43 protein-coding genes and 1 pseudogene (1 of these 44 running past the window's edge) are annotated in these 47,635 nt (G+C 36.3%); 7 read left to right on the top strand and 37 right to left on the bottom strand.

All coding sequences use genetic code 11. The features are described 5' to 3' along the window. Window positions 1–273: 273 nt before the first annotated feature. On the bottom strand, window positions 274–1,638 hold the full coding sequence (locus tag FC19_RS10445) for an FAD-dependent oxidoreductase (RefSeq protein WP_057876879.1): 1,365 nt from the start codon (window positions 1,636–1,638) through the stop codon (window positions 274–276). A 272-nt stretch (window positions 1,639–1,910) separates the two neighbouring features. On the opposite strand from FC19_RS10445, the gene FC19_RS10440 reads away from it, so the two are divergent. Next, on the top strand, window positions 1,911–3,113 hold the full coding sequence (locus FC19_RS10440) for an SAM-dependent methyltransferase (protein ID WP_057876878.1): 1,203 nt from the start codon (window positions 1,911–1,913) through the stop codon (window positions 3,111–3,113). 164 nt (window positions 3,114–3,277) lie between these two features. Here the strand turns inward: FC19_RS10440 and FC19_RS10435 are convergent, their stop codons facing one another. From FC19_RS10435 to FC19_RS10395, 9 genes are all read right to left on the bottom strand, one after another. Beyond that, the gene (locus tag FC19_RS10435) at window positions 3,278–4,141 is read right to left on the bottom strand and encodes a MetQ/NlpA family ABC transporter substrate-binding protein (RefSeq protein WP_057876877.1); all 864 of its coding nucleotides are present in this window, start codon (window positions 4,139–4,141) and stop codon (window positions 3,278–3,280) included. Between the two features lie 468 nt (window positions 4,142–4,609). Then, on the bottom strand, window positions 4,610–5,476 hold the full coding sequence (locus FC19_RS10430) for a polysaccharide deacetylase family protein (RefSeq protein WP_338037348.1): 867 nt from the start codon (window positions 5,474–5,476) through the stop codon (window positions 4,610–4,612). A gap of 150 nt (window positions 5,477–5,626) precedes the next feature. Beyond that, on the bottom strand, window positions 5,627–6,418 hold the full coding sequence (locus FC19_RS10425) for a DUF4931 domain-containing protein (protein ID WP_235809377.1): 792 nt from the start codon (window positions 6,416–6,418) through the stop codon (window positions 5,627–5,629). Between the two features lie 48 nt (window positions 6,419–6,466). Then, window positions 6,467–6,931, bottom strand: coding sequence for a GNAT family N-acetyltransferase (locus FC19_RS10420; protein ID WP_057876876.1), 465 nt, complete (start codon window positions 6,929–6,931; stop codon window positions 6,467–6,469). Window positions 6,932–6,984: 53 nt separating this feature from the next. Next, a complete protein-coding gene (locus tag FC19_RS10415; protein ID WP_057876875.1) occupies window positions 6,985–7,485 on the bottom strand; it encodes a cysteine hydrolase family protein in 501 nt (166 codons plus the stop codon). 55 nt (window positions 7,486–7,540) lie between these two features. After that, the gene (locus FC19_RS10410) at window positions 7,541–8,179 is read right to left on the bottom strand and encodes an HAD family hydrolase (RefSeq protein WP_057876874.1); all 639 of its coding nucleotides are present in this window, start codon (window positions 8,177–8,179) and stop codon (window positions 7,541–7,543) included. 110 nt (window positions 8,180–8,289) lie between these two features. Beyond that, window positions 8,290–8,712 (bottom strand): YjdF family protein, encoded by a 423-nt coding sequence (locus FC19_RS10405; protein ID WP_057876873.1) that lies wholly within the window; start codon window positions 8,710–8,712, stop codon window positions 8,290–8,292. A gap of 142 nt (window positions 8,713–8,854) precedes the next feature. Beyond that, a complete protein-coding gene (locus FC19_RS10400; RefSeq protein WP_057876872.1) occupies window positions 8,855–9,313 on the bottom strand; it encodes a DUF3021 domain-containing protein in 459 nt (152 codons plus the stop codon). Further along, window positions 9,313–9,747 carry a LytTR family DNA-binding domain-containing protein gene (locus FC19_RS10395; RefSeq protein ID WP_057876871.1) on the bottom strand — a complete coding sequence of 145 codons (435 nt, stop codon included), beginning with the start codon at window positions 9,745–9,747 and terminating at the stop codon, window positions 9,313–9,315. Before FC19_RS10395 ends, FC19_RS10400 begins: the two co-directional genes overlap by 1 nt. Before the next feature lie 289 nt (window positions 9,748–10,036). On the opposite strand from FC19_RS10395, the gene FC19_RS10390 reads away from it, so the two are divergent. Then, complete coding sequence (locus FC19_RS10390) at window positions 10,037–10,879, top strand: glycosyltransferase family 8 protein (protein ID WP_057876870.1); 843 nt, start codon at window positions 10,037–10,039, stop codon at window positions 10,877–10,879. A 127-nt stretch (window positions 10,880–11,006) separates the two neighbouring features. Here the strand turns inward: FC19_RS10390 and FC19_RS10385 are convergent, their stop codons facing one another. The 7 genes from FC19_RS10385 to FC19_RS10355 all read right to left on the bottom strand — a co-directional run bounded on the left by FC19_RS10385 (window position 11,007) and on the right by FC19_RS10355 (window position 16,224). Beyond that, entirely contained in the window at window positions 11,007–11,783 is a 777-nt protein-coding gene (locus tag FC19_RS10385; RefSeq protein WP_057876869.1) for an ABC transporter permease, read from the bottom strand. A gap of 4 nt (window positions 11,784–11,787) precedes the next feature. After that, the gene (locus FC19_RS10380; RefSeq protein WP_187327550.1) at window positions 11,788–12,696 is read right to left on the bottom strand and encodes an ABC transporter ATP-binding protein; all 909 of its coding nucleotides are present in this window, start codon (window positions 12,694–12,696) and stop codon (window positions 11,788–11,790) included. Between the two features lie 690 nt (window positions 12,697–13,386). Then, window positions 13,387–13,899 (bottom strand): ClbS/DfsB family four-helix bundle protein, encoded by a 513-nt coding sequence (locus FC19_RS10375; protein WP_057876868.1) that lies wholly within the window; start codon window positions 13,897–13,899, stop codon window positions 13,387–13,389. Window positions 13,900–13,980: 81 nt separating this feature from the next. After that, entirely contained in the window at window positions 13,981–14,352 is a 372-nt protein-coding gene (locus FC19_RS10370) for a TIGR02328 family protein (protein ID WP_057876867.1), read from the bottom strand. Window positions 14,353–14,752: 400 nt separating this feature from the next. Further along, a complete protein-coding gene (locus FC19_RS11960) occupies window positions 14,753–15,307 on the bottom strand; it encodes a S66 peptidase family protein (protein ID WP_338037347.1) in 555 nt (184 codons plus the stop codon). Further along, a complete protein-coding gene (locus FC19_RS11955) occupies window positions 15,271–15,720 on the bottom strand; it encodes an LD-carboxypeptidase (RefSeq protein WP_338037346.1) in 450 nt (149 codons plus the stop codon). The genes FC19_RS11960 and FC19_RS11955 overlap by 37 nt, the downstream gene beginning before the upstream one ends. A gap of 21 nt (window positions 15,721–15,741) precedes the next feature. Beyond that, complete coding sequence (locus tag FC19_RS10355) at window positions 15,742–16,224, bottom strand: AAA family ATPase (RefSeq protein ID WP_057876865.1); 483 nt, start codon at window positions 16,222–16,224, stop codon at window positions 15,742–15,744. Window positions 16,225–16,377: 153 nt separating this feature from the next. On the opposite strand from FC19_RS10355, the gene FC19_RS10350 reads away from it, so the two are divergent. Beyond that, a complete protein-coding gene (locus FC19_RS10350) occupies window positions 16,378–16,950 on the top strand; it encodes a TetR/AcrR family transcriptional regulator (RefSeq protein WP_057876864.1) in 573 nt (190 codons plus the stop codon). A 3-nt stretch (window positions 16,951–16,953) separates the two neighbouring features. Next, on the top strand, window positions 16,954–17,529 hold the full coding sequence (locus FC19_RS10345; RefSeq protein WP_057876863.1) for an NAD(P)H-dependent oxidoreductase: 576 nt from the start codon (window positions 16,954–16,956) through the stop codon (window positions 17,527–17,529). 145 nt (window positions 17,530–17,674) lie between these two features. Here the strand turns inward: FC19_RS10345 and FC19_RS10340 are convergent, their stop codons facing one another. After that, on the bottom strand, window positions 17,675–18,124 hold the full coding sequence (locus tag FC19_RS10340; protein WP_057876862.1) for an ASCH domain-containing protein: 450 nt from the start codon (window positions 18,122–18,124) through the stop codon (window positions 17,675–17,677). A gap of 75 nt (window positions 18,125–18,199) precedes the next feature. After that, a complete protein-coding gene (locus FC19_RS10335) occupies window positions 18,200–19,099 on the bottom strand; it encodes an NADP-dependent oxidoreductase (RefSeq protein ID WP_057876861.1) in 900 nt (299 codons plus the stop codon). A gap of 220 nt (window positions 19,100–19,319) precedes the next feature. On the opposite strand from FC19_RS10335, the gene FC19_RS10330 reads away from it, so the two are divergent. Both FC19_RS10330 and FC19_RS10325 read left to right on the top strand, forming a co-directional pair. Then, complete coding sequence (locus FC19_RS10330; protein ID WP_057876860.1) at window positions 19,320–20,207, top strand: ABC transporter ATP-binding protein; 888 nt, start codon at window positions 19,320–19,322, stop codon at window positions 20,205–20,207. Continuing rightward, window positions 20,207–21,058 carry an ABC transporter permease gene (locus FC19_RS10325; protein ID WP_057876859.1) on the top strand — a complete coding sequence of 284 codons (852 nt, stop codon included), beginning with the start codon at window positions 20,207–20,209 and terminating at the stop codon, window positions 21,056–21,058. The genes FC19_RS10330 and FC19_RS10325 overlap by 1 nt, the downstream gene beginning before the upstream one ends. Before the next feature lie 181 nt (window positions 21,059–21,239). Here the strand turns inward: FC19_RS10325 and FC19_RS10320 are convergent. The 9 genes and pseudogenes from FC19_RS10320 to FC19_RS10280 form a co-directional block, all read right to left on the bottom strand. Further along, a pseudogene (locus FC19_RS10320) lies at window positions 21,240–22,369 on the bottom strand (5-methyltetrahydropteroyltriglutamate--homocysteine S-methyltransferase). A gap of 520 nt (window positions 22,370–22,889) precedes the next feature. Continuing rightward, entirely contained in the window at window positions 22,890–23,762 is an 873-nt protein-coding gene (locus FC19_RS10315; RefSeq protein ID WP_057876858.1) for an alpha/beta hydrolase, read from the bottom strand. After that, window positions 23,759–25,039: a PTS sugar transporter subunit IIC gene (locus tag FC19_RS10310; protein ID WP_057876857.1), complete on the bottom strand. Its 1,281-nt coding sequence runs from the start codon at window positions 25,037–25,039 to the stop codon at window positions 23,759–23,761. Before FC19_RS10310 ends, FC19_RS10315 begins: the two co-directional genes overlap by 4 nt. Window positions 25,040–25,333: 294 nt before the next feature. Further along, window positions 25,334–26,170, bottom strand: a complete 837-nt coding sequence (locus FC19_RS10305) for an energy-coupling factor transporter transmembrane component T family protein (RefSeq protein ID WP_057876856.1) — start codon at window positions 26,168–26,170, stop codon at window positions 25,334–25,336. Continuing rightward, window positions 26,167–27,873 (bottom strand): ABC transporter ATP-binding protein, encoded by a 1,707-nt coding sequence (locus tag FC19_RS10300; RefSeq protein WP_057876855.1) that lies wholly within the window; start codon window positions 27,871–27,873, stop codon window positions 26,167–26,169. The genes FC19_RS10305 and FC19_RS10300 overlap by 4 nt, the downstream gene beginning before the upstream one ends. Window positions 27,874–27,876: 3 nt before the next feature. After that, window positions 27,877–28,437, bottom strand: coding sequence for an ECF-type riboflavin transporter substrate-binding protein (locus FC19_RS10295; protein WP_057876854.1), 561 nt, complete (start codon window positions 28,435–28,437; stop codon window positions 27,877–27,879). Between the two features lie 402 nt (window positions 28,438–28,839). Beyond that, a complete protein-coding gene (locus FC19_RS10290; RefSeq protein ID WP_057876853.1) occupies window positions 28,840–29,136 on the bottom strand; it encodes a MazG-like family protein in 297 nt (98 codons plus the stop codon). Window positions 29,137–29,146: 10 nt separating this feature from the next. Beyond that, a complete protein-coding gene (locus tag FC19_RS10285) occupies window positions 29,147–29,977 on the bottom strand; it encodes an HAD-IIB family hydrolase (RefSeq protein ID WP_057876852.1) in 831 nt (276 codons plus the stop codon). A 76-nt stretch (window positions 29,978–30,053) separates the two neighbouring features. Continuing rightward, on the bottom strand, window positions 30,054–30,560 hold the full coding sequence (locus FC19_RS10280) for a GNAT family N-acetyltransferase (RefSeq protein WP_235809376.1): 507 nt from the start codon (window positions 30,558–30,560) through the stop codon (window positions 30,054–30,056). A gap of 389 nt (window positions 30,561–30,949) precedes the next feature. Here FC19_RS10280 and FC19_RS10275 point away from each other — a divergent pair, with 389 nt between their 5' ends. After that, on the top strand, window positions 30,950–33,565 hold the full coding sequence (locus FC19_RS10275) for a YfhO family protein (protein ID WP_057876851.1): 2,616 nt from the start codon (window positions 30,950–30,952) through the stop codon (window positions 33,563–33,565). Window positions 33,566–33,719: 154 nt separating this feature from the next. On the opposite strand, the gene FC19_RS10270 is transcribed toward FC19_RS10275, so the two are convergent. From FC19_RS10270 to FC19_RS10230, 9 genes are all read right to left on the bottom strand, one after another. After that, complete coding sequence (locus FC19_RS10270) at window positions 33,720–34,748, bottom strand: zinc-binding alcohol dehydrogenase family protein (protein WP_157061318.1); 1,029 nt, start codon at window positions 34,746–34,748, stop codon at window positions 33,720–33,722. A gap of 283 nt (window positions 34,749–35,031) precedes the next feature. After that, on the bottom strand, window positions 35,032–36,270 hold the full coding sequence (gene codA, locus FC19_RS10265; protein WP_057876850.1) for a cytosine deaminase: 1,239 nt from the start codon (window positions 36,268–36,270) through the stop codon (window positions 35,032–35,034). After that, complete coding sequence (locus FC19_RS10260) at window positions 36,260–37,633, bottom strand: cytosine permease (RefSeq protein ID WP_057876849.1); 1,374 nt, start codon at window positions 37,631–37,633, stop codon at window positions 36,260–36,262. The genes codA and FC19_RS10260 overlap by 11 nt, the downstream gene beginning before the upstream one ends. 310 nt (window positions 37,634–37,943) lie before the next feature. After that, window positions 37,944–39,356: an amino acid permease gene (locus tag FC19_RS10255; protein ID WP_057876848.1), complete on the bottom strand. Its 1,413-nt coding sequence runs from the start codon at window positions 39,354–39,356 to the stop codon at window positions 37,944–37,946. 478 nt (window positions 39,357–39,834) lie between these two features. Beyond that, window positions 39,835–40,626 (bottom strand): tyrosine-protein phosphatase, encoded by a 792-nt coding sequence (locus tag FC19_RS10250; protein ID WP_057876847.1) that lies wholly within the window; start codon window positions 40,624–40,626, stop codon window positions 39,835–39,837. A 323-nt stretch (window positions 40,627–40,949) separates the two neighbouring features. Next, window positions 40,950–44,135 carry a GH32 C-terminal domain-containing protein gene (locus tag FC19_RS10245; protein ID WP_235809375.1) on the bottom strand — a complete coding sequence of 1,062 codons (3,186 nt, stop codon included), beginning with the start codon at window positions 44,133–44,135 and terminating at the stop codon, window positions 40,950–40,952. Window positions 44,136–44,574: 439 nt separating this feature from the next. Beyond that, window positions 44,575–45,495 (bottom strand): cysteine synthase A, encoded by a 921-nt coding sequence (cysK, locus tag FC19_RS10240; protein ID WP_057876846.1) that lies wholly within the window; start codon window positions 45,493–45,495, stop codon window positions 44,575–44,577. Between the two features lie 390 nt (window positions 45,496–45,885). Then, entirely contained in the window at window positions 45,886–46,263 is a 378-nt protein-coding gene (locus tag FC19_RS10235; RefSeq protein WP_057876845.1) for a YbgA family protein, read from the bottom strand. A gap of 12 nt (window positions 46,264–46,275) precedes the next feature. Next, window positions 46,276–47,635, bottom strand: partial view of an FAD-dependent oxidoreductase gene (locus FC19_RS10230; RefSeq protein WP_057876844.1) — the 3' portion only. Its footprint extends 2 nt past the window's final position; the window shows 1,360 of its 1,362 coding nt (coding positions 3–1,362); only part of the start codon is in view: it crosses the right edge, with 1 base visible at window position 47,635; it ends in the stop codon at window positions 46,276–46,278.

The following is a 47,635-nucleotide window of genomic DNA, read 5'->3' as shown; positions in this document are numbered from 1 at the left end:
ACGCTGAAGCTTTTTCACCCCCACAAGTAAAACTTGTGGTTTATTCGCAGATATAACAAAAGTAGGCAAGGCAAAAAAATTATTTTTGCCTTGCCTACTCTATTGAGCTTTTGCTATACACATTAATGTGTTTTAATCGCTAATTTTTCTGTTTAATCTCGAAGTACTCATAGTCAGAACCTTGATCATGTTAGTAATTCAGATCTTATCGACTATTGTTGTACTTTTCAGCCCTTCCAGATACCGTGTTTAACTGCTAATTCATTCACTTGCTCAGGCAAGTGTTTTGGTGGTCTCCACCTTAGCTGCTTGCGCTTGTGCAGCCTGTCCAAGAAGGTTTAAATAGTTAAAAGGTCGATCGAAAGTTGGCTGGAATAGCATATCAACCATTGCTAAATCATCAATTGTATTTTTGTTTTGAATACAGAGCGACAAAAGATTAGCGGATTGTGAAATATCGTATTTACTCATCAATGCCCCACCTAAAATACGTCTAGTACCTGCATCATAAACAAGCGACATTAAGATCGGTGTAGTTGAAGGCATAAACTCAGGACGATAATTATCTTCGAAAATAACCTGTTTTGCGTCTATTCTTTGATTTTTAGCCGATTCGGCAGTTAAACCCGTAGCACAAATTGAAGTACCATAAAGTGATAAACCCGAGGTTGACTGTGTCCCAATGTAACGCATCGTAGGTTTTTTTAAATTTTTGCCAACGAGAATCCCTTGACGGACAGCATTCGTAGCTAACGGAATATATGCATTTTTTCCTGTTGGATTATAGTGAACAGCTGCACTATCACCTGCTGCGAGAATGTCAGGATCTGAGCTGCGCATATAATCATCCGTAATGATCGCACCATTAGGAGTCATTTCAACTTTGTCCGCTAGTAATGCCGTATTTGGTCTGAAACCGATGCAAAGTATCGCTAAATCGGCAGCTATTGCTTTTTTATCAGTCTTTATAATTAATTCACCATTTTTTTCCTCGAAACTCTGGACCGACTGTCCTAGTTCCAATTGTACCCCGTTTGCTTCGAAGTCAGCTTCAATTCGGTTGGTAAATGCTGGATCAAAATATTTCGGCATTACACGAGTTTGTGCATCAATCAAACTGACTTCATGCCCTTTGAGCGAGTAAGCTTCGACTAGTTCTGCTCCGATATAGCCTGCCCCAATCACAGCAATCCTTTTAACTTTTGGAACGCGCTTAAAAAGCTCTTGCGCATGCGACCAATTTTTACAAAGTAGAACTTTTTCGCTTTTTATCCCAGTAATATTTGGGACTATTGGCCAAGATCCGGTGGTCATAACCAACTTATCGTAATGTTCGATCATTAGTTCATTCGTTGCAAGATTCTCAACTTCCAATGTGTGATTTCTAGGGTCGATCTCCCTTACGTTATGTCTTGTTTTAATAGAAGCACCTAATTTTTTTAATTCTTCAGGATTTGAATAAAATAGTCCTTGTGGGTCTTTGACTTGGCCCCCTAAGTAAAGCGCAATTCCGCATGAAAGAAATGAGATCTCCTCATTACGTTCAAAAACGGTAACCTCAACATCTTTGTAATCGCTTAAAATTTGTTTAACTGCAAAGGTACCCGCATGCGTACAACCTACAACTGCAACTTTCATAATCGATCATCCTCCATTTTTAGGTATCACATAATCATGCTCACATTTGAGCATTTCGATAATTACATTGTACACAAACTTAATTTATTAAACAAGTATTTTGCCTTTTAATTTTGTTCAAAATTCCATCTTTATTCAAAAAAGTTTTTAGGAGTAATTTCAACCTTTATCATTTTGAAAATTAGCGTTATATTATTTGGGAGTGATCAATTAAAAAGTTATTAAGCAACTTATAACATATTTATTCAAAAGTTTGAAAAGAGGTCTTTATATTGCTAGAAAAAACTTTTTACAAGACATTACTGAAACATGCTTTTAATATTCCGGTCGAAGTAACTTTCTGGGATGGAGAAACAGAACTTTTTGGTCCGGAGGGAAAACCGCAAAACAAGATTAGTATCAAAGAACCCTTGCCTCCCCATTTGGTATTAGAGCATGCAACGCTCACGCTTGCCGAAGCATATATGAAGAAAGATATCGAAGTCGAGGGAAGCATTCAAAACTTAATAACTGCTATCTTCATGACTCCTCATAGTTTTATAAATAGTAATAAGTTCAAAAAAATTCTACCTAAACAGAATCATTCCGAAAAGCAAAGCAAATCAGATATTCAGAGTCACTATGATCTAGGTAATTCGTTCTACAGCTTATGGCTTGATAAAACTATGACATATTCTTGCGCGTATTTTAAAAATAAAGACGACTCACTTGAACAAGCACAAATTAACAAGGTTTATCATATCTTAAATAAGCTTGACCTTGAGCGCAACAAAACCTTATTAGACATTGGTTGCGGTTGGGGAACTCTTTTATTTGCAGCAGCAAAAAATTATGGAATTCATGCAACAGGAATTACGTTGAGCAAGGAACAGTTTGACTATGTCAGCAATAAAATAAAAAAAGAACATTTTGAGGATATGATTGATGTTAAACTCATGGATTATCGCGAATTAGATCAAAGCTTTGATTACATCACAAGTGTTGGTATGTTTGAGCATGTAGGTAAAGAAAATCTTGGACTGTATTTCAATAAAATCTCCGATCTCTTAAAGCCGGAAGGACGAGCCCTGATTCATGGTATTACAGGACAGCATATGGGAATTGGCTCGGATCCCTTCATCGATAAGTATATTTTCCCAGGTGGATATATACCTCATTTAAGTGAGATAATGGAACACATCATGAATAGCGGGTTACAACTCAAAGATTTAGAAACGCTTAGAAGACATTATCAAAAAACGTTGGAAATATGGACTCAGAATGTGCTTAATCATAAACAAGAAATTACCAGCATGTTTGATGAGGAATTTTTCAGGATGTGGAATCTTTATCTGCAAGCATGCGCTGCATCATTTGAATCTGGAAATATTGATGTTGCACAGTATTTACTGACAAAGGGGCCTAGTGGAGTAAGTCTTCCTTTAACTAGAGACTACATAACAGAACAAGATAAGGACATGCTTAAAGTTAAATAGAAGATAATTAGTTCGTTATTAAACTGGAAAGTTGATTCTTGAAATATATTGATACGAAAAAAGAGTATCTTATGACAATGATTTTTGTCATAGGGCACTCTTTTTTGGCTATCTTAGAGTAATTGTAGAATTTTTACCATCAACCTTAAGTGTTATTGCACAACCTAATCAGCAAAATATGAAAGCGGCTTTTGAACTTGAATTTTAGTTCCATCAAACTTGTCTTTAATATATTTCTGTACTTTAGCGCTGTGGTACACTTTCAGCAATTTTTTGTATTTCTTATTATCTTTATTTCTTTCAGAAGTTGCCAAAATATTGATGTTCTCTTTAGTGGACTGATTAACTTCTTCATGATAGATCGAATCTTTTAAAACGTTTAATTTTCCTTCAAGTGCAATTGTATTTCCAATCAGAACTGCCGCAATTGAGTTGTCCTTCATAATTCGTGGACCAGTTGTATCATCAATTTCCTTGAATTTAAAATTATGTGGATTATCGGCAATTGCGCTAGTCCCTGAAAGACTTCCAAAATCAGATTTTAATTTAATTAATCCAGCTTTTTCAAGTAATTTAAGTCCGCGAGCGGTGTTGGCGGGGTTATCAGCTAGTGCAATCGTCGAACCGTTAGGAATATCTTTCACTCTTTTGTATTTACTCGAATAAATGCCCATTGGCTCAAGATAGGTCGTCCCTAGTGCCGCCAATTTTTCGTTTTTATTATTCTTATTGAAAGCAACGTAATATGCATATGATTGAAAGGCATTAACATCAATTTTATTTTCAGCAGTTGCTGTATTTAAAGAAACCCCATCTGTGAAAGATTTCACCTTGATGTTTAAGTGTTCTTTTTTGACTTCAGGTAGGTTCGCAATATGTTTCCAGATCTGAACATCTGAACCGATTGATCCAATCGTGATTGTGTCTGAATTTTTTGCACTATTGTTGTTTCGAACCGTAAGTGTAATGATTCCGGCTACTATTATGATAATACCCACCAAAGTTAATAAAGCTCTATTTTTTCTCATTTTCTCCATCCCTCTCCTGATACTCGACTTATGCCAACATCCTTTTGATTCTTATTTGGTAACATGACTTTTAGCCAATAAAAAACCGCAGCCAAGTTATCTGACTGCGGGACGAATATTCGCGTTACCACCCGATAGTTTTGTTGCTCGTTACCAAACAACACTCAGTAGGTACTTTGTTAAATAAGAATATATTGCACTATTCAAATACAAAAATACCGTTACGCTTTAACAGGCGTACCTGGAAAAAACTTGCAGAACTTCTGCTCGTTTTCTCAACATTAATGAGACCATATTCCACAATGACTCTCCACTGAATTTCAGCCTACTCCAGCTCTCTTAAGAGGAATCAAAGTGTACTCATCACACATCACTAAAAATATAGCAACAATCTTTTGATTTGTCAAATGGTCTCGTAAGCTCACTACTTCAGATGAAACGTTCAGCCTAAACCTCTAATCACTATGTTTAATATCCATTTTTTAACAATTGATTAAATGTCTGGAGACTTATTCCTGGAGCTATCCGAACACGTGAGAGCGAATACCAGCCCTGATCTAAACACGCAAGTCCTTCATTTGTAGTCAAACCGATTTTATATCCAAGATGGTTTGCCAATTTAATCGTTGTTTGATTATAGCGCCCAGCTGGGTAACAAATCATCTGTGTCTTCTGCCTAAAAGTATTATCAAGCCATTTTTTAGAATTGGCCAATTCTTGCATCTGAACATCGGTCGAAAGTTCATTTAAATCTAAATGCTGCACTGTATGGCTTTGAAAATCGACTAGTCCACTGTGCTGCATTATTTTCGCTTCATTAAGCGTCAAATGATTCGGTTTTTGATTAAAACTCGTTATGTAATTAATAGTAGCATGTAAATGATATTTTTTTAGAATTGGAAATGCCGCTGTATAGTTGTCTTTATATGCATCATCCAAAGTTATCCATACAACCTTTTGTCTAGGCAACGAATTAGTCTCAAAGGCTTTAATTGCTTCCGCAGTAGTTAATGTATAATAATGATTTGCCTTTAAATATGCCATTTCTTCAGCAAATTGCTTGGGAGGTACGCGCAATGCATTCCCCGCTGAGATACTATGATACATCAGGATTGGAATCCGACATTTTTTTTTATAGTGAATCCATTTTGAAGCAGTTTCTTTCTTAGATCTTTTTTTGTTAGCATTAAGTTTTTTAGTTTTCAAATTCTCATTAGTTTTTAGTTTACTAGCTTTAGTGTCTGCTTTATTTTGGGCAGTACATCCAGCTAGCAATAGCAGACATGTTAGCACAAAAATTTTCACAGTCATTTGCCAAATTATTTTTAATTTCAAATAAATCAACTCCTCAAAATCTTCACTTATTAAGTCTAACAGTATTAATAAAAAAATTACTTAAAATTAAATCAATCTAATTTATCTCTGTTTATGAAAAAAACTTTTTTCACATCGAGTTGAAAGAATAATTATTTGACAGTACGTCAATTAACTATTGTCCCCCATTTCATGGAGTAACTTAGCAGATAAGTCCTTGCCTAGTTCACTGTTGTGTTTGTGATCAGTAACTTGAGGGATTTTGTAGCCTATGAAATAGGGTGAAACAATAAATCTTGGTATTATTTTTGCCACAGTTTTCTCATCGATGCGATAAAAGAAAAGATTATAGGAGGTGCATTTTCCATTAAAAAAATCATTTAGTATATACTTAGCAACTACTTGTACTGCGTCAGCAAAATATTCAGTGTTGGACACATTTGAGATAATAATATTGAACTCAGTAAAACCCGCAATTGGATAATCCGAGATATTTATTTTTAGTCCATATCTTTCATAAAAAAAAGCTCCGTCAAAACTTTCTTGTGGAATGTTTCTATAAGCATCAATTTTGTTCAACCCGACAATTTGCATATGAGGATGACGCAAACTCCCACCAGAATATGGGCCAAAATTTTTATACATTAGAACGCTCTTATACTTTCCAGAATCGATGGTCTTCTTCCAAGCTTCCATAGCAAATTTAAAGACGGCCCTGTTTTTTTCACGTGTATATGTTGTAATATCGCCATTATGCTCCGCTGCTTCAATAACGACTGTTTGATATGTCTCCTCTAAAGTCCTATATTTATTTACCAACCAAATACGATCATCATCTTCTGCAAGAATATCAGTAAGCGATTCACGTTGGCAAAAAGGACAGTCGTTATCTGTATGTACCATGTTTTCAGGCTTTTTTGATGCTACTTGAGAATGAAATACAAGCTGGTAGTTTCGTGACAATCCAATTCCTCTTTCCTTATGATGTTTCCAACTTTACTTTACTTTTGGCTAAAGTTCCAAGCGTAAACGGATCATATCTTTCAAATGCAAGTTGTTTTCAAAAATTGGCTGATTATAATGCTTTACAAAAAAATCTGTATCTACCCCGCTAATTCTAAAGCCATTTTTTTGATATAAGTACAGCTGTCCAAAACTGGTACTGCCCGTACCGATTTCAATAACGCTGTAGCCTTGTTTCTTAGCCCATTTTCTTGCATATTGAATCAAGCCTTGCCCGATTCCTTGGTTACGGACTTGACTAACAACCACAATATTAACAAGTTCGACCGTTTCGGGTCTTGTCGGCAGAAAGAGCATGAGTCCTGCTAGCAAGCCCTCGCGTTCTACTGCGATACAAACACTTCTGCACGCATAAGCTTCAATCATCTTGCGCGCTGGATCTGCTTCTAGCAACAATTGATAATGTTCTTCTGTCAAATGTTTTACTTCATGGAATGTTAGTTTTCCCCCCACATTGCTGCCTCTTTTCTAAAAAAATGTAACGTTTGTCTTTTATTAAAAAATACTTAGTCAATAAATCGAACAAATCGTTTATCCCAAATGCTTTCATAAAAATTGATTGTTTGTCGTGCAGTCATAAACTGATTGTCCCAAGTTGTCGTTAGTCCATGACACATCAGAAGGTTATACCCTAAACCGTGTGCAAACTTTGCAGTTGCATCAATACAATACTCGGTCTGCGCTCCGCAAAGCTCGATCTGAGCGATATTTAAATGCGTGAGCAGTTTTTTTAAATCAGTCTGATAAAAGCTGTTAGCATGTTTCTTTGCCAAAAAGAAAACTTCATCAGGCAGTTCAAGTTCAGAGACCAAGCGCCACGCTTCAGATCCTTTTACCAATTCTTCATCTTGATGTTGAATAACAATTATGGGTTTATTTTTAGCAGTATATTCTTTTGTACGGTTCAAAATTCCTGCAATCAGTTGTTTGAACTGATAGATATCTGATTCTGCATTGTGACAAACACCGTTTTGAACATCGACAATTAATAAAGCGTCTCCTACCATGTAAGATATCTCTCCTTAATTTGAATAGTATTAAATTTTGAATCCTAAAAAGTATTTATATTGTCAACAAATCAACAGTTTTATCAATTAAATAATCTGGTTCTTCCTTTTCAAGCAATGAAGTGGCATGCGTTCCCCATGTTACAGCACAAGTCGAAACATCTGCCGCCTTCCCCATCTGCAAATCATAGATTGCGTCCCCAATCATTATTGTCTCACTTTTTTTCAAATTACCTATTTCTAAAAGATGCTGAATGCCATCAGGTGCTGGCTTGTACTTTTTTACTTGATCAGAACCACAAACTATCTGAAAATACTGTAGAATATTCAATTGCCTTAAATTTCGATTTAGTGCTAATGAGTGTTTACTCGAGAGGACAAACATTTTTTTATTCTCTGAGAATAGTTCTTGTAAGACATAATCTATTTTAGGAAAAAGCGCCAGATTTTTTGATTCAAGCGCCTTATAGTGTGTACGGAAAGAATCGATTAATTCCACAAGCTGATTATCCGTAACTTTTTTATTTGCCATTTTTTTAAAAGAGATCTCAATTGGAATACCCATATAATATTCTATGTCTGCAGCTGGCGGCACAGGTAGTGAAAGATCTTTAAATGCTGTCTGTGTGGCATAAACAGCTGTCTTGCCTGAATTAGCTAATGTCCCATCAAAATCAAAAATAAAGTTTCTCATTATTCCGCTCCTACTTAATTATAAAAAGAATTGCGGACTAAGTATTACCTGCCCGCAATCCACTGATTATTTGAGTTATAACACTGTATTTGATACGCAAATTTGTCATTTCAGTGACCCTTATGTTTTTGCTGCTGTTTAATCTTTTTCTGTTCATACTGACGCTGTTTTTTGTTTTTTTTCAACACACTGCGCTGCTTCCTTTTATCCGATTTGAAACCTTGATATCGGTGCTGAAGCGTCTGCTGCGCTTTCGTACCTTTGAAATCTGCCTTGACAGTTTTACGAGCTAACCGCTGCAATCTTTTGGGATTCACACGTGTAAAAGAAAGGCTAGTCTGTTGGTGCTGCTCATAAAAAACTAAATTTTTATAGTGTGTCAACAAATAGGAATAAATATGCCGTGTTTTCGGCACTGATGTTCCCAAGTTGATTTCTGCAACGCGATAAGAATCTTGCGTTTCTTCTTCAAAGATTCCCTTATAGAACGGTGGTTCATAAATGATCGTTAAACTTCCCTTTATGGTTAACATAAAAAGTTGCCCCTCCTTTTAATTACAGATAGAAGGACAACCAAGGAGGCAGGTTACTGACTAGTGATTTCGCGCTAGCGTCTGGACTACCAACCAGACCGTGTTTTTACTATCGGATATAGTATAACATACTATTCATAGGCTATGAGTTCCCCTTTTTGAGTTTTTTGTTGATTTTTTCAACGTCACGGCGTCCGCTTGCCATATTAATAGACCATATCACCACATATATGATAACAAAAATAATTGTGAAAGATACCAGTACTCCCCATTGAAGTGGGAACCAACCACATAAGACTGCTAATGGAGTGAAACCGCAGAAAGTAACAAAAAAATGAGTTATTGTCTGACGTGTAATGCTCCATCCTTCCTTCTCAAAAATCAAGGATGAAATAGAAAATAAAATTCCCATCAAACCCCATAAAATAATTGAAATTGCTACAGCATTTAATGGCCTGCTAAACATTTCTGTAAATTGTGGTGCTGATGGTACATAGTCTTCAAGTCCATAAGCGTACGAGAAAAAAAGTGAAATCAATAACCCAAGGGCAATACCAACAGGAATTCCGTGAAATGCTAGCTTTAATAATTTATTGTTCATTATAGATTCAGCCTCCTTTTTAATTCTTTTACAAATCTGCGCGAAACCAGTGCTGTCTGGTTGTTGTTTAAACGTATTATGATCGTTCCTGCTGAGCTCATTTCAAGATGATCTACAAAGTTAAAATTAACTATTTCACTGCTCGAAACTTGAATAAATTGTTCAGGTAATTGCTTTACTAGCTGATAGATCCTCATTTTGACCTTAAAATCACCTTGACTTGTTGTATTGCAAAAAACATATTTATTTTCTGTATAAAAACGAATAATCTTCTTGAACTCTAACGGTGCAGCAGTTTCTTCTCTGTAGCCCCATATAAATGTCGTATCTTGCTGTAAGTTGACCGCTATTTGCTGGTGCCAAGGCTCGATTCTTTTCAAGAAAAAATCAACATGTTCGTCATGTTCTGGATCAATATAAAAATTTACACGCATTTGTTTGCCCCCCTTTCTTTGTTTCTTAATTAAGTATACAAGCTCAGGGATGTTTTCGTTCCTCTAAATGATAATCGGTTATTTTTTGCTGATTAATGGTCAAAAAATTGCTACAGAAATTGATATCTATGCATCAATTATGTTACAACCGCCTCTACTGTATTCATAGCGAAAAGCTGTTGCTTGGCCTGCACAACTTTTTGTGTGCTAGAATAATCAGTAAAGAAGTATTCGGTCTCAGGAATTTTTAGCTATTTTAGAGACGCTTATTAACTATTAAAAAGGAAGATTGAGTTTGAAATCTATTAATCTGTTATTTTCGATTGACAATAATTTTTTTGAGCAATTAAAGACAACTTTGTATTCTCTCAGGGCAAACACACCAAACACTTTTTTCCGTGTATTTGTGCTCCAAGAGAAGCAATTTTCCTGGAAAAATGAATTTAAAAGTTTCTGTTCCGCCCTAAATATGACTTATGAACCACTCATCCTTGGTACAAGCAGATTCAAATATGCACCTATTAACAAACGTTATCCTAAAACTATTTATTATCGACTGCTAGCTCAAGAATATCTTCCGAAAGATATAAAAAAAGTTTTATACTTAGATGCCGATATTCTATGTATCAACAATATTTCTGCTTTTTACAGCTTAGACCTCAAGAATCACCTTTATGCAGCTGCAAGTCATTCACAACTGACTAACTTTACGACTGTTGTTAACAAAGTTCGGCTACAAAATTATGAGACCGAACAGTATTACAATTCAGGTGTTTTGCTGATCAATGTTACGCAGGCAAGACGCCATATCAAATACAAAGACATTTATGCATTTATACAGAAAAAAAGCGCAACACTTCTTCTGCCTGATCAAGACATCTTGAATTCTTTATATGGCAATCACATCTTGCCTCTGCCTGACCAGATTTATAATTTAGACGCCCGTAAAAATTTGATATATGAGATGATCAGCAATGGCACTTGGAATTTGGACTGGATCATCAAAAACACGGTTTTCCTTCATTTTTGTGGCAAAGAAAAGCCTTGGGAAGAAAATAGTAAGGGTAAATTTGTGGTTCTGTATAAACATTATGCCCATTTGGCAAATTTGACCGTAGTTGAAAATAATTAGACAAAAAACTCTCAGATTTGATCTCGTATTGGATCAATTCTGAGAGCTTTTTAAGTTTAAGCTGCAACTTTTAAATTACTGTGGTTAAAAGTCGATTTTCCTTTTAACACACACAATATTCAAATAGTCAGACGTTACGCCGACGGAATATCAAGTATCCCAAGAAAAGAAAGACACCTGTATAGATTAAGTTACCCCAAACAAGCTCGGTGTTTGATAAACGAGTTAGCGTTCCGATAACAGTTGAGTTGCTTAATTGGCTTGGAAGATTTAGCATGTTTAGCGGATTCCATTTTAGCCATTCCCACTTGTTAATCAACATGAACATCAGACTAGAAACAATACTGGTTGCAAAATAGCCGACGATCCCGACTGAAATTGCAGCTGCTGAACTTTTGAACACATTTGCTAGCAATAACACCAAACTCAATAATAGCCATAAACCAACAAAGTTACCTGCATAAGTGACTAAAGTTACATGCATCACAGATTGATCGTTTGTATAAATATCGCTGAAGCTAAACTTTGAGTTAAAAAGTACAACTTTTAAAATAACTGAGAATACAAAAGACAGAACATAAAAGTATAAAGAATAAATAAACATCGTAATCCATTTACTTGCTAAAATTTCGCCACGATAGTACCTGCGATAAAGCAATTCCTTAATTGTTCCATACTGAAACTCCATGGCGATAATTGTACTGCAAGCTGCAATCATAAAGAAAACAATCCAAGAAGTCCCACCATAAGCGGCAATAAATTCTCCTTTAGGATCAGAAAAACTAGGCTGCATTTTACTGAAAACAGCAAATATTGTCATCAAAACCAATAAAGCAATTGTTCCAATAAGGGTGCTTTTCTTGTGTATTAATTTAAAAAGTTCTTGTCTTATTAATGTTACCATTCTTCTACTCCTTTACCTGATCATTATCCAAAAGATCTAACAATGATGTTTCCAGATCATTTTGTTCGTGCTGGACATCGACAATATTTATATTATGATTGCTCATCAACTGAATAAGACCGGTCAATTGTTCATCACTTGTTTTCTTGATTTTCAACTTATCTGATTTTTCTAACTCAATTCCTTCAGCAGTAAGGATCTCACGTGCTTGAGTATCGTCAGATGTCTTCAATATTAAATAATTTCCATTTGAATCACTTAGAGCTTCCATACTAGTCTGCTTGATTATTTTGCCTTTATCAATAACTACAATCTCATCAACTAGTTTTTCCAATTCACTTAAGATATGACTTGAGATTAAGAAAGTCGTACCTTTTTTAGCTAAAGAAAGAATTAAATTACGCAGTTCCTTCGTTGCCTTAGGATCAAGACCGTTCATCGGTTCATCAAGGATTACAAATTTAGGATTGTTCAAAAGTGCTAGAGCTATGCCCAACTTTTGTTTCATTCCCAGTGAATAAGCTTTAGCCTTTCGATTGATATAGGATCCAATTTGCAGTTCGTCAATGATATTTTGAATATCTTTTTTGCTCTCTGCCGCATTATCTGCAAAAAGTTCCAAATGCTGCATTCCAGTTAAAAAAGGATAAATTCCAGGATATTCAATAAGAGCTCCAACTTCACTTAGAGCTTGATGCTTTGTTATTGAAACATCTTTACCATCGATTAGAATACTTCCACTTTGAAAATCAAACAACCCCAAAATTGCTTTCATAATTGTCGTTTTCCCAGCGCCGTTAGGACCAACCAAACCCACAATTTTTCCTGGTTGAACGTTAAAAGAAACATCTTTTAACACTTTATTCTTGCCAAAAGACTTATTAAGTTTTTTGACAGTTAAAATGTCGTCCATAATTAATTCTCCTTTATATCTATGCAGCAATGAATAACATGCTCATAATAAGTATTATTATATTTATCCATCGGTTGACATATTATTGTGATCAAGCAATTCTATAAAAACAACTACCAACTAATCAATCACTAGTCTTTTTATAAATTAATTCACTTTAATCTTTTTCCATGTTATTGAAAAAAAAGCTTAAAGTCAAGTTGATTATTTATGCTAAAACTCTTTTTTGTAGAGCTTTTTTGGCACATAATTCGTTTTTTTCTTACCAAAATCAATCAATTTATGCTATAAAAACTAATGTTAAGTATTACTATGTGCTACCTAGATACTTTAGGCGGCAACATAAAGACAGTTCCTCTCAACTAACTCAAAAGTTTGTAGCAACTTTCACAATTAGACTAATCTTTTCCCAAAAAATGTAATATTACTCAGTTGCAACAAGTTTTTTAAGTTTTACTTAAAAAAGCTATCTTATATATTACGGAACAAAAAGATCATTTTTGTGGTAACTATAATTTCTATAACATCCGTCCTACTACTTCTGTTATATTCAATCATTTTTAAGCGTTTGTCTGCTCAAGACCAATCATCTTAAAAAATATCTTAACAAACGAAAATCAATTAGATTCTAATCAGTCCGAGTTTTCTTGTAGATGACCAAGATTGACCATATAAGACTGCTTAAAAAGATTAACGTAACACAACTTTTTTCCATTTACGAATTTTAGGTCTGAAATTTGTAAATGGCGCAACCGAGTTAATGTGAACCCATTTCCAAACAGGCCACATTGCCTTTGTCGTAGCCCATTTTTTCTGACCGGCCTCAAACAGTTCCCTGTCGTCCAATTTGTTTACCCATTTGGAGAGTTGACTGACCAATTCGTCTAGTTTGGACATTTGTTCTTTGATCATCAAACCGGTGTACTGTTGATAAAAGTCTTGATATAGTTGGCCTAATTCATTCCATTTATATTTAGGTGTTGGAGTCTGTACATCGAGCCCGGCACGCTCTTGAGCATCCCAAGATAACAACAATGTTAGCCATCCAATTTGATAAGCCAACATCTCAGACGGAGTTTTGTCCACAGCATCTATTCGTTTATTTTTGAGAGCCTCTGGAACCTCTGTAAATTCCAAAATAAACTTAGAATAGCTTTGATTGATTGCCTTAATCAACTCTTCATTAGAGCTATAACTTTTCATTTTTTTCTCCTAAATTTTCGGCTAAGGGAATTAAAACAATTGAATGTATCAGCATAAAAAAACGAATAATAGCTCTTGGATTTAATTTTGAGAAAAAGTTATCCCTTTACTTTTCAAGTTTTGCAAACATTCATTTAAATACTCATCATTATGCTCAGGATAAATCGGCGTACTTAGGCTAACAGGTAAAAGTTCTTTGTAAGCCTCACAATGTAGACCACGGTACATAGCGTCATACCACTTATCAGCTGGATGATAGCCCCGCTTCTCCATCTCCATTAATACGAGCACATGGAACTGATATAATTTGTACGGTGAGTATTTAAAAACGTAATTAACTGTTGCGTGTGGCCGGCCCCAACCATTTCCGCGCAGTGCAGCTAGCTCACGATGCTGCCCTAACAATTGCTGCCTTGGAAGCTTTGAAATCAATTTTTGATGCCATAAACGCATAATAAGCAGGTTTCCTTTCAGAAATTATTTTTTCAGAAAAAACAGCAAAAATAACTGAAGTAGTAAGACAATCATAAATACAATACTAAGCGCAACAAATGCCATTAATCTAAAATCCGCTGCAGATCCTAATAAAACGACGAAAATTGTTACAGCTGCAAAAAACAATAGCCACAAAACACTGATGATCCACCAAGTAGTTAACTTCATATGTTCAGTCCCTTCATTAAATAAACATTTACATTCTATTATGCCTTAATTTTATTGATATAAAATAGTACGTGCAGCATACTTAATCATATTGTAATCATTTTAGGTAATACTTGTCTAAGAATGGCACTCGTGCGAGTTTACGATTCTTTTTTATATCTAAATCAAACAAGTTTTAAAACAGTTATATTTAGTATTCAGAAAAGGTCACAGTTTGTGCAGCAGGTTTAAAAACAGCATGTGCACCTAATGGTGTTGTCAGCATTGGAACAGTATGGCAGCAATTGTAGTCATAAAGGATAGGAAGATTTTGCCCATTCAAGACTTCAATTAGAATTTCCAGTGGCTTTTTGTTACTACCGGAATCATCAAAAAGAGCATGCTTGCCTAAAACAATTCCTTTTACATTATCAAAAACACCGGCATCTTTCAACATTGCAAAATTTTTCTCGACAGTCGCTGCATCTTTCTCTGCATCTTCAATCAAAAGAAGATTATCTTTTTTTAATTTGGGGAAATACTTCGATCCCATAATACCGTAAATTGTATTTAGATTGCCACCTATAATTCTGCCTGAAAGTTCTGGATCTTTCCCAATATAACCCCATTTATTTTTATATTGTTTTTTAGGTCTTTGATACTCATCCCAATTCAAGGATTCTTCACTCCAAAATGCCGGTGCTTTTACTGTTGTAGAGGTTTTGTTTGTTAAAACCTTGCTAAATGCTTTCCATGTCTCATCCACAAAAGGTTTCCACTCCCCAAAAGAAGCCACCAACGCAGGTCCATATAGGATGCGGCAAGCTGGTGCTTGTGTTTTAATCGCAAGCAACAACGCAGTTGCGTCAGAATAACACCAACGAAGGTTTTAGGATGCTCCTGCAGGTAAGTATAATCAATATAGGGCAGCACTGCATTTGTGTTAGTTCCTCCAATAGTTGCCATAATCACATCAACTTGATCGTTATGTATAAGCTCATTAATTTCCAACGCCCTTTCTAGAATTGAAACAGAACGATAAAAATCTTTTTTACCTGTTAGCTGACCTGGGATTAGATGAACATTCTTTTTCTCTAAGTACTTTTGAGCACGCTCAAAGCTAATTGGCGAAAATGCTGTAATTGGCGTTGATGCTGAATAATATCCAATGCTTAACATTCAGATAACCTCTCCATCTATTTAGTCTAAAAATCCCTTAATTATCGCCAATCGCTGTTTTGGAGTTTCTTGATCAGTAAAGACATAATCTTCATTTTCAAACAGATCTTTACCTTGCCACCATCGCATTAACAAGTCTCTTGAAAAAGGAGCGCTTTTGAGAGAATTTCTTGCTAATGTTTCTTCAAATGAGGTATCAAAATAAAAAAACAGCATTTTAGCACCATACTTTTTCTTAAAAGCCAATAATATATTTTTATAAACACTCTTTTTGAATATTCCCTCCACAATAACATAATCAATATTATTTGCGCCCCAGTCAATAATATTTTCAAGCAGAGAAATTGATTTATTTTTGGCGTGATCCGGTTCAGCCAACATTTCTCTTCGTAAAACATCTTGACTAAGCAACAAGGCATTCGGCGAAAGCATTTCTTTTACTGCTCTTGCTGTTGTCGTCTTACCAGACCCAGAATTACCACGCAATAAAATTATTTTTTGCATGAGAAGCTCCCCTTTTTTCAGTCTAACTGATATGGCGTGCAGTTATTTTCAACGCATGCTGAAAATATGCACACTTTTAGTATAACATGTCATTTAAAATTACTTGTTTTTTTAGGATAACGCTGTTATCCTAATTGTTAGGGGGGGCTGAATTTGTCTGATAAAAAACAATACACGAAAATAAAAATTCTACAAACTGCACTTGAAGACATCGATAAGAACGGATATGAAGAACTTTCTCTGCGCAAACTTGCAAACAATTGTGGATTAACTACTGGTGCATTTTATAAACATTTCGCAAGCAAGGATGAGCTATTCATGTCACTAATGCTAAAATTGTCAGTATCGCTTACAGAAAACATTAATCTAAAAAGCAACGAGCAATATACTCCCCGTGAAGAGCTTCTACATTTAGGTCAAAATATTTTTGCTCTTTTTAAAGAAAAAACCAATCTCGTAGACTTTTTGTTTTTCAATCCAGTGGCTCAATCGGTTTATAAGCAAAGCAGTGAGGTTCAAAATGCTTTTCCTCTTTTACGATCTGTCCGTACGCTGATAAATGAGTTGATAGATTATGAGTCACTTGAGCTGGATTCAACTGAAACATTCATCAAAATTTGGGCATTTCTTCAAGGTTATATGCTATTGGTCCGCAACGGTGTAACTGAGTTCGATGTTACCCTCCTATCAGCTACATTGAACAGCCTGCTAAGAAAGGATAACTAAAATATGAAAAACACATTAATCATCTACTGTCATCCGTACTCAAAAAGTTTTAATCATGCAGTTTTAGAGGCAATTAGACATGGATTAGCTAAGAAAGGCGTAAATTATCAAGTTATAGATCTATATGCCGAAAAATTTATCCCTGCTTATACCAAAGAAGAACTTGCTCTCTTTAATAGTGGAGAAACTTTAGACCCGCTCGTTTCACGTTATCAGCAAATGCTGAAAAAAGCTGATCAGATAATCTTTATCACTCCCGTTTGGTGGAATAGCCTTCCCGGAATGTTAAAAGGCTTTATTGATAAAGTTATGAAAAAAAAATTTGCGTATTTACCCACTAAAACAGGAATTGCTGGGCGACTAACTAATCTCGAAAGCGCAAAAGTTTTTACGACTTCAACTTCACCAACATGGTATTTGAAACTCTTTTGTGGAAATGCCATAAACAGGACATTTGTTAAAACAACACTTAAGCAGCTAGGCGTCAAGAAAACTGTGTGGCAAAATTTTGGCAGAATCGACATCAAAACAATGGCGCAGCGAAAGGACTATCTCGACAAATTAGCGAAAAGAATTTAAAAGCCTGGCATTATATCGAAAATAAAAAATGTTTCAAAATGAAACACAATTAATAATATTGATCGTAATTTAGCCAAAAGAACTGGTCCAATTTCAATGGGCCAGTCTTTTTTGCAGTATTTCTGCAAAATCTATATCAATATGTTCATTCACTAACTACTTCAAAAACTTCACAAACACAGGGAATTTTCTCGTTAAAGGTTTTACCAACTTTACTGTACTCTTTCTTGAAAAAATCAATGTGGACCTTGCGCCAATATTTTAAGCTACGATTTCCCTCGCCTTCGTGGTAAGCATGTTCTTGGGATACTAGATCAAATGGGATAATTTCTACAACTCTCGTTTGTGTTATGCATGTTGGGTTTCCCTGCCGATCTAAAACGATGTTATATTGTCCAACCCGTGGTAATTTCTCATCCGGTGTATATAGCTCGTAAGCTGACGTTGTTGCTGTTTTTGTACCTTTAAGAACTAAGGACGCTAGATTGTCTGCACTTTCTTCATAACCGAAAGAGTATGCTGAATACTCCTCATCAGCCAAGTGCTTTGATTTAGCAAAGCTTTGCCAATACCTTTTTATTTCCTGTTGATCCATACAACAAATCTCCCCCATTTATAAGTATAGCCATGTACGTACTTAAAGCTGTACGATGTTCATACCGCATATCAATTACTTTTCAAAACTCAAGACAAGCTTACCGACAACATGCTTGATTTGATGAAACTTGCGTAAATTGGCAGCGTTGAAAGGCGCAACCTGCGCAATTCTGACAACAAGTTCTTCAGAAGCAACTTGGTTTAATACCGCCTCTAATTTATTCCCGTTGGATTTTAAAAAGAAGAGCTGCACTCGCGGGTCTGCAGCATCAGAAACGGTTGAGAATAACTTACCATCAGGCGCTAAAATCGTTAAGGAATTGCTTAATGTCTGCCCACCCACTGTATCAATTATTTTATCGACTTGGGATACTTTCTGTCTAAAGTCTTCATTGCGATAATCAATTATATGCAGTTTTTCATCAAAATCTTTTAAAAAATCCGCTCCTAATTTACTTGCTGTAGTATAAATATCCGCTACTTTGTGCTGACGTATAAATTGAATAGCTGCAAAACCAACACTGCCCGCCCCTCCATGAACGAGTACACGGTCAGTTTCTGTTAACTCCATATTATCATATACAAGCTGGTAAGCTGTCTGAACACCTAATGCACATGCAGCTGCTTGTTGGTAGGTCACATTTTGCGGTATTCGTGCTACTTGCGATTGCCCCACTGCAACACATTCTGCATAACTTCTTAGATGCGGGCTTGCAGCAACACGTTGCCCTATCTGAAATTTGGTGACCTCGTTTCCGACCTTAACAATCTCCCCCGCGACAGAAGAACCTGCAACCAATGGCGTTGGTTTCTCACGCCCTTTTAGTCCTGCACGAAACTTCACATCATAAGGATCAATCGCCACCGCATGTTGTTTGATTAAAACTTGCTTTGGTTTCAAAGCTGGAAGCGATATTTCTGCGTCCACCAATACATTGACATCTCCATAACTTTTCATCTGTACGGCATACATTATGAAACCCATCCCCCTTTAAAAACGCTCACATTTATTTACCTGATTATAGCATATAACCTCCTAATTTATTTTTTGCGAGTTTAAAAATGAATAATCCTTTAACCCATCTGTAAAAAATGACCATTCATATTCAAATACAGACCAATTGTCTTTTCAACAATATTAAAGTGAAATTCTAAGTTAAAGTTGATGTATCAGATAAAGGGAGGTAAAAAATATGACGATTCTTCAAGCAACCGAATTAACAAAAGTTTACAAAGATACTATCGCAGTTGACCATATCAATCTTAATATCAAAGCAGGAGACTTAGTCGCTTTCTTAGGTCCTAATGGTGCAGGCAAATCAACAACCATCAAAATGTTGACAACAATCCTAAAACCAGATGCAGGAACAATTAGAATCAATAATTTAAGTAACCCAAATAAAATACGTGAGAATATCGGGATAGTTTTTCAAGAAAGTGTTTTAGATGATGAGTTAACTGTCAAAGAAAATCTTGTTTCACGCGCCCAAATGTATCCTCATCTTTCAGCCGAACGAGTTGAAAAGGTTATCGCAAGCGTTCGTGCCCAGAGTTTTGCTGACAAGCTTTATGGTGCTTTATCTGGAGGCCAAAAAAGACGTATTGATATTGCACGTGCCTTATTAAATGATCCGCGAATTCTCTTTTTAGATGAGCCAACTACTGGGTTGGATATTCAAACCCGCTCATTGATTTGGGAGCTTCTTGCACAAATGCAGCATCAAGAAAAAATGACCATTTTCCTGACAACTCACTATCTCGAAGAAGCTGAACAGGCAGACGATGTTTATATCATTGATCATGGACGCATTGTTGCTGAAGGAACTGCTGCAGAGTTAAAAGAAAAATATACTAATAACGTTTTGCTCATCACAGCTGGTGACTTGAATGCGATTCAAAAAGACCTGCCGCATAATATTGATTGTCGTCAAACTGCAAAAGGTTTATTAATCAATGTTGCCAGTGCTCATCAAGGTATTAGGCTTTTAAACAATTATATAGAAAAGATAACTTTATTTGAGTTTAGACAAGGATCAATGGACGATGTCTTTATTAAACTAACTGGAAGGGAGATTAGATGATGTTTGCATTGACAAAGCGTAATCTTAAGCTTTATTTTCGAGATCATAGTGGAATGTTTTTTTCCCTATTGAGCTCATTGATCGTTCTCGGGCTTTATATTCTTTTTCTTAAAAATGGAATGGTCAAAAACTGGCAACATGTCCCTAACACTAAAAAATTGCTCGATCCTTGGCTAATGGGAGGAATGCTTTCGGTCACAGCAACGACCACTACATTAATGGGAACAGCCCAATTAGTTAAAGACAAGGAGCATCATCGGTTTAACGATTTTTCAATTACACCTCTGAATTCATTTTCAATTCAATTAGGTTATTTTTTAAGTGCTGTTTTAATCGGTTTCATTATGCAGATTGCTGTTTTAATAGTCACATGGGTTTATTTTACATCCGTTGACGATATAGCAATTAGTTTACGTATTTTACCAAACTTATTTAGTTTAATGCTGCTTAACTCCTTCTGTGCAGCTTCATTGAATCTTTTGATCGTTGTTTTTTTAAAGAAAGTAACTACGCTAGGCACCGTTTCGACAATTATTGGAACTGCAACTGGTTTTTTTGCAGGAGTCTATATACCGATTGGTTCCCTTCCTCATGCTGCACAGACACTGATCAAACTTTATCCGGGAGCTTATTCTGCATCACTTTATCGGCGTATTTTGATGCATGATCAACTCACAGCTTCATTTCGTCATTTACCAAGTGAACAAGCAGTCTCCTTCAAAAAAATATTAGGTATTGGTTTTCAGTGGAATTCTCTTACTACATCTTCACAGGAATTAATGGTCATCATAACTGTTATGTTTCTTGCACTACTGCTTGTAGGTGTTAAAGTTACTAAATTTGAACGATAGTTTTTTATGAAATATTTTGTTTAACTAGAATGATAGTAAAATACACGGAACAATTAAAAAAACAGGGATGCAGAGCAAAAATAATATTTTGCTCCACATCCCTGAAGTTTTGTATCACTATTAGTAAACCTTATGTCTTTTATTCTTTTTTTACGCTCGTAGTATTTTTCAATTTTTTATGCTAACCCCAAACTTCTTGAGCAGTTTTAATCACAAGTTTGATTTTAGCCCATTGCTGTGCTTCTTCCAGTTTGTTTCCTTCTTCGGTTGAAGCAAAACCACATTGTGTACTCAAAGACAGATTCTCTAATGGAACATACTGGGCTGCTTCCTTGATACGTTTCAATAATACACTCTTATTTTCCAGTTCTGGTTTTTTGCTCGTAATCAATCCTAGCACGACCTCTTTACCATCAGGAACTGATTTCAAGGGAGCAAAATCGCCTGAACGGTCATCATCGAATTCTAAATAGAAAGCATCAACATTTTCTTTTGCAAATAATTGATCCGCAACTGGAGCATAACCACCTGAAGCTGCCCAAGTTGAATGATAGTTTCCTCGACAGACATGTGTGCTGATACGGAGGTCATCAGGGAGGTTCTCAAGAGCTGCATTATTGAGCTTCAGATATAGTTTCTGCAATTGAAGCCGATCAAATTCACCGTTAGCCATTTCCTTCCAGAAACCTTCATCAACAACCATCCCCCATGTACAATCATCAAACTTAATATCGCGGCATCCCAAGTCATAAAGTGCGATGATCAAATCATGGTATGCATGTGCAATATCAGCGATCAAGTCATCTGTATTTGGATAATACTTATTTGCTGCGGCTTCGTTTTCTTCACCTCTAACCAGCTCAGCATAGAACTGGGCTGGTGAAGGAATACTCTGACGAGCAGTGACTTCATTATCGTCCGCTACCAAATCATGTAAAAATTTGTATGCTTTTACATCTGGATGTTCTGGATTAAAAACAATTTTACCATCGATCTTTGCAGAATCAGCGCGCGTTTCTTCATCATGGAAAAAATATCCGTGTTCTGGGATAGTGTGCTTAATACCGTCAAATCCCCAAAAAGTGTCTAAATGCCAATAGCTCCGCCGGAACTCACCATCAGTAACAACTTTCAAACCCGCGTTTTTTCCTTCTGGACCAAGTCTTTAATAACAATGTCTTCAATCTTTGATAAAGCAGTATGATCTATTTTCCCATCCTCAAAATCAATACGAGCTTGCTTAAGCTGTTGCGGCCGTAAAAAGCTTCCAACAATATCGTAATGTAGTTTAGTTGCTGTTGTACTAGTCATAATTAATCAATCTCCCTTTATATTTAAATTTCATTCATAACATGCAAATGACTTTTTCATAAATAAAAAGCGCCCCTAGATGTCCACCTTTAAAAGGTTTAACATCTAGGGACGCGCTATTTTATCTATTCGCGTGATACCACCCTAATTCGATAACATTTCACAATGCTATCCTCAATGAGTACACTGAACTTAAAAGCTATACTCAGATACTATAACGAATATCACTCGTAAACAGTTTATCTATCATATCTGCAATAAAACTCACCGCTTAAAATTATACCCAAAGACCATATTCATCGATGGTACCTATATCGCTTCTCAGCTACCGCGACTCTCTAAAAATAGTAGTACATATCAATTACTCATCTTTTATTAACAAATTCTAACTTTACTTTAATGATAATATTACCTTCTCATTTAAATGTCAAGAAAAATTCTCTTAACTATTGCAAAATCGCAAATTCGGATTAAAAAAACTATTCGAACGAATTTTAACACTTCTTTTTAGAAAAAACGCTTACTGCGGAGCTGCATTCTGTGTTACGTTTGGAGAGCCACCAGTCCCAGTTTGCAAAATATTTTCGTTTATCAATTGAATAATTTCTTTATTTTGTGGTAGATCTGAATGCTGCGAGTCCTTGCCGGTAACAGTTATCTTAGTATACTGTGCAACCTGATTTTGGAAAATATATTTACCAGCACTAACACTTGTAGAAGGTACAATACCATCTGTCGTATAATTTGTCGTTCCATCAATTGAGTAGACTGTTAAATTGTGAGGCAGTTTTTCCCTCCCAGCAATTAATTCCTTCAAAATATTTGTTCGTTGATTTATATTTGTTTCCGCAAAATTATATGGGGTGCCAATCGTCATTAATCTATCCAACAAAAGTTGATTTTGATCCATGTATTTTTCTAAGTAAAGTGTATAAATCAATCCCCCATTTGAGTGTCCAATACCAGAAAAATGATTAAACTGATATTTCTTGGCTAAATAATTCATTGCTATCGACATCCACTTGGCTTGTCTTTGGATATTTTGATAACCATCATGATTGTTCTCGAAAGCGATAACAATGAAAGGTCTTGTATCACGAGGGAAAATTCTGCCGCTGATTCGCAATTGATTATTTGTTTTAACTGTGATTTTTAACAAACTTTGTTTTTTATTTCCGGTGTTAAGCTTACCAATTAATCCATCAAATCGGTTTTCTGTTGCACTTGAACCTGGTATAAGAATCACCGGGTACAATTTCGATCTATTCTGAACACGTTCTTTGGTAACATGTGTTTTAGTCCAGAAATATGCAGGGACTCCAACTGCGACTGTTGCAACAACAATAACTAGTATTAATATACTAAATGAATTCGACAAGAGTTTTTTTCTCATTTCTGCTCCTCCTCTGCCCTTATCGAAGAAAAAGCCGAAGTTTCTAATACTTTGAAGAAGGGATAGTATAGCAATATACTAATAATAAGAATAATCAGTGTGAATATTAAGGAACCCCAATGCCCATTTGTCCCCATAAATGCATTTAAAATAGTCGGCGTATTTAGCGGCACTTGATAAACGGATGGAAATATCAACCCGCTCTTTAGTGCCAAAGTTCCCAATAGAATACTTATCACAGGTACGAGAATAAATGGAATAAGCAATACAAAGTTAAAAAATAAAGGTATTTCTGCTAAAAAGCCACTATTAACATTTAAGAAAACCGGAAGCAAATGTTTCCATGCGTCAATTCGATGATTGCGGTAACGTGAAAATAGTAAAAACAAAAGTAACAGGGCCAACACCTGCCCATAACCGCCTAAAACCGCAAAAGAATCACTTAAACTGTATATATTTAACGGATGAGGCAGCCCTTCCAAGTTACCTTTTATTAAGGCGGCCGAAAGGTTGGCTCTCGTTAAATCACTGTCTGTATGTGCAACCAAAACCTGATCAGGACTGATAAAACCTAACCAGACAAACAAGTTGCGGCCCGTTTCTCTTAGGATGATACTTGACAGCTGATGTTGATCATCACTTAGTAAACTTCCTATACCTGAAAGAACAGGCCCTGAAAGATTTGAAAAAACATTCGTACTGAACAGGTGTTCTAATCCTTTAATTGCACCACCCAAAACAATGGTTCCCATCGAAAATGACCATACAGATTTAAGATGTAAATATTTTTTGCCTACATGATAAAAATATGCACCAATTAGCCCAATTGCCAACACTTCTATAAAAGGAATATTTCCGCTTAAATTAACCTGTCCCGTTCCATCTGCAGGTGTTCTTTTTACGTGAAAGTTTATGAAGAAAAGTAAAATAAGTGCCACTACAGCACTTGGGATGGCTTCTTCTTCATCAAATAAGCTTCCTCGGTACCATGCGACAGCTACACAAAGCAGCAACAGCGCAACATCGAAGAATACACAGCTCAATAAATGCGCAACACTATTTGCATCTGATATCCAAGAAAACTTATCAAGATGATATATTTCATAAAAAAAGCCATGTGGCTGAAAAAAAGAAAGCATCAAGCATCGAATCAATATCCCTATCAGCAATAGTGGTGACACTTTTTTTAAACCAAAGTAGCAGCTTCTTAACCATTTCCATTTTTGCTGCTTATCCTGCAGCCTGTATAAGTATGCAATTATTTTATTACCTGTCATGAGTCATCCCTCTTTATCTCTCAACTGAATTGATTGTACCACTCTCAACAAATTTCGTCGCTGTTGATTTTTCTTCCCTCATAATTGAACGTAGCAACTAAACAAGCTTCTGCATTTTTGTCTACACATGTCTCAGAGCTTAGCGCTCAGAATAACTTTTGCAGCCATTTAGTGTCGTTCCCTTGGTTCATCTAGCACTGGTTTCAAAATTAACATACAAAAAGCACCCACTCGACTAATGTCGCCACTAGGTGCTTAAATGTAAAAAGTCTACCGTGAAAAAATTACCTAAGATTATTTAAAAGGATTCCAGAAACGTCCACCATTTACGCCGAAAAGCATAACCCCAACTAAAACAATTATAAAGATGACAATTAAAGAAAGATAGTCGCTTTTCTTGAAGTTTTTTTCCATATACCATGTTCTTTTTTTGTCGCGACCAAAACGACGCAATTCCATCGCTTGGCTAATAACTTCGATCCGATCTAAACTCGTAAAAATAAGTGGTAAAACAATCTGTGCGTTGCCGATGACTCGAGGCCAGAATTTAGCTTTTTTTGAAATTTCATATCCTCTTGCCTGCTGAGCCAAGCTAATCGTTCGATAGTCGCGTTGAACGTTTGGAATGTACCGCAAAGCAATTTCCACAGCATAACTTGTTTTATATGGAATACCAATTTTATTTAAACTAGCTGCAAATTCACTAGGATTTGTTGTTATCAAGAAAATTAATGCTAATGGAACTGCAAAAGTATACTTCAAAAAAAGGTTGAAGATATAGAAAAGTTCTTCCCACGATAAGTTGAAGTAATTTTCAGGATTTCGCCAAATCATGTGCTGTGTTCCATAGATTGTCATTCCATATCCCGGTGCGAAAACATAAACCATTAGTAAGTTAAGTGCAGCAAACACAATAATAAGCTTTAGAATAAGTGAAACTTCTTTAATATTGATTTGGGATATTTTGAATAAAACAAGCGAAAAAACTAATATTCCTATCAAAAAACGCGTATCATAAGTTACCATTCCAATTATCGAGAAGGCTATGAAGCCAATTAACTTAGTACTTCCGCTTAGACGATGCAAAAAAGTATCCTTGTCGTTGTAGCCGATTAAAAATTGACTGTTCATGCTCGGTCCTCTCTTTCAGCTTGAATAAACTTAGCCACAAAATCCGTTGCCGATGGCAATTGATAACGTTCCGCTAAATCAAAAAGACTGGTTCGAGCAAGATATGCTCTTTTTATTATCTCATCATTAGTTAAGACTTTTGCTGGTTCGGCGTCAAGCAACACTTTCCCGTGATCTAAGACGATCGTTCGTTGTGTATACTCAAGCATTAAATGCATATCATGTGTTATCAAAATGATTGTCAAATTATTCTTCTGCTGTAGTTTTTCAAGAAATGTCATTATCTCGGTGTAATGTTTTAAGTCCTGGCCAGCAGTGGGCTCATCCAAGATTAGCATCTCAGGCTTTAATACAAGCATCGATGCGATTGTGACACGCTTTTTCTGTCCAAAGCTCAAAGCAGAAATTGGCCAATGCCGCATTTCGTACAAGCCGCAAATACGTAAGATGTTTTCAACACGCTGCTTGATTTCGTCTTCCAAAAATCCGCGTAGAAGAAGGCCTGAGGCCACCTCGTCGTAGATCATAGTTTTAGATATCATTTGATTTGGATCCTGCAAAATATAACCTATGTATTGAGCACGTTCTTTCACTGACATGTTCAAAAGATCCTGTCCCTTAAATTTAATAGAACCACTTACTGGTGAAAGAAAACCTGTAATTAAATTACTTAGAGTGGATTTACCCGCACCATTTCGACCAACTAAACTAATCATTTCGCCCTTCTTAATTTCGAGTGAAAGATCTTTGATTATCGGATGTTCCTTTGTGTATCCAAATGATAGCGCGTTTATTGCTAAGAGTGTTGATCCTTTTTTAACTTTTTTGGAAAGTTTCGCATGTTCATTCCATTCAAACAACTTTTGATTTATCTGCGGCTCAGTGATCCGCGAAACTTGATCAATATTTTGACATTCAACTAAATTAATTCCTGCTCGTTTCAGTGCGCTAAGGTACAGCGGTTCACGCAAACCGAGTTTTTCTAGCAGTGATTGCTTCAATATTTTCTGAGGGCTGTCATTGGCAACGATTTTGCCATTACGCATAATAACGAGTCGATCAATTCCGCCCTTTAAAACTTCTTCAATTCGATGTTCAATAATTATAACTGTCAAACTTTGCTTCTGGGCTAACTGATCGATCAACTTAACTGATGCCGCGCCTGAAGCCGGATCTAGGCTAGCTAATGGTTCGTCAAAAAGCAGGATCTTGCTCTCATCTATTAAAACACCGGCCATTGCAACACGCTGTTTCTGTCCGCCTGAAAGTTCTTGCGGCGAATGCTGCGCTAAGTCTGTTAAATCAAGCTTTTTTGACCATTTTTTTGTAACTTCATGCATTTTTACTTGTGGAAGTTGATCATTTTCAAGTGAAAAGGCAATGTCTTCGGCAACTGTCAACCCAACAAATTGACTATCTGGATCCTGTAGCACAGTTCCGACATCGAAAGAAAGATCAAAAATGGAGCTGTTATTCAGCGGCTTGCCATTGATGAGACACTCGCCTGACATCTCTCCCGGATAGGCCTGCGGAATCAATCCATTTATGCAACGACCTAATGTCGATTTACCAGAACCAGAAGCGCCGGCAATCATTACTTTTTCACCAGGGAAAATATTTAAATTGATTTGATCTAATGTTTTTTCCGACTGTGATTCGTATTGAAATGAAAAGTTTTTAAAGCTGATAATTGGTTCAGTCATATGTTATCTTTCCTTTTTTAAGCTGCCTCGTTTTGTGCGCGTTTTCGCATAAAGAACCAGTAGAATTGTTCCGATCACAGCAACCGAAAGACTGTTGATTATCCATGTGGTAATACCTTGTATAAAGACCTTTTTGGCTGGTTCATGATAAATGATAATATCTCCGCTGGGTGCGAGCAAAACCCATGCAATAAAGTTAACAATAATTTGATAAACATTGAACCACACTAATTTTCCTTTGCTCAAAACGCCGCTTTGAATATCCAGCTTATTTTTAGCCAACCCAAAAGCAAAACCAACTAGACCATCGGTAATGACCCAAGTCCACCAAGGTGAACCGTATGTTACAAAGTCATTGAGCGTATGACCTATAAAAATTGCCAACCCCGCTGCAACTGGACCATAGATCGCTCCCAAAAGGGCTAAGAAACCTTCAGCAATGTTTAACTGAGTATTAGGAATTCCGGTTGGAATCGCAACAAATTTCATTAATACAAAAACAATGGCTGCTCCAATTCCTGTTGCAACAACAGTTTTGATTGAATTATTTCCATTATTTTTCATTGTAACCACTCCTTCAACTAAAATAGTTTTTTAATGGTGTTTTTGATTTATTGATCTAACGTTGAGAAAAGCAAAAAAGCATCCCTTCCACTTAACGAAAGGACGCTCGCGCGTGTTACCACCTGTCTTCAAACCCTTTTAGGTTCCTCTAAATATCTTGCATATTTTCAAGTATAACGGATTGCCACCGGCAGAAACTTGCCTAAAAGGCTCGCAACTACATGTTTTTCTCAGGAACCATATTCACTTAAACTTCACCATCGTTTCTCAGCAATCACGACTCTCTAAAGATGAAGTTAAAGCTACTCATTCCCTCACAATTCACAACCAAAAACTAACCTTTTACAAGTCTACAACATTGCTTTTAAAAATGCAATTTAGCTTTTAGTTCCTTAATTCAGTTCAATTATTCTGCTTTTTTATCCACTTAGCGGTTTTTTCTTTTAATAATTCAGCCAATTCTGCATGTGAAACATCCATTTTAATCAATATTGCATATGTAACGAGTAGCACATCCACTAACTCTTCCTTAGTATTGTTGAGACTGAGGTTTTTGTACGAACTTCCAGATACATCCTCTGCAGACAGGTATGCTTGAGATGCTTCTCCTACTTCTTCCATTAACTTTAAGAGCTGTTGTCCAACACTTTTCGGTTCAAGAGATGCTGCTTTTTCAATTTCAAGTATCAGATCGTTCACTGAAAATTCCTCATTTCATCAATACTTTTTCAAGCGTCTCCAGTACGCCGGAATTATTATTATCACACGAAGTAATGTTTGCCGCCTTGCTTTTAATTTTTGCAGCCGCATTACTCATAGCAAAACTATAAGGAGTCAGTTCCAACATACCGATGTCATTTTCATTATCCCCAAAAGTCATTATTTCGTCAGTTCTGATTTGGTACTTCTCCTGCAGATATTTAATACCTGTTCTTTTGTCAATATTTGCTGTACCTACAAGCTGTGTACTAAAGCCTGAATTCAAACTAGATAGAGTTGCAGGCAATAAGCTGCGTAATTTTGTACTGGCTTTTTCAAAATCAATGTTGGGAGCAAAAGTCACCCCCACCTTTATAAGCTGATCCTTATCACCTAAACTAGCTAATTTTTTTAAAGACGGCACACGCTTAACAGAACTATAATAACGTTTAATAATTTCAAAATATTTAGCTGGCAGACTTTCCTCAGCATAAGTATAATTAATTCCCGAAATCGTCTTCATGACTAGATCGTTCTTTGCAAAATTAACTTCAAGCTTTCTTAAAAGATCTAAATAATCAGCAATTTGAATTGGGGCGGTAAAAGCTAACTGCTCCCCGCAATGAACCAGCGAACCGTTTTGAGAAATATAATCGATATCGTTTTTAAACGGTGCAAACTGCAGTTGCAATCTCTGAAACTGAGATCCACTTGCAGCTACAAAATGTATCCCGCGCTGTTTCAAATACCCAAAAAGTTTACTAAATCTTTCGTGATCGTAAGTGTTATGATCATTTAAAAAAGTTCCATCCATGTCAACGGCTATCATTTTGATACTCATTACATTTATCCCCTTCATTCCTGATGAACTGTCTTAGCATTACGCTTTTTGTGTTGTAGGTTATACGTAACTTAAGCTAACTGAATTCCAACAACATATTATGCCACTTCTGACTTGCATGTTGTGATTCAGATATTCCTTCATCTTTATAACCGTTTTTTTGATAAAAAGATACTCTGTCTTCAAGACACGTCAAAGTTATAGCTTTTCGTCCAGCTTGTTTTGCAAGTTGTGCAAAAGCCTCCAGCAGTTGTGTCCCTATCCCACATCCCTGAACCAGTGGGTGAACGGCAAGACTTAAAACACTTTGGTATTGAGCGCTCGTATCGTTGGCAACAACGTTTTCAAAAAATTCATCTCTCAGGTAACGTTCCTTTATTGCAGGACCTACAATAAAGCCAACGACGTCGTTACTTTCTTTAGAACGAGCTATGAGAAAGCTGTCATTGATCAGTCTTAAGCGAATTCGCATTGAATTCAAGCTAGCTGCCTCAGCACTTGAAAAGCCATTGCGCTCAATTTCCATAATCTGAAAAAGATCTTTCTCCTTAGGATGCACCATTTCTACTTCGATTTTTAACAACTCCTCTTGTGTAAGTGATATCTTCGCTATTTAAAATAAATATTAGCATAGTTTGACTAGATAAACATTCATTTTCACTCATGAAAATTTCATTTCAAATTAAAGTAACATACTTGTGTAGCAACAATCCGATCCAATTTCAGGTCATTTGTGTTCATCTTTCACCGTGTAAATTATTAAGAAATAAAATATTTATTTAAACCTTTGCACAGATACGAGTTAAAATAATTCACATTGTGTAAACTGAATATCAGGACCCAATAATTTGCACATACAATTTATCCTTGTTAAGCTGAGTCTGCAATAGCCTGATAAAGTTAGTCATAAAGATGTCAGATAAATTTCAATATTTTAAATATTTAAAACCTAATATAAAGACGGTGAATTAATTGTACATTAGTAAACATTACATAAAACATTTCATCCCTGCAACAGCATTTATAGTTTCTTTTATGCTAGCTTCAGTAATAATGATGGTTGAACAGGTGACTCCTTTCGGTAATCATAATTTGTTAGTCAGTGATATGGGAAGCCAGTACATCACATTCTTTAGTTCGTTACATAATTCCCTGTTCACACATTCTTTTCAACTATATTCTTTTTCACAGTCGTTAGGTGCCAATTTTTTCCCAACTATCGCTTATTATCTGATTAGCCCTTTTAATCTTTTGCTATTGCTTTTTCCCAATGCGGCTGCTATTCCTAAAGCCGTTACACTCATTATTATCCTGAAAAGTGCAACAATCTCCTTTACGATGACTTATTTCTTAGAAAAACATTTTAGGAAACACGATCCTTGGATGGCACTTTTCGGAACAATTTTTAGTTTGTGTGGTTTTGTTGCACTAAATTATTTCAACATTATGTGGCTTGATGCATTAATCTGGCTGCCCTTAGTCGTTAACGGTATTGATGAATTTCTTGTAACGGGTCGAACAAGAAGGTTCTTTGGATGGTTATTCGTCAGTATTTTAACTAATTTTTACTTGGGTTACATGATCTGCTTATTTTCACTTTTTTACGTAATATATAGTTTGTCAGAAACGCATTCGCCTCTACTTCCCATTCGGAACTTCTGGAAAGTAAATCGAACAATACTTACAAAATTCATTACCAGTGAAATTTTGTGTGCTTTAACCACATCTTTTCTGCTTATCCCCACTGCACTAGGGATGCTGCAGACAGCAAAGGGAGGTAGCTGGAAGGATTTCACACTTACACCTCAATTTGGATTGGAAATACTGAGTCAAATCGGAGTTGGTGCGTCTAACTACACTTCACGTTTATTTCACGCACCAAGTATATTCACTACAACCTTTGTAATACTCTTAAGTCTCTGCTACTTTGTTCATCCTCAAATAAAAAGTTCTAGCAAAAAACATGCAGCATGGTTTTTACTTCTATTGCTGCTTAGCATGTTGATCAAATTAAGCAACACTATTTGGCACCTTGGACAGCAACCTGCAGGATTTCCATTCAGGAACTCATTTTTTATCAGTTTTGTCTTGATTATGCTTGCTTATCAAGCCTGGCAGAACAATCTTCACCAGCTCAGTAAATTTTGGAAATGGACAATTCCATGTATACTATGGATAACAGTTGCTGGCGGATATTTTGGAAGTCGCCTGTCATCTTGGGTATTACACAGCTTTTTCGCACATTCTTTGCGCCACTATCAGGTAATACACGTTACACCTTTAAGATCTGTCATTTTGAGTTTTCTATTTATTGCTGCAACATCCGTTTTAATTTTTTCGACCAAAAAAATGTATAAGCACTTTTTATTGACAGGAATTGTTTTATTTGAAGTAACCTGTAACTTCCTGTTGGCCATGAAAAATACACCATTTGGGAATCAAGAAACTTATCAAAAAAACTTCACATATGAGTACAGTAAAATTGACCGTATTAACGGTTCAAGTAATTCTCTTTTCAGAGTCAATAATTCTAACACACTGATCAACAAAGCTTATCGTGAAAAATATTACAATTATAATGATCCAATGCTCTTTAACTTCTATGGCATCAATTTTTACAGCTCCACTTTAAATAACACAACAAGAAAAACACTGCATGCACTTGGGCTTTTCAGTAAGAATGTACGCCGCATAAACTCAATCGGTTTGACACCTCTAACCGAGTTCTTGTTTGGGGTCAAATATTCCTTTGAATTAAACAATAAGCATCAAGACGTCCATCCTAATCCAAGTTTTGTTGGAATCGGATTTGCGGTGCCTACAACATTCAACAAGATAAAACTGGATACAAAGGGAAAATTCAATTCGATTTCAAATCAAGAATTAGTTTTACAGGCACTAAGAAGAAGTAAAGCCCCCTATTTTGAAAAAAGTAAGGTATTAGTTTCTCCCACAGGTGGTAAGCTGATTGCTTCAGGCAAATACAGCTACACGTACATTATCAAAACTATGGCTTCTGGTCCAATGTTTTCAGAATGTATGGCGAATTATAGTAAATATAAAACTATCCACATTAATGGGAAAAAACTTTCTCTGGATGCTGATGTTAGTCAGCACAAATACTTGCAGTATTTAGGTACGTTTGCCAAAAACAAAACGATTAAAATTAATTTAATCACGAAAAAAGCCAATTCGAAAAACTGCATAAATACTTATAGTTTGAACAATAATAAGTTTAGCAACATTGTGGAATATACAAGAAAAAATAGTTTTTCGCCAAAAATCAGTACCGGATTTTTGCACACGCAAGTAACTGGTACAATACATTCTGTGAACTCTTCTAAATCTCTTTATATCTCTATTCCCTACGATAAAGGCTGGAGCATATTAAGAAATAATAAAAAAGTCACTGTTAAACATTCACTTAAAGGGATGATGGCTGTTAGACTTACACAGGGCAATAACAAAATTGTTCTAACCTATCATGTGCCTGGGCTTAAATTGGGAGTCATTCTTTCGCTCTTTAGCTTTTCATTTTATTGTTTGTTAGAGTTTTACCGAGTACAAAAAAAACACGACAGATATTGACAGAGTAAGAAAAGCTAGACAATTAGTTTTTTACATCTCAAGCCTTAAAGCAATTTTATAGTTAGATCTGATAAATATTTAAACCTATTAAATTTAAAAAGTAGACTATCCAAATCGACTTCGATTCTGGACAGTCTGCTTTTTTTCGAAGAAATTATCTGCAAAGAACGATTTTACCGATAGAGCTATTTGTTTCAATCATAGCGTGTGCAGCTTTCAAGTTTTCTGCATTGATTCCATCAATAATCTTATTCGCAGTGCTCTTTATTTTTTTTTGTTCCAATAATCTTGCTATTTTTTCTAAGCTTTCATGCTGTGTTATCATTTCTGGAAGTTGGTAATAAGATTTTGTATACATCCATTCCCACATAAACTCAACACTTTTTGGCTTTAAAAGCCCCATATCAAGCGGTTTCTTATTTCCAGTAATAGAAACAATTCGTCCGTTAGGTCTGATCATCTCTGCCATTTCTTTGAAATGACCATCAATATCGCTCAGACCTAATATATAATCAATATTCTCATAGCCCAATTCGTATAGCTGAGAAGGCATTGGCTGGCGGTGATTTATCGTTTGATCAGCACCATGATCCTTAGTCCAAGCAATCGTTTCCGAGCGTGAAGCAGTGGCAATAACATTAAGGCCGGCCAAATGTGCCAGCTGGGTTGCAACCGATCCTACTCCCCCAGCACCATTTATAACAAGAAGCGTCTTTCCTTTATTCTCAGACGGCTTATCAATGCTAAGCCGCATTTTTTCGAATAATGCTTCCCATGCTGTCAAGGATGTCAAAGGCATTGCAGCTATGTCGGCAATATCCATTCCTTGTGGAGCATGACCAACAAGCCGTTCATCAACCAATTGATATTCAGCATTGCTTCCTGACCTATCAAATGCCCCCGCGTAAAAAACTAAATCATCTTCTCCAAAAAGACCCACCTGTTCACCGGTTGCAACAACAGTTCCGCACGCATCCCAACCAAGTATTTTAGGCTTCTCATATTCTCCAGACCCGTTCAATCTAACACTTACATCAATAGGATTAACCGCAATAGCCTCAATCTTTACTAAAAGGTCATGTCCTGTTGCTTTGGGAATTGGCATTTCAAAATCAAACAGACTTTCTTCATCTTCAAGGGACAAATGTCTTTTAAACCCGACTGCTTTCATATTTGAAGGCATACACATCACTCCTCGTATTAATATTAGCAATCTCTTAATTACTGAGATACACGCTGTAGTATTTTGTAACTGCACTTATATAAGAATTTATTCAAATTCTTTACACATAGTTTACCATTTTTTAATTATTTTCGCTTATTTTATCTTAAAGTGCAAACATACGGCAATCTTTGCCAGCATCTAGAGAAAAATTAAATTTTCAACACGCGATTTAGAGTTTAATTTGATTGATAAAAAGATACTATGAACTATTAATTTTTCATTGATTCAAAAAATATAAATATCAATCTAAATATAGTTTACTTTGTGCTGGAACTGTCTTAGCGATGATTTTTCCACTTCTAATGTTATATAAAACCTCAGCATGTTTGTTTAAGACGTTGTAAAAGTCTTTTCCATTTAAGAGAATACAGTTTCCAGGCAATCCAACTGCGATTCCGTAATGGTCACTGACATGCAAAGTCTTAGCAGCGTTATAAGTCACATAATTAAATGAATTTTGCAGCTGCTCATACCCCATTAGCTGGGCAGCATATACTCCCATTTGCAATGGGTCAAGCATGTTTCCATTTCCCAAAGGATTCCATGGATCTTTAACATCATCTTCTCCGAAAGAAACATTGATATCTGCTTCTGTTAATTCCTTAACACGTGTCAATCCTCTCCGCTTAGGATATGTGTCGAAACGTCCACCCAAATGCATGTTAACTAACGGATTGGAGACAAAATTCATCTGCGACATTTTAAGAAGACGGAAAAGTTTGTAAGTATATGCATCATTATAAGAGCCCATTGCTGTAGTATGACTTGCTGTTACCCGATCTTTTAATCCTGTTTCATATGCTAATGTTGCCAGAACCTCAAGATTTCGTGTTGCAGGATCATCTATTTCATCACAATGGACATCAACTAAAACGTTATATTTTTCAGCCAGCTTTACTATATATTTCAAAGAGTCAGCGCCGTAAAAGTGATTAAATTCGTAGTGCGGGATACCACCAACGACATCAGCTCCCTCCTTTAGCGATTGCTCAAGCAGTTCTTTGCCTTTAGGGAAAGACAGAATGCCTTCCTGAGGAAAGGCTACCAACTGAAGTTCAACGACTTTTTTCAATTCGTCCTTGAGCTCCAGAAGGCCTTGCAGTGCTATAAGTTGAGGGTCTGTAGTGTCAACGTGGCTGCGAACAAACTGTATTCCGTATTTTAACTGCTGATATATTGTTTTCCTAGCTCTATCTTTAACATCTTGGATTGATAGCTCTTTTTTTCTTTCTGACCAAATTCTGATTCCATCAAAAAGCGTGCCAGTTTGGTTCCATTCGGGCTGACCTGCAGTCAAAGTAGCATCAAGATGAATATGTGAATCGATGAAGGGCGGAAGTAGTACATTCCCATTTCCTTCAATGACCTCTTCTCCCTTCTCGGGCGTCAAAGTCGTCTCTATCTGAGTAAACTTTCCTTTTGTTATTCTAATGCTTTGTAATTGTTCGCGGTTGTTAATGTGTACGTTCTTAATTAACATGTTTCTTCAAGCCCCCATAAAATAATTTCATTAAATAATAATATAGAGCTCCACTTAACACCATTGTGATAAAAGTTGCTCCAACTGTTTTCTCTAGAAATGCACTATGTTGCAAAGCAAAGAAAATAACTGCCCCAATTAACCATGTTAGAATTGCGACCCAATTGATACCATTGACATACCAATAAGAGCCTTTACGCTTTGTCAACTCATCCAAGCGGTAGTGCCCTCGATTGCGTAAATAAAAATCCACAATAATAATACTGATTATCGGTCCTAAAACCATCCCAATATAATCTAAGAACACAATAAATGCATCTAGGAAACTACCTAGAATCATCGGAATAAACGTAACAAATGTAGCTAGAACTGCGACTATCCATAATGATTTTTTAAGTTTTAGTCGTGGAAAAATATTTGAAAGTGCTGAACCGGCTGCCAATAGATTGACCGCATTAGCAGTCATACTTGTTAAAATGATAACGATTAAAGCTAAGATTCCAAGGCCCAAACGACTAGCGATTGTACTTGGGTCCGAATTGTTAGGGTCATAACTTCCAGATGCAATTGCGATACTGATCGTTGCGACTAATCCAATGAAAGCAAACCAAACCACACCCAGTAATGCTCCACCAAAAGGCATAGCAGTTGCCGCTGATTTTTTGCGCGTAAAACGGGTGAAATCTGCACCAGCAGTGACCCAGGCTAGATTGAAAGCCGCAACAGTATCAACGGCTGTTCCAATGTTCATTTTAAATTTAGCAGGCACACGCCAAGACATTATTTCATGTAATGAAACAGTTTGAAAAACGACAATTGATTCCCATAATACAAAAACAAAAACAAGTATAATTCCAATTCGTTCGATCAACTGAACAGAACGTGAGCCACTTGCAATACTGATAATGTGCAGAATACTCATCACTAAAATCCCACAAATCATCCCTTTACTCCCGCCAGTTTGACCGTAAAGCGGCCAGCCAGCAATGTCATGCATTAAGTAACTAACCGATGTAGCTGCAATATATGTATTGACTGCTGTCCATCCAATAAATTGTGTAACATTAATTATCGAAGGAAGATAACTTCCACGCAGCCCAAATGATGCGCGGCTGATTCCCATTGTTGAAACCCCAGTTTTAAAGCCAATGAAGCCAATCAATGATAGAAACAAATACGAAAGCGCTGATGAAAGAAACAACACACCCATTGCAGCCGCAAAACCGCAAGCTGCCAAGACTCCTCCAATGTACCAGGTCCCATTATTTGCATTAGCGCCGACCCAGGTAGCGAACATATCCCACGACGATGTTCTTCGTTGTGCAGGTTTGATGCTTAAACTCCGTTCGTTATCGTGATTCATAAAAAATTTCCTCCTATAAGCAGAACCTCAGTCGATAAACTTGAAGCTCTTTTAATTTTGGGATTGCAATTTTTTGAACTGCTCGCATGAGAAAAAACTGCGCTGTACCTCTATGAAAAGTTCGCCATGCTCCTTAAACGTTCAGCCAAATTATAGAATCCATGGTTCATATTACCTTATTACTTTCTTAAAATACTAGCTAATCGCAAATATTCTTTTTTCAACAAGAAAATTCGAGAATTTAGTTTCAAAATTCTCGAATTTTTGTGAAAAATAATATTTTTTATATTTTTTTGTTTACAAATCAAGTTTAGGCATTCAACTTTGAATGTTTCTTAGCATACAGGAAATAAATCAGCATTCCTATCCCAAACCAGATAATAAATCGTACCCAAGTTTCCCAATTCAACCCAGCTATCAATGTTAGACAAAAAAGAATCGCAATAATTGGAGTAAATGGAACGCCTGGTGCTTTAAAGCCACGATGAATTTCAGGATGAGACTTTCGCATCCAAAGAATGCCTGCCGAAACTAAGATAAATGCTGTTAAAGTTCCGATATTAACGAGTTCTGACAAAATATTCAAATTAATGAATCCACCAGCAAATGCTGTTATAATACCAAAAAACCATGTGCCTTTGAAAGGAGTTTGATACTTTTTGTTGACCTCACCAAAAAACTTAGGAAACAGTCCATCTCGCGACATCGAATAGCAAATACGGGATTGTCCATAAAGCTGAACTAAAATAACCGTTGTCATCCCTAAGATAGCTCCAATACTGACAATAATTGAAAGCCATGTTTGTCCCGTCGAATGTAAAACAGCTAAGATCGGTGCATTAAGATATTTTGTGAATATTGTATACTTAACAACACCTGTCATAATCAATGTCATGATAATATACAATACAGTTGAAATCAGCAGCGATAAGAGAATACCACGTGGTAACGTCTTGCTTGGATTAACTGTTTCTTCAGCACTGGAAGAAACTGAATCAAAACCGATGAACGAAAAGAAGACAATTGAAGCAGCCGGGATAACTCCAGCTGCAGTCCCGTGATTGAAAGAATACCAGCCATATGGCGAGAACGGTGTCCAATTGTGGGGCTTGATAAACCAAATTGTACAAACAATAAACAGAACAATAACTGCTAGTTTAACAATAACCATTGTGTCGTTAACACGTTTTGTTTGATTAATCCCGATTGAAATGATCCATGTAATTACTAGAACAATCAAAAATGCTGGAAGATTAAATATTGTCGAAACACCAGGAGTAGTTCCTGCTGCGGCTGTTAAGATCGTCGGAATATGAATCCCCATATTCTCCAACAAATTAACAAAATATCCCGACCAACCAACTGAAACTGTTGCTGCACCTAAAGCGTACTCCAAAATAAGATCCCAACCAATAATAAATGCAATTACTTCTCCAAATGCAACATAGGAATAAGTATATGCTGACCCAGCAACAGGAGCCATTGATGCAAACTCCGCATAACATAACCCTGCAAAGCCACAACATATTGCGGCAAGCAGAAATGACAACGATAATGCAGGCCCGGCGGTTAAAGCTCCTTTACCAGTTAAAACGAATATCCCGGTCCCAATGATAGCCCCTATTCCAAGAAATGTAAGATCTAAAGTATGCAATGTACGCTTCAAAGGCGTTGTTTCTCCTAAAAGATCATCGATACGCTTCTTACGAAAGATACCATTCATGTAACCATCCCCCTTATTAAATACGTCCATAATTTTATAATCGTTTTTTAATTTAGTCAAATAATTGTACAAAACATTTGTTACTTTTGCTAACATATGTTATTAAATTAACTAAAAAAAGTTTGTTTTTTTAGTTTTTTTTGCTTTTTAGAATCTTTTTCAAGAAAAAAGAGCTCATTTAATTATAAAAGAAACAATTAAATGTTTATCTATTTTTGAAAAAGCTTCACTTTATGTCCCATACTTAATTTGATTTTTGCAATGAAATGTTCTAAGTATCCGAAAATGGTGCAAGCAAAGATAGGTCACACCAAAACAAGGAGATAGGCCAACTATTACTTTTGTCCTATCTCCTTGTTTCAATCCTATATTATGCATTATGTGCAATAGTTAGTTCTTGTCCTCCTAGTCAAGTATATACAGGGGCCTAACTTTCGATTCAGATGTTTAAATTACGCACTCAAAAATCTTTTATATTTTAGAAGAAAAAGAAGCGTTTCTTTTTTTCTATTATTTGAGAATATCCATGTGCCATGACAGGTAATCCATTTAATAAATTTTCAGCATTTTGCTCAAATTCATCAACCTTCAATTGACCCATAGTCCCTTTTAGTTCTTCAAAAGCTTCACGCAGAGCAAATTTTCGTCCTTTAAGCGCATGAGCATCTGATGCAAATAACTGAACCAAGCCATGTGAGACTAATTGATCTGAAATTTTTTTTACATTTTCTCCAAAACCACCAATATAACTAGTAGCTGTCAGCTGTGCTAAAGCTCCTTCTGAAATGAACTCATACAAAATATTTAAGTTATTTTGAATCTCACGATTACGTTCAGGGTGCACAATGATTGGTGTCGTACCAATTTTTCGCAATTCAAAAAACAAACGTTTAGCATAGGCTGGTACACTTCCATGTGGAAATTCGATCAGCATATACTTTTTTGCTTCATCAACTCCAAGCAGATCATCATAACGTTCAATCAAATCACCATTGATATGAACTTCTTGTCCAGGAAAGATTGTTAAGGGTATTTTGCGAATATTCAGCTCATTTTGAAAAACAGTAACCGACTTAATAACATCATCTCTGTGATTGACGTAATCACCATCGAGGTGATGTGGAGTCGCTAGAATATGCGTTATTCCTTCTTCTACAGCATCATTAGCTAGACTGATCGAATGTTCTAAATCCGGAGACCCATCATCGATACTAGGTAGTAAGTGACAATGTAAGTCAACGATTTTTCCACTTGCAGTTATTTTTTCCATGTACAATTTCTCCCCTCAGCAGAATATTTCTTACTTTTTATTGGCTTAAAGACGGATATTTTTTTATTTTATTCATAACCTAAACAACGCCAGCTATTTCAAGCAGACCAGCAACACGTTCTTTTAAAACTTGTACTCTGTACCATTCATACTTCACTTAAATACTCAAAAAACAATACTATGTGTAAGTATAGGCCAAAGCATATGCTTTAGCAATTGTATTCAATTAATAAGTTAGTGCGACAAAAAAACATGCAAAATTTTATCCAACTTTACATGCTTTCGATGAAATGCTTACTACGTCAATTCCTAAAAGTCACCTTTTATTTTTTGTTCTTCTTTCTTTTGAAATTAAGCAGAATCCCGATACCGCTCAAAATCGAAAGCAGTACGCCTGATAGGTTCAACATAACCGAACTGACCGCTCCAGTCTGAGGCAATTTTACTCCCTTCTTCATTTCTTTGTTACTAGTATTTTGTTTTAATGGGGAAAAATTAATAGTACTTTTCTTAACCGCCAAATTTTTTGTGTGCCTGGTTTCGTTGTTCTTTTGGTTCTTGAATCTTCGTATGCCAACTTTGGCTATTACTGAACTGTACTTTTCTACAAAATAATTTTTCTTCTCAGTTTTTGATTTAACGGCGTTCACACTGTTAACTCTTTTAAGTTTCTTATTTGTTTTAGGAGCCTCAATTACGCTGACTATGGCTTTTTTTGAAACAATATTGCCCTGAGAATCCACATAGCTATAACTCACAGAATAAGCACCCGCTTTGGTAGGGTCCACTGTTCCAACTACCTTGACATCGCTAATCTGCAACGCTTTTCCTGCAATATCAGTTCCACTGACAAAATTATCAGTAGCGGTCCATTTAGCGTTCTTACCTGCAACAATTGTTGTATCCTTTGTTATTATTCCAGTTTGAATTTTTCGGTATATATAAGTTACTTGCTGACCTTCTGCAGTATACAAATTAGCAGTATTTTTATTTTCCATGCTTGTACCGTTCAGAAAATAGCCTTTGATCTCATCTGCTTTGATCAATGAATAAGTATCGCCAATTTTTCCTGTATATCTTTTTGAAGGAATAAGTTTCTTACCTTGGTCATCAACATAATTAAAAATTATTTCAGCTTCATTGTTCCAGATACTTATGAGCGGATTCACAGTCAGATCAGTAATATGAGCTATTCCATTTTCTGCATAAAGATAGATTTGATTGGTCGCCTGATCACCGATGTATTCTGGACGCATGAAGAAATTTTGAGTGATTGATCTTTCACCATCATTTGCAAATGCCTCAATACTTGTTTCATCAACGTAAACGGTAATTGTTATTGTATTATTGTCTGTACTTACAGACGCATTCATTTTATCGCGTGGATCCCCCATGCTTGGTTCACCTGTATTCAACCGTTGCACAAAAAATTTTTTTGTTGTCAAATCATATCCGACACGAAGAAAGTAACGACCATCATCTGAAACTCGCAGTTTAAAACCGACAGATTCCGGTGCGCTTTTAGTATTCCATGAAAATTTAGCAGTTATCTTATATTGATTACCCACGTATGAAATTTTTCTCGTACCGTTTTCAATGATGCTGTTAGATTCAGAGGGTTCAATGATATTCTTCTGCTCATTATTCTTAATTTCAGTAACAACCATATTTTTTAACAGATAACCATCAGTACCATCAGTACTCTTTACTAATTTCAGCTCTCTTGGCAGAGTCATGTTCCCATACCAAGGTGCTGTTTTAGCGTCTCCTGTGTATGACCAATTTGATTGCCAAGCAATAAGTACATTGCGTCCGTTACCCATATTCGCAAAAGGAATTCCTGCATAGAAATCTTCACCGTAATCTAATGTCATTGGTTCGCTCAGTGTCTGACCGCTTTCTGGCAGCCATTCTCCATTTTCATTGACGTTTCCGACATAATATTCCATCCCTGAACCAGTTGCAGAAGCCCCTTGCTGTATACTGACCGCAAATACCCATTTGGTTGTCTTCGTTCCTGCTACCGTCATCGGTATTAATGTTGGACACTCCCAAACACCGTTTCCAATATTTTTTTGTCTTTGAATGCTAGATGCATATTCCCAGTGAAGTAGATCTTTCGATTTATAGATAAGTGCTTGCTGATTAGAGACCACTGTCATCAAAAATTGTTTATTTTGTTCGTCATAAACTATATTTGGGTCTCTAAAATTGGCTGCATCCCCACCATTTGAAGCTGTGACTGGGATCAGTGGTTTAGGAACTGCTGAATTTCCATCCGAGGAGTATTGAACAAAGGTTTTTCCTCCATCCAAACTATAGGCCAAGTGCTGTTCTTGAATTTCACTTAAACCAATCCATGTTCCCCAGCCATTGTCTTTTCCATCATTGATTCTCGTCGCAATTTGATAATCCGCTGTATAAAACGCTAAAATCGTATTTTTTCCTAACCCACTAACGTTGTTTTTGTCTAAATAAATTGAACCGCTAAAAATCGCTTTTTTACCGTTAGAATCTCCCCAATTAGTAGTCGGCACTCCAACATAACGTACCTCACCGTATTTTGTTAAACTGCCGGTGGTATTGGTGTATGTGAAGTCCTCCCACCCTTGATTAGTCATCATTGGAATTGCAAGTTCCTCTTGCTTCCAGTTGATCATGTCTTTACTTGTAGCATGTCCCCAAGACATGTTTCCCCATTCATTTCCTTCCGGATTATATTGGTAATACAAGTGGTACAACCCGGTTTTTTCATCATAGAATAAGCCATTAGGATCATTCATCCAGTTTTCAGCGGGTGAGAAATGCAATTGATTACGGTATGGTTCGTTATAAGTCTCGCTTTCCAAAATCGTCGAGCTTGCTTTCTTTGTATCTTCAGCAGTTGATAGAGTCGTGCTAGCAGTTTTTGTAGCAACATCATTGACGTTTTGATTGTCTTCCTTTGTATGATCAACGCCAACTTTTTCCGTCTGATTACTTGAAGTGTCTGCAATACTACTTTGTTTGATAGGCTCTTCTGTATTCTCATTTACTTTTTCTTCGGAAGAGGAGTTGGATGTAGACATCTCATTTTTTTCGCTAACAGCTTCCTCGGTCGTTGTTATGTCACTTGAGCTATCAACCTTTTCACTTGGTAATACTTCTACAGTCGAACTTGCTTTTATGTTCTCATCTGCTTTTTCGCTTTCATCTGGCAGGTTATTCTTAACCGAATTTGTGCTCTTTGCCTCACTTTTTGTTTCACTAATTGAATTCGTCTCTGATGAATTCGACTGCTCCGTTTTCTCCTGATCAGCACTTGATGAAATTTTTGTTGCTGAAGTTGTACTTTCTGTTTGCTGTATCGCTGAACTATCGCTTGTTTCTGACTGGGCAGCATGAATCTGATTCGTTTGAATAGTTCCTAGTGCCATACTACCCAAGAACAGCAATGAAAATATCCACACTTTACCTCTTTTATACATTTTATAGTGTTCCTTTATGTTCCCTGTACCTTGACCGCACATAAAAATTCCTCCCTGAATGTTATTAACTAATATTCCATGTTAACAACAGCAAGTTGCATGCCATCTTAAAAACGCTTTCAAAAAAAGCTGAATTAACAACAAAAAAATAAATTTGACAAAAACAAAATAAAACAAGTACTTATCTAATTGAAACATTTAGTGGAGTATGTAATACAACTACAACTTTTTTTAAAACTAATTCCTATGTATCTATCAAATGTCTTCTACAAATAAATCGTGTATTGAAAAATTTTTTTACAAAGACTTACGTTAGTTGTAAAAAAGGGCCTGTAAATAAAAAAACATCTTTCTTTTACTATCTTTGGCAAAAGATTGAGTAAAAGAAGGATATTTTCTGTAGAGAATACTTTTTTGGTTAAAACTTTTATTCGCGTTAAGTAGTCACACGACAAGACAATTGCGTGAACAATCTAGTAATCTACTCAAAGAGTTCAGTCGATAAATAGCGCTCACCATTATCCGGTGCAATAGTAAGAACTTTTTTCCCACGACCTAATTTTTCAGCAACCTGTAAAGCTCCGTAAATGTTGGCTCCAGCAGAAATACCAGGTAAAAAACCTTCCTTTTTTCCTATCTTGCGGACAGTTTCAATTGCTTTGTCGCTCGGAACCTCAATAATGTCATCAAAAATATCATTATCCAAAACGGAAGGTACAAAACCGGCACCAATTCCTTGGATTTTATGTTTACCGCCAGTTCCAGTTTTTAAGACGGGCGATTCAGCTGGTTCTAAAGCATAAATTTTAATCTTTTTATCGGTCGCTTTTAATATATGCCCGATCCCCGTCAAGGTACCACCGGTTCCGACCCCGGCGACAAATGCATCTGGGAGATCATTTCCGAATGCATCCAAGATTTCTTTTCCAGTCGTTGTTTCATGGATTTTGGGATTGGCAGGATTGTCAAATTGCATTGGTAAAAAATAGCCCTTTTTTGAAGCTAGTTCTTTTGCCTTTTTAATAGCACCTTTCATTCCGTCACTACCAGGAGTCAAAACCAGCTCTGCACCGTACGCCTGCATCAGCTTACGCCGCTCAATACTCATTGTTTCAGGCATGGTAATAATTAAGCGATAACCTTTAATAGCAGCAACTGAAGCCAATCCAATTCCCGTATTGCCTGAAGTCGGTTCAATAATTGTTCCGCCAGCAGTAAGCTCGCCCTTATTTTCAGCTGCTTCGATCATTGCAAGCGCAATTCTATCCTTAACAGAACCCGCGGGATTAAAAAATTCAAGTTTGACATACACATCAGCTGAATCAGAAGGAACCACGCGGTTTAGCTTAACAATAGGTGTTTTACCGATTAGGTCTGCAACTGTATTAAAAAGTTTGCTCATAATTTTTAGCTCCTTTTCATTTAAAGTACTTCTGCCTGTTTGATAAAAGCACTAATTAATCTTGTAGTAAGTATAACCTAACATGAAAATATATCCAATCAAAATCACATTTTTTATTTAGAACAAAAGGAAGTGTGACATAGGTCGGAAAACCTTGAGCACTAACGCTAAGCTACGAACATAGCGTTTTCTTTACTTAATTAGAATTTAGACAAGAAATTTTGACTTATGAAACACGCCTGTACGACACCAATAAAGGGGTTGGCTCAAAAATTAACTTTTGAAGTGCTCCATAATAGTTAGACAAAAATCTAATTATTATGGAGCACTTCATTTTGACTCAGCCACTTTTATAATATTGAATTATTAATTTTAAAGGAATATCAAAATTTACTGCTCTAAGTACGATATCAGAAGCCTAGAATGCAACAAATACTGAACTTGATACTTAACTGTCAAATTTGCTAAAAAAGGTCCCATCGTATCTTTTTCAAGCGATAAAGCTTCCAGCTCATGTAAATAGAACATTTTTTCATCAAGTGTTGCACTTCTTTTGAAATACCCCCACACATGCTGATAAGCAGTTGTCAGCGTTTTGACTGTTGGTTTTATTTCCGCTGCTTTATCGAGCAGAGCTTGATACCTACGATCTTTTTCTTCTGACCACTCATTTTTAGAAGCTAATTTACGAATTTCATTATATATTTGCTGTGAATGTGCCATTACCCAGTATTTATTCACAGCCCAAGACTGCTGCCATTTATCCAAGTTCGATCTCACCTAACCCTTTTCAAGTTGCGAAACAGCCTTCTGCGCTGCTACGTTTATGATGTTCCAAGGTCTATCAAAACCGGGCTGAAAGAAAAAGTCTGTATATGCCAGATCTGATACTTTTAAATTCTGTTGAATAGCCAAAGAAATAACATTAATATTGGCCGTAACATCACGCTTAGACAAAATTTGAGCTCCTAATACGCGACCATCAGAAGGTGCATACGTCAGTTTAAACCAAACTTTAGCGTTTCCATCTTCCATTGAAACAAATTCTGGTTGAACAGTATCTTGAACTAAAACTGACTTTGTTTCAATCCCTAACTTATCGCTGGTTCCTGCTTTCACACCTGTTGAGGCAAAGTGATACTGAAATACAGATAATGCTGATGATCCGGAAACAGACGGCATTGGTTTTTTTGCCCCGAAAAGATTTTTAGCAGCTATCCTTCCTTGCCGGCGTGCATTAGTCGCCAATGCAACACGGTTACTTTGATCGGTCGGAGCAAACGGAACTAATGTCGCATCGCCTACCGCATAAATATCTTTTTCGCTTGTTTGCAAATATTTGTCGATTTTAATCAACCCATGATCGTCAAGCTCGATAACGTTCTTGAGAAAATCTGTGTTAGCTTTGATTCCTGCAGCTTGAACTACTAGATCCGCAGGGTACTCACCTTGATCAGTAACAACACTAGTTACTTTACCTTCTTTGCCTTCAAAACGCTTGACTGTTTGCCCTGTAGCTGGATAAATGTCATGCCCAAGCATTTCATCAGTCAGTACTTCTGTAAATTCCTCATCTAAGTATAAGTTGAGCAAGCGTGGCAGAACATCGATTACCGTAACGTGTTTGCCAGCTTTTGCGAAAACCTCAGCTGCTTCAATCCCAATGTAGCCAGCACCAATGACAACTACATTCTTGATTTCAGGATCAACCGTTTTTGCTTTAAGCTTTATCGCCCAATCGCGTCCACGCATCCCATAGATATTCTTTAGACTATGTCCTTCGACCGGTAAAACTGCAGGAACGGCTCCAACACTTAAAACAAGCTTATCATAATCTTCGTCACGTTCAGAACCATCAGCATGATTCAACACATGAACTTTATGCATTGCAGGATCGATTTTTACAATTTCCTGTTCAACAAAAACATGTACACCAGCTGCTCGCATCCCCTCTGGTGTTGCATAGCTGACTGCATTAACGTCTTTAACAACACCTTCGAGATAGAGTTGCATTCCGCAAGAAAGGAAAGATAAAAAGTCCCCCTTTTCATACCACTGAATCTCAGTTTCAGGATGTTCGGCTAAAATGCCGCGGACAGTTTCGAAACCACCATGAGAAGATCCAACTACAATTACCTTC

Origin of the sequence: Liquorilactobacillus aquaticus DSM 21051 (assembly GCF_001436755.1) — a bacterium.
Classification (GTDB): domain Bacteria; phylum Bacillota; class Bacilli; order Lactobacillales; family Lactobacillaceae; genus Liquorilactobacillus; species Liquorilactobacillus aquaticus.
This window is presented reverse-complemented; position numbering and strand designations above follow the sequence as displayed.

Bases quoted from the DNA above. Each gene is read 5' to 3' on its own strand.
- FC19_RS10445 (WP_057876879.1), bottom strand. From the start codon at position 1,638: ATGAAAGTTGCAGTTGTAGGTTGTACGCATGCGGGTACCTTTGCAGTT.
- FC19_RS10435 (WP_057876877.1), bottom strand. From the start codon at position 4,141: ATGAGAAAAAATAGAGCTTTATTAACTTTGGTGGGTATTATCATAATA.
- FC19_RS10415 (WP_057876875.1), bottom strand. From the start codon at position 7,485: ATGGTAGGAGACGCTTTATTAATTGTCGATGTTCAAAACGGTGTTTGT.
- FC19_RS10410 (WP_057876874.1), bottom strand. From the start codon at position 8,179: ATGAGAAACTTTATTTTTGATTTTGATGGGACATTAGCTAATTCAGGC.
- FC19_RS10405 (WP_057876873.1), bottom strand. From the start codon at position 8,712: ATGTTAACCATAAAGGGAAGTTTAACGATCATTTATGAACCACCGTTC.
- FC19_RS10400 (WP_057876872.1), bottom strand. From the start codon at position 9,313: ATGAACAATAAATTATTAAAGCTAGCATTTCACGGAATTCCTGTTGGT.
- FC19_RS10395 (WP_057876871.1), bottom strand. From the start codon at position 9,747: ATGCGTGTAAATTTTTATATTGATCCAGAACATGACGAACATGTTGAT.
- FC19_RS10385 (WP_057876869.1), bottom strand. From the start codon at position 11,783: ATGGTAACATTAATAAGACAAGAACTTTTTAAATTAATACACAAGAAA.
- FC19_RS10380 (WP_187327550.1), bottom strand. From the start codon at position 12,696: ATGGACGACATTTTAACTGTCAAAAAACTTAATAAGTCTTTTGGCAAG.
- FC19_RS10375 (WP_057876868.1), bottom strand. From the start codon at position 13,899: ATGAAAAGTTATAGCTCTAATGAAGAGTTGATTAAGGCAATCAATCAA.
- FC19_RS10370 (WP_057876867.1), bottom strand. From the start codon at position 14,352: ATGCGTTTATGGCATCAAAAATTGATTTCAAAGCTTCCAAGGCAGCAA.
- FC19_RS11955 (WP_338037346.1), bottom strand. From the start codon at position 15,720: ATGTTAAGCATTGGATATTATTCAGCATCAACGCCAATTACAGCATTT.
- FC19_RS10355 (WP_057876865.1), bottom strand. From the start codon at position 16,224: ATGCAAAAAATAATTTTATTGCGTGGTAATTCTGGGTCTGGTAAGACG.
- FC19_RS10345 (WP_057876863.1), top strand. From the start codon at position 16,954: ATGAAAAACACATTAATCATCTACTGTCATCCGTACTCAAAAAGTTTT.
- FC19_RS10340 (WP_057876862.1), bottom strand. From the start codon at position 18,124: ATGGATCAACAGGAAATAAAAAGGTATTGGCAAAGCTTTGCTAAATCA.
- FC19_RS10335 (WP_057876861.1), bottom strand. From the start codon at position 19,099: ATGTATGCCGTACAGATGAAAAGTTATGGAGATGTCAATGTATTGGTG.
- FC19_RS10330 (WP_057876860.1), top strand. From the start codon at position 19,320: ATGACGATTCTTCAAGCAACCGAATTAACAAAAGTTTACAAAGATACT.
- FC19_RS10325 (WP_057876859.1), top strand. From the start codon at position 20,207: ATGTTTGCATTGACAAAGCGTAATCTTAAGCTTTATTTTCGAGATCAT.
- FC19_RS10315 (WP_057876858.1), bottom strand. From the start codon at position 23,762: ATGAGAAAAAAACTCTTGTCGAATTCATTTAGTATATTAATACTAGTT.
- FC19_RS10310 (WP_057876857.1), bottom strand. From the start codon at position 25,039: ATGACAGGTAATAAAATAATTGCATACTTATACAGGCTGCAGGATAAG.
- FC19_RS10305 (WP_057876856.1), bottom strand. From the start codon at position 26,170: ATGAACAGTCAATTTTTAATCGGCTACAACGACAAGGATACTTTTTTG.
- FC19_RS10300 (WP_057876855.1), bottom strand. From the start codon at position 27,873: ATGACTGAACCAATTATCAGCTTTAAAAACTTTTCATTTCAATACGAA.
- FC19_RS10295 (WP_057876854.1), bottom strand. From the start codon at position 28,437: ATGAAAAATAATGGAAATAATTCAATCAAAACTGTTGTTGCAACAGGA.
- FC19_RS10285 (WP_057876852.1), bottom strand. From the start codon at position 29,977: ATGAGTATCAAAATGATAGCCGTTGACATGGATGGAACTTTTTTAAAT.
- FC19_RS10270 (WP_157061318.1), bottom strand. From the start codon at position 34,748: ATGCCTTCAAATATGAAAGCAGTCGGGTTTAAAAGACATTTGTCCCTT.
- codA (WP_057876850.1), bottom strand. From the start codon at position 36,270: ATGTTAATTAAGAACGTACACATTAACAACCGCGAACAATTACAAAGC.
- FC19_RS10260 (WP_057876849.1), bottom strand. From the start codon at position 37,633: ATGAATCACGATAACGAACGGAGTTTAAGCATCAAACCTGCACAACGA.
- FC19_RS10255 (WP_057876848.1), bottom strand. From the start codon at position 39,356: ATGAATGGTATCTTTCGTAAGAAGCGTATCGATGATCTTTTAGGAGAA.
- FC19_RS10250 (WP_057876847.1), bottom strand. From the start codon at position 40,626: ATGGAAAAAATAACTGCAAGTGGAAAAATCGTTGACTTACATTGTCAC.
- FC19_RS10245 (WP_235809375.1), bottom strand. From the start codon at position 44,135: ATGTGCGGTCAAGGTACAGGGAACATAAAGGAACACTATAAAATGTAT.
- cysK (WP_057876846.1), bottom strand. From the start codon at position 45,495: ATGAGCAAACTTTTTAATACAGTTGCAGACCTAATCGGTAAAACACCT.